Origin of the sequence: Photobacterium sp. BZF1, assembly GCF_014349205.1 — a bacterium.
GTDB lineage: Bacteria > Pseudomonadota > Gammaproteobacteria > Enterobacterales > Vibrionaceae > Photobacterium.
This window is the reverse complement of the sequence record NZ_JACSOF010000035.1, coordinates 1-47,041: the sequence shown is the minus strand read 5'-3', so window position 1 is coordinate 47,041 and position 47,041 is coordinate 1. Positions and strand designations below refer to the sequence as shown.

Here is a 47,041-nt window from a genome sequence, read left to right as displayed (position 1 = left end):
TGGTGGACTGAGTCCCATGATGTACGAACTGAGAAATTAACCCCCGTGTCTACTTTACGGGGGTCATATCAACCCAGCACCCAGCACCCAGCACCCAGCACCCTGTTTATTCCCCCGGCATCCTATGCGGCGGCACATGGATCGTCAGCGGGTGGAAGCCTTTCATGACGATATGCCCCTGGTAGGCATCTTGGCCATCGGCAGAGAATTCAAATAGGTAGATTGTATGCCAGCCCCAGCGGCCGTTGCGATCCCGCAGGCGGTGTTCCCCCCTTGCAGTATTGAGCAGTTGTAGCCCCAGATGCTCGCAGCGCTGGTTGATGAAATAGTTGGCTAGTTCAGTCTGTCGTCGTTGCTGCCAGAACAGGTAGCCAACTATGGCCATAAGTAAAATACCCAGCAGGTTTTCCATATCAAAATATCCTTGTTCTCTCCCCGGCAGGATGAGCCGGGGAAAGGTTCTCTCGAATTACTGAGCGTTTCTGGCGTGTTGCTGGAGCTTGGTGATGGCATCGACTAGTGCCGGGTCGGCCTGGCCGTGAAGAACCTGCAGCATGATCCCGCGTAGCATTGGCAGCATAACCAAATCGGCAAACAACTGGTTGAACAGTGCCTGTTCGCCGGCCTCGGCAAGACGAAGCAGGAAAGTAGTGGCGACTTGGGTATCGGCCAAACCATTCCAGCATCGACCGGCAATAGCGACTAACACCTCTGGATGGCAAAGTTCGGGTTGGGCCAGTAATTTTTCCAACTGTTTACGAAGCAGCTGTGCTTCAGCGCCTGACAGGGCACGGATCAAGGCAGCAACTAAAAACAAATCCGGAGTATCGACAGCGACTTCCTGTTCAAGGCGCTCGGCCAAGCGGGCAGCCAATGGCTCCGGCAGTTGGCAATGCTCAAGGCAGCCTAACAGTGCATAGAAAGGTGTCAATGGCAGGTTGTTGATGGCTTTTCGCAGCAATGTTGCGTTGTTTTCCTGCTTAATACGGGCACAGACATCGGCCAGGCCCTGCAGGCCAACCCCTTGCCATTTGTCCCAGCCTAGATCGCCTGTCAGGTAATGCTGGGCATGTTCGTAGTATTGGCTCGCAGGCAGCGCGAGTTGGCTTCGCAACTGGGCATGGAAAATAGCCATCTTGTCATCGCTTGGCTTGAAGGTATAAGGGTTAGCAGCCAGCTTTTCCTGCTCTTCTTCAGTCGGTGTGCTGTTGAGGGTTGCCCCCATGGCTTCGATAACATATTTAATGAAATCACCGACAGCGGCTTGTTTGAGTAGGCCGCGCTCATCTAGCGGTAGGCGCAGAAACCAAATCCACGGTGGATTGCCAGCCTGCCAGAACGAGATAGACAGATGGGCATGCTGCTGCAGCGGCCATGGATAAGGCTGGCGGTTTTCTTCCACTGCCTTGAATTGCTCGACGTCGATCTCATTGACCCGGCGGCCAAGATCGAAAATCTTGTACTGGCAGCCAGCGTTGTCTAGGAGTTGGGTAAGGGTATGAAAATTATCCATTGGCAGTCTCAGTGCTCCTCAATCAAGGACAACGAGTATATACCAAACCCCATTGTGGTGCAGTTGCGATGACACTTTCTCGCTTGGGTGCTGCTATGGTTGCCTTGGGCTAGCGCTTGGGAGGTGGTATCCTTCGCCACCTTAATCCAGACAATCCTTAATTTCGAAGATAATCATTGTAGAGGTCCTGTGATGGATAAAGCCCGTCATTGCCAACAGTTATTGGAAAAGCTCGCCACGGTATTGCAAGAGAATGATTATTGGGAGGCCGAGCAACCTTCTATTGAGGTGCTCAGCAGTAGTCAGCCGTTTTCTATTGATACCCTGCGCTGCGAACAATGGCTTCAATGGATTTTTATTCCCAAGCTAAGCCATATGATCGCTATGAATATGGCATTGCCTGCCGCCTTTGAATTTTCCCCCTATGTCGAGGAAGCGATGAAAGACGCCAAGGGCCAACCGGCTATCTTGGCGGTGACCCGTGAACTTGACCAATTATTTAAGAGTAAGTAGTGATGGAACTCGAGATCCTTTATCGCGATGAATACCTGGTTGCTGTCAACAAGCCTGCAGGTATGTTGGTGCATCGTTCTTGGCTTGACCGCCATGAAACCGTGTTTGTGATGCAGACCCTTCGTGATCAAATCGGTCAGCACGTGTTCCCACTGCACCGATTAGATAGGCCAACATCCGGGGTATTGCTGTTTGCCTTATCGAGTGAAACCGCGTCGTTGATGATGCCGATGTTTGCTGGGCGTGATGTGAAAAAGACCTACCATGCTGTGGTTCGTGGCTGGGTCAAGGAAGCGGCGGTACTCGATTACCCGCTCAAAGAAGAGTTGGATAAAATTGCCGATAAAGATGCCAACCAAGATAAAGAAGCCCAGTCAGCAGTCACTGCCTATGCGCCGCTAGCCAAAGTGGAAACAGATATCCCGGTTGGCCGCTATACAACTAGCCGTTACACCTTGGTAGAGATGAAGCCAGAGACTGGACGCAAGCACCAACTCCGCCGCCATATGCACCACCTTAGCCACCATATTATCGGTGATGTGAACCACGGTGATGGCCGCCACAATAGGATGTTCCGTGACAATTACGACTGCCGCCGCTTGATGCTGCATGCTTCGCGCCTGCAACTCCAACATCCGCTGACAGGAGAAATGCTGGATATTCGTGCCGGTGTTGACGAGGCATGGATGCGGGTGATGGACGCCTTTGGTTGGGCTCCGGCTTTGATGATGCCTGATGCTTCGTAACTTCAGCGCTTTGTAATGCCAGGTAGCCAATAAACTTGCATCTAACCTCTTCAAAGACCACAGTTAATATTATCGAGTAGTTTGGGCACAAAGGATGGTGTTGGATGATGGCGAAAATAGGTGTGTTTGTCGGCTCGGTGTTCGGCGGGGCTGAAGAGGTTGCCCAGGAGGTGGAGCGCTATTTGGTTGAGGCAGGCCATCAGGTTGAGCTCTTTCTCGAGCCAACGTTGGATGAGTTTCTTGGCTACCAGCAGGATCTGGCGCTGGTGGTCTCGTCCACAACCGGTCAGGGAGAGATCCCCGATAACTTACTGCCTCTCTATCAGGCGCTTAATGATACTTTCCCTTTGATGCCCCAACTGCGCTATGGGGTCATTTCCCTAGGTGATTCCAGTTATGGTGAAGATCGCTTCTGTGGCGGTGGGCGGCAGTTTGATGAATTGCTGCTTCAACTTCAGGCGAAGCCACTGGCTGAGCGATTGGACGTCGATGCCTGTGTCAATTTTGATGCATTGGAAGTGGCGATGCCTTGGCTAGAGGGATGGGCCAAACAGGCTGATGCAGTCTAAGGTTCCAACGCCAACCCGCGAGAAATAGCGGGTTGGAACGGACACTTTCTAGCTTAATCTTCTGTGAAAATTCGCAGAAGGTTGGGGCGATCATTTTAGCTTTTCTAGATCTGCCTCGATCTCGGCGATCTTATGGCTCACCACTTGCTCTAGGTGGCGTAGATCACTGAGGATCTTTTTCTTGATATCAACTTCACTGTGCTTTTTGTTAGTGATGCCATCGAGCTCATCGATGATAAAGGTCAGGGTGCGGTTGATTTCGGTAACTTCCTTGTACTCCCGGCTACCACTGTTCACCATCACTGATTTGCGTTGGCGGGGAAATTTAAACTTCACACTCTTGGCGAACAACTCTCCCTTCTGCTTGGCAAAGTAGATTTTTAAAATGTCATGGGCGGCTTCCTGCCGCAGGCTGTAGCGTTCAATGGTGTCTGGCTTTTCGACGCCGATGGCGGTGAGGTTTGGGTACATACTGGCCTCGTGATTTTATTGTTTGGTTTGTGATTATTTCTTTTCCAGCCGCTCTATCAGTGCATCCCTCAGCTGCACTTGTTGCTCTTCGCTGAGTTGCTCACCGTCCTGGTTAGTCACGATAAAGAAGTCTTCGGCTCGCTCGCCGATAGTGGTGATTTTGGCAGCCTGCAGGCTGATACCCTGGCGGGCAAACACCGAGCCCACACGGGCTAGCAGGCCTGGCATGTCCAACGCCACCAATTCCATCATGGTCTTCTTACCCGATTTCGTTGGTAGGAAGTCAACCTTGGTTTTGACGTTGAAGTGCTGAAGTTTGTACGGCGGCCGCTTTTTCTTGCGATCGGACTTCATGTGAGTCAGGGCGTTGACTAGGGCTCGACGAACGGTCTGGTGGCGGTTTTCTCCCAGCGCCTTGCCGGTCGGGTCGAGTACCATGAAGGTATCAAGGGCAAAGCCGTCTTTGCTGGTCATGACCTGAGCATCGTGGACACTGAGGTTTTTCTTGTCTAGCTCTGATACCACAATGGCAAACAGCTTGGGTTTGTCCTGGCAGTAAACGAAGACCTCGGTACCGCCACGGGTCGGCTTTTGGCTGATCAAGATCAGCGGCTTGCTGTGATCCTCATGTTTGAGGATGGCTTCTGCATGCCAGGCGATTTGTTTGTGGGTGTGGCGCAGGAAGTAGTCGGCCTTGAAACGCTGCCAAAGCACTTCAATATCACGCGGAGCGAAGCCTTCGCTGCGCAGCAGGGCTGATGCCATCTGTTGGTTGTGGCGGATCCGCTCGCGGATATCCGGTGGGTTTTCCAACCCGCGGCGAAGCGCTTTCTGGGTCGAGTAGTACAACTCAGCCAGCAGGGTCCGCTTCCAGCTATTCCACAGCTCTTGGTTGGTAGCGCAGATATCTGCCACGGTTAGGCAGATCAGGTGATCGAGCCGCTCCTCGTCGCGTACTTCCTTGGCAAACTCGGTGATGACCTCAGGATCGTAGATATCGCGGCGCTGGGCTGTCACTGACATTAGCAGGTGCTGGTTGACCAACCATTTGACTAGGTTGGCCTCGGGTTTGGACAGGCCGTGCTGGATACAGAACTCGTAGGCATCGACACCACCGAGCTCGGAATGATCGCCGCCCCGGCCCTTGGCAATATCATGGAAAATGGCAGCCAGTAACAGGAGTTCTTTCTTGGTCACCCGCGGGTAGACTTCACAGCAGATCGGGTGCCTGTCGCGGTTGGCCGGATCATTGAATTTGTTGATGTTCTTGAGTAGCCGGACAGTGTGCTCGTCAACGGTATAGACATGGAACAGATCGAATTGCATCTGGCCGACGATCTGGCTCCATTGCGGCAAGTAGGCGGAAAGGACGCCATGGCGGTGCATCAGTTTAAATGCTCGTAGCAAGCAGTTGGGCTGGCGGACCAGTTCCATGAATTTGTCTCTTGCCGCCGGGATCTCTATCAGGAAGCGGTTGAGCCGGCGTCGTGCCGTACGTAACTGGCGCAGGGTAGGGGCTGCAATCCCCTCTATCTGCGAGTTGCGGGCAATATGCAGGAACATATCGAGGATAGTCTCAGGCCGGGCCTGGAAGAGTGCCGGCTTGGTCGCCTCTATCAAGTGGCCTCGTAGCTGGAAGTCTTCATCGAGTACGACAGGCTCCTGGGCGCTTCCCTTGTTGAGGATCGCTTGGTCAAACAGCTGTAACAGCATCTTGTTGAGCTCGGCGACGCGACGAAGGGTGCGGTAGAAGTCCTTCATCATCATTTCTACCCCACGGTTACCTTCGCCTTGGTAGCCAAGCAGTTCGGCGACGGAGGCTTGGTGGCCGAAGGTCAGGCGGTTGTCGTAGCGGCGCAGTTCGCAATGAAGGGCAAAACGGATCCGCCAAAGCGAGTCCTGGCATTCGACCAGTTCGCGGTATTCGGCATCGGTCAAAAAGCCAAACCGGCTCATTTCCAACAGGCTGGTGGCACCGAAATGGCGTCGGGCTACCCAGCTTAGGGTATGGATATCACGCAGGCCGCCGGGGCTGGATTTGATATCCGGCTCAAGGTTGTAAGTGGTATCGTGATAACGGGCATGGCGGGTTTTCTGCTCATCCAGCTTGGCTTGGTAGAACTGCTCGCTGGGCCAGAAACTGCCGTCGTTCAAGCGCTCTTCTAGCTGCTGGTAGGTCTCTTGATTACCGCACAACCAGCGCGATTCTTGCAAGTTGGTGGCAACGGTCAGGTCGTCCTGGCCGATGTTGATGCACTCATCGATGGTACGCACACTGTGGCCGACATCAAGCTTGAGATCCCACAGCAGGGTGAGGAAGGCACTGACGGTATTACCGGTGTTATCGTCAATAGGATCCTGACTCAAGATCAGGATGTCGACATCTGAGAGCGGGTGCAATTCACCGCGGCCATAGCCGCCGACAGCAACCAGTGACAAGGTTGGGTGCTCGGTGAGACCGAAATGCTGCCATAAACGTTCCAGCAGATGGTCGATATAGCGTGAGCGGGCCTCGACCAAATTGGTTACCGGGGTATGGGCCAGAAACTGGGCTTTCTGGTTATCGGTAAACTGGTCGAGTTCCAAGCGTAGCTGTTCGGGAGCCATCGGATCGACCTGTTCGGTCTCTGGGTGAGAAATAGGATCTGTCATTGCCGTCCATGCATAGTCAATACTCTTGATATAACCCTATCATGGTCGGGACTGATAGCAATAAAAAAGCCGACCTAAAGGCCGGCTCAGCAGTCGATTAAGTCATGCTAGGCACGGCTTAGTTGTTCATTAGACGTGGGATCGTGTCATCACCGCGTAGGGTCAGCACTTCACAACCTGTCTCTGTTACCACGATGGTGTGTTCGTACTGGGCTGACTTCTTGCCGTCACCGGTGTATACCGTCCAGTCATCCTGGGCATCTACGGTACAGCCGAACTTACCCGCATTGATCATCGGCTCGATGGTGAAACACATACCCGCTTTCAGTACGGTACGGTCGCCGTTGCGGTAGTGGACTACCTGCGGTTCTTCATGGAACTCGCTGCCAATGCCGTGGCCACAGAAATCCTTAACAATAGAATACTTGTTCAGTGGGTTCTTCTTGTTATTGTCCTTGATGAATTTCTCAATTGCGGTGCCGATATCACCGACGCGGGCACCCGGCTTCACTTTACGCATACCGACGTACAGCGCTTCCTGAGTCACGCGGCAAAGGCGCTTGTCTGCAGGGGATACGTCACCTACCAGGAACATTTTTGATGTGTCACCGTGATAGCCTTCAGGGCGCACGCTCAAGTCGGCATTTTCGTCGTTCGGGACGATAACCGTGATATCAACGTTGATGATGTCGCCGTTCTTCAGAACAGCAGGCTTCATCTGGCCGTTGCTACCCATCTCATCCTGGCTGGCAGGGATGCCATGGCACACGATGTGGTTGATAGACGTACAGATAGATTTCGGAAAACCGTGGTAATCAAGCGGAGCCGAGTAGGCGCCTTTTTCCAACGCATAATCATGACAGATTTGGTTTAGTTCATCCGTCGTCACACCTTCTTTGATGTGAGGTTCGATCATTTCCAGCACGTCAGCGGCCAAACGGCCGGCAGCGCGCATTTTTTCGATCTCTTCAGCCGTTTTGATCTTGATGCTCATTCAATCTTCTCTGTTTGATTGTTACTTCTTCTTTACATGGTAACAGTGAGGGGGCTGGATGGAAACCAAGATTCGGTACAATCGCTGAATTGAAGATATTGGTGCTGGATTTTGGTTGCGAAAATATGGTATAAAGCGCGCCGTGATCGGGTAATTGGATTTCGATTCATTTACGCCGATTGCACTAAACTTTTATTAATCACTCACACATATCGGCACATCTTCCGGGGTGCCCAGCAGTTTTTCGCGAAGCTGTAACGCCTAAGGCGTTGTCTGGGTCGGTAAGATGGGATATGTGGACGCCTAACCCCATAGAGGAATATTCAATGGCAACTGTATCAATGCGCGACATGCTTAAGGCTGGTGTTCACTTCGGTCACCAAACTCGTTACTGGAACCCTAAGATGAAGCCATTCATCTTCGGTGCTCGTAACAAGGTGCACATCATCAACCTTGAGAAAACTGTACCAATGTTCAACGACGCTCTAGCAGAAATCAACAAGATTGCTGCTCGCAAGGGTAAGATTCTTTTCGTTGGTACTAAGCGTGCAGCCAGCGAATCTATCAAAGAAGCTGCAGTTAACTGTGACCAGTACTACGTAAACAACCGTTGGTTGGGTGGTATGCTGACTAACTGGAAAACTGTTCGTCAGTCAATCAAGCGTCTAAAAGATCTTGAAACTCAGTCTACAGACGGTACTTTCGACAAGCTAACCAAGAAAGAAGCGCTAATGCGTACTCGTGAAATGGAGAAGCTTGAGAAGTCTCTAGGCGGTATCAAGAACATGGGCGGCCTACCAGACGCTATGTTCGTAATCGATGCTGATCACGAGCACATTGCAATCAAAGAAGCGAACAACCTGGGTATCCCAGTATTTGCAGTAGTAGATACTAACTCTAACCCAGACGGCGTTGACTTCGTTGTTCCAGGTAACGATGACGCAATCCGTTCTATCCAGCTTTACACTGGTGCTGTTGCTCAGACTGTCACTGAAGGCCGCAACCAAGACATCGTTGCTCAAGCTGAGCAAGACGGTTTCGTAGAAGCTGAATAATAGCCGCGCTCCTTTGAGCATCTTAAGTTACCTTGTGTAAACTAAGAATGGTTACCAGGGGCCGATCATGGCCCCTGATTTTTACACCAAGTATTCAAAACTGAGGATATAACAATGGCAACAGTTACAGCTGCCCTAGTTAAAGAACTGCGTGAACGTACTGGCGCAGGCATGATGGAATGTAAAAAAGCGCTTGTTGAAGCTAACGCTGACATTGAGCTAGCGATCGAAAACATGCGTAAGAGCGGCGCTGCAAAAGCTGCTAAGAAAGCAGGTAACGTTGCTGCTGAAGGTACAATCCTAATCAAAGACGCGAACGGTGTTGCAGCTCTTCTTGAAGTTAACTGCCAGACTGACTTCGTTGCTAAAGATGCAAGCTTCCTAGCTTTCGCTAACGAAGTACTAGACGTTGCTCTAGCTGAGCGCCTAGACGTTGCAGCTCTTCAGGCTAAGTTCGAAGAAACTCGCGTAGCGCTAGTTGCTAAGATCGGTGAGAACATCTCTATCCGTCGCGTTGAGTTCATCGAAGGCGAGAACATCGCTTCTTACCGTCACGGCGACCGCATCGGTGTTGTTGTAGCTGGTAACGGCGACGCAGAAACTCTGAAGCACATCGCTATGCACGTAGCTGCTTCTAAGCCTGAGTTCGTGAACCCAGAAGACGTACCTGCAGACGTAGTTGAAAAAGAGCGTCAGGTTCAGGTTGAGATCGCGATGAACGAAGGCAAGCCAGCTGAAATCGCAGAGAAGATGGTTGTTGGCCGCATGAAGAAATTCACAGGCGAAATCTCTCTAACTGGTCAGCCATTCATCATGGAACCTAAGAAGTCTGTTGGCGAAATCCTAAAAGAGAAAGGCGCTACAGTTTCTAACTTCATCCGCCTAGAAGTTGGTGAAGGTATCGAGAAAGCTCAAGAAATGAGCTTCGCTGAAGAAGTAGCAGCAGTACAGAAGGGTTAATCCTTCTTGCTAAGAACTCCAAAGACCGTAGCCTAGGCTGCGGTCTTTTTACAACTCCGTATCTATATTTGTAAGCCTGGAAGGTAAACCAATGACCACGAATCCTAAACCGACTTATCAACGTATTCTGCTCAAACTCAGTGGGGAAGCACTGCAGGGCGAGGAAGGTTTTGGTATTGATGCACAAGTTCTTGACCGCATGGCTCAGGAAATCAAAGAACTGATTGAACTAGGTGTACAAGTTGGCCTTGTTATCGGTGGTGGTAACCTGTTCCGTGGTGCAGGCCTAGCAGAAGCAGGTATGAACCGAGTTGTGGGCGATCACATGGGTATGCTTGCAACCGTGATGAACGGCTTGGCAATGCGTGATGCGCTACACCGTGCCTATGTGAACGCTCGAGTAATGTCAGCAATTCCTCTGAACGGCGTTTGTGACAACTACAACTGGGCTGATGCGATTAGCCAGCTTCGCCAAGGCCGCGTAGTCATCTTCTCTGCCGGTACTGGTAACCCGTTCTTTACTACTGACTCAGCAGCATGCCTACGTGGTATCGAAATCGAAGCTGATGTGGTACTGAAAGCAACAAAAGTTGACGGTGTGTTCACAGATGACCCAGTTAAGAACCCAGATGCGGTTCTTTGTGATAAGCTAAGCTATCAAGATGTTCTTGAGAAAGAACTGAAAGTGATGGATTTGGCCGCATTTACGCTTGCTCGCGACCACAGCATGCCAATTCGCGTGTTCAACATGAACAAACCTGGTTCCCTGCGCCGTGTGGTAATGGGTGAGCAGGAAGGTACGTTGATCTCTAACGACTAAGTCTTGCGAGTAAGTGACGCCACTTATTCTTTTCGGGAGCGAATAGGCTCCCGTCTTTACCGAATCATTAAGGGTATTAATCGTGATTGATGCAATCAAACAAGATGCGCAAGAGCGCATGGGCAAAAGCGTTGAAGCGCTGAAAAACCAGCTGGCTAAAGTTCGTACTGGCCGTGCACACCCAAGCCTGCTAGATACTATCTACGTTGAGTATTACGGTGCAAACACGCCGCTTAAGCAGCTAGCAAACGTTGTTGCTGAAGACTCTCGTACACTGGCAATCACAGTGTTCGATAAAGAGCTGACTCAGAAAGTTGAAAAAGCGATCATGATGTCTGACCTTGGCCTAAACCCAATGTCTGCAGGTACTGTGATCCGCGTTCCATTGCCACCGCTAACAGAAGAGCGTCGTCGTGATCTGGTTAAGATCGTTCGCGCTGAAGCTGAGCAGGGCCGTGTTGCTGTTCGTAACATCCGCCGTGACGCAAACGCAGACGTTAAAGCACTGCTGAAAGACAAAGAAATCTCTGAAGATGACGACCGTCGCGCTCAGGACGATATCCAGAAGCTGACTGATGCAGCGGTTAAGGACATCGAAGTGATCCTAGAAGCGAAAGAAAAAGAGCTAATGGAAGTTTAAGGCTTAGCCTTAAGTTCGATTGCTTGATATGGTTTAGGGCGCTGTGCGTGCAGCACAGCGCTTTTTTTTGAGGGAGATGTATGGCAGAGCATACAATCGATACTGCACTTGGTACTGACAGCTTGCCAAAGCACGTTGCCGTGATAATGGACGGCAATGGACGCTGGGCAAAAGCCAAGGGCAAGCCTCGAGTGTTTGGCCACAAGGCCGGCGTAGAAGCCGTACGTAAGACTGTCTCGACCGCACGTCGCTTGGGGATCCAGTGTGTCACTCTGTTTGCATTTAGCAGCGAGAACTGGCGCCGGCCCGAAGACGAAGTCTCTTTGCTGATGGAATTGTTCATGACTGTACTCAGTCGTGAAGTGAAGCGCCTACACAAGAACAATATTCGCTTGCGAATCATCGGTGATACCCGCCGGTTCAGCGAGCGCTTGCAGAAAAAAATCTCAGATGCAGAAGCACTGACCGCCGACAATACCGGCTTGGTGCTGAACGTGGCAGCTAATTACGGCGGCCAATGGGATATTTTACAGGCTGCAAAGCAACTTGTTCAGCAGGCTGCCGAGCAAGGACTCACAGAATCAGATATCACTGAAGAAATGTTGGCTTCAGGATTATCCACAGCAGGCCTACCCGATGTCGATCTCCTGATCCGTACCAGCGGTGAGTGCCGAATCAGTAATTTCATGCTGTGGCAGACGGCTTACGCCGAGCTTTACTTTACCGAGCAGCACTGGCCAGATTTCGATGAAAAAAGCTTTGCTGAGGCTGTTGCGTGGTTTGTTAACCGGGAGCGCCGCTTCGGTTGTACCGGCGAGCAAATCCAAGCATTGATGGGTAACTAACTTTTCGCTCGTCGGCGCTGACAGGATTATGTATTTTATAGGGCATCTGGCTATGGTCTCGATGCCTTTTTTACTGGTAATTGGATTACCCGAACACCGTTGCCGATGGGCACGGCCACAATAGAAAAATGAGAGGACGCAGTTTGCTTAAGCAACGTATTATTACCGCAGTCATTCTCGCTCCCTTAGTTATCGCAGGAATTTTCCTTTTGCCTTTTCCTGCTTTCATTGCAGCCCTTGCGGCTATTACCCTGTTGGGTTTCTGGGAGTGGACACAATTTGTTGAAACAAAATCGCGTCTAGCGGCGATGGCTCTTCCGGTTGCGGCCATGGTGGCTTCACTGATGATTATGCCTACCGATGTCGAGACGCTGGCCGCACTGGCTGCATCTCACCAGGCGATGCTGCTGATTGGTGGCCTATGGTGGATTGTCGCTTCGGCATTGGCCATTAGCTACCCGGGTAGTACCAAGTTCTGGTCTTCGGCCCCTCCTCTAAAGCACCTTTTTGGCTTGCTGACCTTGCTACCTTTCTTCTGGAGCGTGCTGATGCTCCGCGCGGTAAATTACCTTGATAACCCATACCATGGCGCCAAACTGGTGATGTTGGTGTGTTTCTTGGTATGGGCTGCCGATACCGGTGCATATTTCTCTGGCAAGCGCTTTGGTAAACACAAGATGGCCCCAGCCGTCAGCCCGAACAAGACTATCGAAGGCTTGATTGGCGGTGCGGTACTGGCTGTCGCTGTGACTTGGAGCGGTGCAGCGTTGATGGGGATCCCATTTACAAGCGTGTCTAGCCTGTTACTGATTGCAGTGATCACTGTGGTGGCTTCTGTACTGGGTGATCTGGTCGAGAGTATGTTCAAGCGCGTCTCTGGTATCAAAGACAGCGGTAATATCCTGCCTGGGCATGGTGGTATTCTTGACCGTATCGATAGCCTGACAGCTGCCCTTCCTGTTTTTGCCCTACTGTATTTATGGTTGGTATAAGCCAACTTTCTATTTCATGCCGGTAGTGTGAGTCATTACTTACTTGTTTGCTACCGGCTTGAGTGCCATGCTCAATTGGCCAGTCAATGATTGTTTGTTGTTAAGTGATAGTATGCGTAAATTAACGATTCTTGGTGCGACGGGATCTATTGGGAGCAGCACTTTGGCTGTTGCTGCACAGAATCCCGAGTTGTTTGACGTTGTAGCCCTCGCTGCGGGTAGCAATAGCCAGAAAATGTTTGAGCTATGCTGCCAGTGGCAGCCAAAGTACGCGGCAATGGCCTCGGTAAGTGCAGCAGAGCAATTGCGCATACAGCTCAAACAACATGGCGTGGCAACCGAAGTATTGGCTGGCGAAGCCGGAATGTGCCAAGTCGCGTCACTTGATGAAATTGATACCGTGATGGCGGCGATTGTTGGTGCCGCTGGTTTGATGCCGACGATGGCTGGGGTCAAGGCCGGCAAGCGTATTTTGCTGGCAAACAAAGAAGCCCTGGTGATGTCAGGTCAGATGTTTATCGATGCCTGCCGTGAATACGGCGCCGAACTGTTGCCGGTAGACAGCGAGCACAATGCCATTTTCCAGAGCTTGCCGGAGCAAGTTCAGCGCGCGATGGGGTATTGTGACCTTGAGGCTGCAGGAGTGAGCAAAATCTTACTGACTGGCTCCGGTGGCCCGTTCCGTTATACCGATGTGAGTGAGTTGGCTGCGGTGACGCCAGCGATGGCGATTGCCCACCCGAATTGGTCGATGGGGCCGAAAATTTCTGTCGACTCAGCCACTATGATGAACAAGGGCTTGGAGTTTATCGAGGCGCGCTGGTTGTTCAATGCCTCGCGTGAGCAAATGGATGTGATTATTCACCCGCAATCTGTTATCCATTCCATGGTGCAGTACAAAGATGGTTCGGTATTGGCCCAGATGGGGTTACCTGATATGAGAACCCCGATTGCTTGTGCAATGTCCTATCCTGAAAGAGTGGATGCGGGTGTTGCACCATTGGATTTCAGCCAGGTTGGTGAGTTTACCTTCCTCAAGCCGGACTTTGCCCGCTACCCATGTCTGAAGCTGGCGATGGACGCTTGCTTTAGCGGCCAAGCGGCTACGACAGCGCTTAATGCGGCCAATGAAGAGGCCGTCGCGGCATTTTTAGATAATCGCTTGGGCTTTACCGATATTGCCAAGGTGAACAGCCAGGTGTTGGGGGCTGCTTCACTGGTTGAACCAACCGACTTGGAAAGCGTTATTGAGCTAGATAGAATGACCCGGGTCTTGGCACAGGAAGTAATACGTAAGGTATCGTTATGACAGGAATATTGTGGAACCTAGGCGCATTTCTACTCGCCCTCGGCATATTAATTGCCGTACATGAATACGGGCACTTCTGGGTTGCACGCCGTTGCGGGGTCTATGTCGAGAAGTTCTCCATTGGCTTTGGTAAGGCCCTTTGGCGCAAAGTAGGCAAAGATGGCACTGAATATACCTTGGCGATGATCCCTTTAGGGGGCTATGTCAAAATGCTCGACGAGCGGGTTGAGCCGGTTGATTCTGATCGCCGCCATATGGCGTTCAACAACAAAAAACTATGGCAGCGCAGTGCTATTGTGGCTGCTGGCCCCCTAGCTAACTTCTTGTTTGCTATCGTTGCCTACTGGGTTGTTTACCTGATTGGTGTGCCGGCGGTGAAGCCAGTGATTGGTGAAATCGCGCCACAATCGATTGCTGCTGAGGCAGGAATTGAAAGTGGAATGGAACTAAAGACTATTTCAGGAATCAAAACCGCAGATTGGGAATCCGTTAATATGGCGATGATTTCCCACATTGGCGATAAAGAAATGGTGTTGACCGTTACTGAACCTGGTAACAGTTACGAAATCGAGAAGCAACTCGACTTGTCGAGTTGGTCGTTTGACCCAGAAAGTGAGCGCGTGCTTACAACATTGGGGATCACGCCATACTCGCCTAAAATTACTCTGGTCATTTCACAACTTGTGGAAGACGGAGCAGCAATCGCCGCCGGTTTGCGTTTAAATGACGAAATTATTGCAATCGACAGGGAAAGCGTGACCGACTGGCAGCAGGTCGTTGATGCGGTTCGCTCTCATCCTCAGCAGACGCTGGCGATGGAAGTGTTGCGCGACGGTGAGCCTGTCGCATTGACGTTAACGCCAGGGGCACAGGAATCCGGCGATGAGCTTGTCGGCTACGCAGGGTTTGCACCGAAAGTAGAACCATGGCCTGAATCGTACCGCATTAATTTGCAATATGGACCGATTGAGGCGGTGGGTAAGGCTGCTGAAAAAACTTGGCAGCTCGTCACATTGACCTTTGATATGGTGACCAAGTTGGTGACCGGTGATGTGGCAATGAAAAATTTGAGTGGCCCGATCTCGATTGCCAAAGGGGCTGGAATGACCGCCGATTATGGTGTGGTGTATTTCCTGGGTTTCTTGGCCTTGATCAGTGTCAATCTGGGGATTGTCAACTTGTTGCCGCTTCCGGTATTGGATGGTGGACATTTGATGTTTTTTGCCATCGAAGCGGTAACACGTCGTCCTGTTTCTGAACGTGTTCAGGATATAGGCTATAGAGTGGGCTCAGCCATTTTGGTTGCATTAATGGCTGTTGCGCTATTCAATGATTTTACCCGCCTTTAATAAGAGCGTTTTAGCAAGGAATAATCAGAACAGTAATGGCGATGAAAAAACTGTTGGTCGCATCACTACTGCTTGGCAGTAGTGTTGCGCAGAGTGCGGAACAATTTGTAGTAGACGATATCCGCTTTGAGGGCCTCCAGCGTGTGACGCTCGGTGCCGCATTGCTCCAAATGCCGGTAAGGGTTGGTGACAATGTCGATGAGGGTGATATTTCCGAGATGATCCAGTCGCTGTTTGCGTCGGGTAACTTCGAAGATATTCAAGTTTTCCGTGATGGGAACGCCTTGTTGGTTCAGGTGCAGGAGCGCCCGACGATTGCCAGTATTACCTTCTCTGGCAACAAGGCTATCAAGGAAGAGCAGCTGACGGAGAACCTTGATGCTTCCCGCATCCGTGTCGGTGAATCGCTTGACCGTACCACTCTGAGCAAAATTGAAAAAGGGTTGGAAGACTTCTACTACAGCGTTGGTAAGTATAACGCGACAGTGCAGGCGGTTGTAACGCCGCTGCCGCGTAACCGTGCTGACTTGAAGTTTGTGTTCACCGAAGGGGTATCGGCTGAGATCCAGCAGATCAACTTCATCGGTAACGATGTATTTAGCGATGAAGAGCTACGCGATAAGTTCAAGCTTCAGTCTGAAGTATCGTGGTGGAACTTCTTTGCTGACAAGAAATACCAGAAGCAGGTACTGGCTGGGGACTTGGAGACTTTGCGCTCAATGTACCTCAACAATGGTTACCTCAAATACCGCCTAGATTCGACTCAAGTTGCGATATCCCCTGACAAGAAAGGGGTATACATCACCCTGAAGGTTGACGAGGGTGAGCAGTATAAAATCAAAAACGTACAATTGCGTGGTGATTTGCTGGGCAAGAGTGCCGAGTTGGAATCTCTGGTTGCTATTGAAGGTGGCGACGTCTACAACGGCGCCGAAGTGACAGCCCTGGAAGAGTCGCTGAAGCGCAAGCTCGGTGAGCTCGGTTATGCCTACCCGCAGGTCAACACCATCCCTGACTTTGACGACGACAACCAAGAAGTCGCACTGATTGTCAATGTTGAACCGGGCAAGCGTATTTATGTGCGTAATATTGGTTTCTCGGGCAATACCTCGACCAAAGATGAAGTTCTTCGCCGTGAAATGCGCCAGATGGAAGGCAGCTGGCTCAACTCCCGCTCGGTAGAGCGCGGTAAAGAGCGTTTGAGCCGTACCGGCTTTTTCGAAACGGTTGATGTCCAAACTGTCCGTGTTCCGGGCACTGACGATCAGGTCGATCTAGAATACTCGGTTAAAGAGGCCAATGCCGGTAACATCAACTTTGGTGTCGGCTATGGTACTGAATCAGGGATCAGTTTCCAGGCAGGTATCCAGCAGGATAACTTCCTAGGTACCGGTAATCGTTTTGGTATCAATGCGATGATGAACGATTACCAGAAAAACGTCAGCTTGGAGTACCGTGACCCGTACTTTACCCTCGATGGTATTAGTTTGGGCGGCAAGGTGTACTACAACGAGTTCGAGGCATCCGATGCCAACATCTCTGACTATACCAACCAGAGCTACGGTGCCAGCCTGACCTGGGGTTTCCCATTTGATGAGCTGAACTTCTTCGAATTTGGTTTGGGCTACGATCACAACAAAATTTCCAATACTCAGGAATACGTCCAGATTGAGAAGTTCAAGTTAATCCATGGCTTCAACACTGGCGATAATGTTATCGAGCTGGACGACTTCAACTGGTCGGTATCTTGGACCCGAAATAACCTTAACCGAGGTTACTTCCCAACTGCCGGTAACCACCAGCGTGCGACATTCCGCATGACGATTCCTGGCTCGGATGCCCAGTACTTCAAAGCTCAGTATGATGTCCGCCAGTACTTCCCGCTGACTGAAGACCACGACTATAGCCTATTGCTCCGTGGCCGGGTTGGTTACGGTAATGGTTATGGTACAACGGATAATGGCAGTGACCAGTTGTTGCCGTTCTATGAAAACTACTATGCCGGTGGTTTCTCGACCCTACGTGGTTTCCGTTCGAACACGGTAGGTCCAAAGGCCATCTACATTAATGGTAATGGCCCGAACAACCCTGAATATATCGGTTCAGATGACGCAGCGGGTGGTAACGCCGTTGCCCTGGCCAGTATGGAGCTGATCGTCCCGACGCCGTTCGCGTCCGATGAGGTCCGCAACCAAATTCGTACCAGTGTGTTTGTTGACGCCGGTACGGTGTGGGATACGGAATATGATGTGCCGAGCAGCGCGGAAGGCAAGTATATTAATGATTATTCCGATCCGTCGTTGATTCGTGCGTCTTATGGTGCCGCCCTGCAGTGGATGTCGCCAATGGGACCGCTCGTATTCTCGGTTGCTAAACCAATCAAGAAATACGAGGGTGATGATGAAGAATTCTTCACCTTCACGATTGGTCGAACATTCTAAATATTTGAGGAGATACCCTTTGAAACAGTGGATGAAAGCGGCTGGCCTTAGCCTTGTGATTCTATCGTCGTCATTTTATGCCCAAGCCGCAGAAGCCGCACAAAAGGTGGGTTATGTGGCAACGGGTCAAGCAATGGCCCAGTTGGCTCAGCGATACAATGTGTCTGAAAAGCTACGTAACGAGTTCAAAGATCGCATCGATGAACTACGTGGCATCGAAGGTCGCATGAAGACCAAAGTTGACAAAATGAAGCGCGATGGCGAGCTGATGAGCTCAAGCGAGAAAACTAAGCTACAGCGTGAAATGCAGGCATTGGAGTCTAACTACAAGCTGAAGGCGCAGGCACTGCAGGAAGATCAGCGTCGTCGCGGCGCAGAGGAAGAGCAGAAGTTGGTTCAGAAGCTGCGCACTGCAATTCAGGATGTGGCTAAGCGTGAAGGTTACGATCTAGTTGTTGATGCTAATGCGGTACTGTACGCAAGCCCGAGCGACGATCTGTCTTCGAAAGTGATTTCTGCCGTTAAGTAAGCTTACTTTAACATCTCAGAAACTCTTTATATAAGTCGAAAGCATGGGGGATACTTTGGTAAACTTCATCTTTCGACTTGTTTTATTTTGGGCGGATAGCCCCTTGCATACTGGTCTTACCAAGTGGAATGATATTCTGGGTCAACATAGACGTCTCAATAATAGGGTCTGTCTGTTGAACAAGATAGAATTACCGGTTGGTATTAGGTATGCCAACATAGAATTAGAAAATATATAAGGTATCGAATGGCTGGAATGACTCTTGCTGATATAGCAGCTAAGCTGGGTGCTGAACTTCGTGGTGACGGCACAGTAGTTATCGAATCTATTGCGGGGATGGCAACGGCCAAAGAAGGCCAGATCACCTTCCTGTCGAGCAGTAAATACCGTAAGCAGCTGGCAGAGTGCCAAGCGGCAGCTGTGATGCTCAAAGAGGCTGATGCTGAAGGCTTTGAAGGTAACGCCTTGCTGATGGCAGACCCATACTTGGGGTATGCAAAAGTGGCTCAACTATTGGATACCACTCCCGCAGCAGCTTCTGATATCGCGGCATCGGCCTATGTTGATCCAACGGCTCAGCTTGGTGAGAACGTCTCTATCGGTCACAATGCTGTTATCGAGGCCGGCGCGCAGATTGGTGATAACGCCCAAATCGGTGCGGGATGCTTTATTGGCAAGAACGCTCAAATTGGTGCTGGCACCAAACTATGGGCAAATGTAACCATCTACCACAATGTCGTTCTGGGTGACCAGTGCTTGGTCCAGTCTAGTACTGTGGTTGGTGCAGACGGCTTCGGCTATGCCAACGATAAAGGCGAGTGGGTGAAGATCCCTCAGCTGGGCAGTGTTCGAATCGGCAACCGTGTCGAAATTGGTGCCTGTACGACTATTGACCGCGGTGCGCTGGATGACACCATCATCGAAGATAACGTGATCATCGATAACCAGATGCAAATCGCCCACAATGTGCAGATCGGATATGGTACGGCTATGGCTGGTGGTACCATTGTTGCTGGCAGTACCAAAATTGGTAAATACTGTATTATCGGCGGCGCATCAGTGCTTAACGGCCATATTGAAATCGCCGACGGCGTGACGATTACCGGTATGGGTATGGTGATGCGCAGCATTGAAGAGAAGGGCATGTACTCTTCTGGAATCCCGCTTCAACCTAATAAGGAATGGCGTAAGACCGCTGCCCGTACGATGAAGATCGACGACATGAACAAGCGTCTTAAGGCCGTTGAAAAGCAGCTGGAAAAGGGCGAATAAGCGCCGTCCAGTAACCGCTCAGGCGGCCAGGCATAGTGGCCGCTTTGCTTTTCGAATTAACCGCATTTTTAATATTTTCAAACAGGAATTCAGTTTTGACTAGCGAAAATAAAACGCTGAATATCACAGAGATTCAAGAGCTTCTTCCACACCGTTACCCATTTTTGATGATTGACCGCGTAACGCATTACGAAGAAGGTAAAACCCTAACGGGCATCAAGAATGTATCGGTTAACGAACCTCAGTTTACTGGCCACTTTCCAAAAATGCCGGTTTTCCCGGGCGTGATGATCCTTGAAGCCATGGCGCAGGCAACTGGCTTGTTGGCATTCAAAACCTTCGGCGCGCCAGCGGAAAACGAGCTTTACTACTTTGCTAGCATCGACAATGCGAAATTCCGCAAGCCAGTGGGCCCTGGTGATCAGTTGGTTATCGAGGTTGAATTCCTGAAGGAGCGCCGTGGTATTGCTATGTTTAATGGTGTAGCAAAAGTTGACGGTGCCGTTGTTTGTTCAGCTGAGCTGAAATGTGCAAGACGAGAGTTTTAATGATCCACGAAACTGCGCAGATTCACCCATCGGCGGTGATTGAAGAAGGCGTTAAGATTGGCGCCAATGTTACGGTTGGCCCGTTTACCTATATCGGCAAAGATGTCGAGATTGGTGACGGCAACGAGATCATGTCGCATGTTGTGATCAAGGGGCCAACCAAGATCGGTAACGATAACCGTATCTTCCCGTATGCCATTGTCGGTGAAGAGTGTCAGGACAAGAAGTACAACGGTGAACCGACTCGCTTGGAAATCGGTGATCGCAATGTGATCCGCGAAAGCGTGCAGATCCATCGTGGCACCATTCAGGACAAAGGCGTGACTATCGTAGGAAATGATAACCTGCTGTGCGTTAATGCCCATATTGCCCATGATGTTGTGGTAGGTAACCACACTCACATTGGCAATAACTCTATCTTGGGTGGCCACGTGACCGTTGCTGACCATGCTGGTGTCATGGCACTATCTGCGATCCACCCATTCTGTACGGTTGGTGCCTTCAGCTATGTTGGCGGTTGCTCTGCAGTGGTTCAAGATGTGCCGCCATATGTATTGGCACAGGGTAACCACGCGACACCTTACGGTTTGAACTTGGTTGGCTTGCAACGTAATGGCTTTGAGAAGAAAGAGCTCCATGCCCTGCGTCGCGCCTACAAGGAAATTTACCGTTCAGGTAAAACCATGGAAGAAGTGAAGCCGGTACTGGCTGAGATGGCCGAAGAATGGCCGTCTGTTGGCTTGTTCCTGGATGCGCTGAACAACACCGAACGCGGAATTATTCGTTAACATGACGAAGCCACTTCGAATAGGAATTGTCGCCGGGGAAATCTCCGGCGATATTTTAGGTGCCGGCTTTATGCAGGCGGTGCGAGAACAGTATCCGGATGCCGAGTTCGTCGGTATAGCCGGGCCTCGGATGCAGGCCGAAGGCTGCGAGACACTGTTTGATATGGAAGAGCTGGCGGTGATGGGCATTGTCGAAGTGCTTGGTCGCCTGCCGAGGCTGTTCAAGGTCAAGGCTGAACTGGTCAAGTATTTCACAGACAACCCGCCGGATGTCTTTGTCGGCATCGATGCGCCGGACTTCAACTTGCGGCTGGAACGTAACCTCAAAGATGCCGGGATCAAAACCGTGCATTACGTCAGCCCGTCCGTATGGGCCTGGCGCCAGAAGCGGATCTTCAAAATCGAAGCGGCGACCAACCTGGTGCTTGCCTTCCTGCCGTTCGAGAAAGCCTTCTACGACAAGTTCAACGTTCCGTGCGAGTTTATCGGCCATACTATGGCGGATGCGATCCCGATGGAGACCGATCAGGCTGCTGCGCGCGAGTTACTAGGGCTTGAGCAGGACAAACGCTGGCTGGCCGTATTACCGGGTAGCCGTGGCGGCGAAATGGAGTTGCTGGCTCCGCCGTTTATCGAAACCTGCAAGCTACTCAAGGCACAGCACCCGGATCTCGGGTTTGTGGTTGCGCTGGTTAACCAGAAGCGCCGTGCCCAGTTTGAACAAGCATGGCGTGAAACGGCACCTGAACTCGATTTCGTGCTGGTCGACGATACGGCGCGCGATGTCATGATTGCCTCTGATGCAGTATTGCTGGCATCTGGCACCGTGGCACTGGAGTGTATGCTGGTCAAACGGCCGATGGTTGTGGGTTATAAGGTTAAGCCGCTAACCGCATGGCTGGCCAAGAAAATGCTTAAAACCAAGTACGTGTCGTTGGCCAATATTTTGGCCGATCGCGAATTGGTGCCCGAGTTGCTTCAGGATGACTGCACCCCAGAAAACCTGGCTGCAGAGGTAAACCGATTCCTCGACGCTGACAATACCGAATTAATGGCTGAATTTAACCGGCTGCACCAGCTGATCAAGTGTAACGCTGATCAGAAAGCGGCTGCCGCAGTCCTGCAACTAATTGATAAGTAACATGAGCAAAGAACTAGAACCGTTTGAATATCCGGTAGCAACTTGTATTGCCGGCGTTGATGAAGTGGGCCGTGGCCCGCTGGTAGGCGCGGTGGTGACTGCAGCGGTAATTTTGGATCCGGCCAACCCAATCGAGGGATTGACGGATTCAAAGAAATTGACTGAGAAGAAGCGCAACCTGCTGTTTGACGAAATCAAGGAAAAGGCGCTTGCTTGGTCATTGGGCCGCTGTGAGCCGGAAGAGATTGACCAGCTCAATATCCTGCAGGCAACCATGGTAGCCATGCAGCGTGCGGTTGCCGGTCTTTCTGTCCAGCCTGACTTTGTGTTGGTCGACGGTAACCGTATTCCGGATCTGCCGATGGCTGCACAGGCTGTGGTGAAGGGCGACTTGCGGGTGGCAGAGATCAGTGCCGCTTCTATTTTGGCGAAGGTAACCCGCGACCGCGAGATGGAAGTGCTGGATGCTGAATATCCGCAATATGGCTTTGCTAAGCACAAAGGCTATCCGACCAAGGCACATTTCGAGGCTTTGGCTGAGCATGGCGCTATCGAGCAGCACCGCAAAAGCTTCAAGCCGGTCAAACGGATCCTTGGTCTGGACTGAAGGCGGCTATAATCCTGCCAACCCGCGGACTTTTGCATCCCTTTAAATCCTGCTGTGTCAAAAGATGGTGATTAGAGTCAACAGCCATGGTGCTTTGGGCTATAATCACCATCTTGTTTTTTGAACAACTCTATTCTGGTTATTCATGGCTGAACCTCGTTTTATTCATCTCCGTGTCCACAGTGACTTCTCTATGGTTGACGGCTTGTCCAAAGTACCGCCGCTGGTGAAAACCGTGGCTGGCATGGGCATGCCCGCAATGGCGCTGACGGACTACACCAACCTGTGTGGCTTGGTGAAATTCTACTTTGCTGCCCATGGTGCGGGCATGAAGCCGATCATCGGGGCGGACTTTAAGGTAATGTCCGAAGAGATGGGGGAGGAGCTGTGTGATCTGACCGTGTTGGCCAGCGACAACGACGGCTACCAGAACCTGACCATGTTGATCTCCAAAGCTTATCAGCGTGGCCATGTCCAACACCTTCCGGTCATCGATAAGGAATGGCTGGTGGAGCACAAGAAAGGATTGATCCTGCTCTCCGGTGGTAAAAGCGGTGATGTCGGCAAGGCGTTGCTCAAGGGTAACCAGCAATTGGTCAGTAAGTGTGTTGAGTTTTACCAGGCGCATTTCCCTGATGCTTACTACCTCGAGTTGGTTCGAACGGGCCGTGCCGATGAAGAGGCTTACCTGCACTTTGCCATTGAATTGGCCGAGCAGGCTGAGCTGCCAGTGGTAGCAACCAATGACGTACGTTTCCTGACGGCGGATCAGTTCGATGCCCACGAAATCCGCGTGGCTATCCATGATGGTTACACCTTGGCCGATCCTAACCGGCCGAAGCTATACAGTGAACAACAATACCTGCGCAGCGAAGAAGAGATGTGCGAGCTGTTTGCTGATATCCCGGAAGCACTGGAAAACAGTGTCGAGATCGCCAAACGCTGTAACGTGACCGTCCGCCTCGGTGAATACTTCCTGCCTAACTTCCCGACAGGGGAGATGACCATTGAAGACTTCCTGATCAAGGAGTCGCAAGAGGGCCTGGAACGCCGACTCAAATTCTTGTTCCCGGATGAGAAAGAGCGTGCCGAGCGTCGTCCTGAATATGACGAGCGCCTCGATATCGAGCTCAAAGTAATCAACCAGATGGGTTTCCCGGGTTACTTCCTGATCGTAATGGAGTTCATCCAGTGGTCGAAGGACAACGGGGTACCGGTTGGTCCGGGCCGTGGTTCGGGTGCGGGCTCGCTAGTGGCCTATGCACTGGATATCACCGATCTTGATCCGCTGGAATTCGACTTGCTATTCGAACGTTTCCTTAACCCGGAACGTGTCTCGATGCCCGATTTCGATATCGATTTCTGTATGGATAAGCGTGATCAGGTTATTGATCACGTTGCCGAGATGTATGGCCGGGATGCGGTATCTCAGATCATCACTTTCGGTACTATGGCGGCGAAGGCGGTTATCCGTGACGTAGGCCGTGTACTCGGTCACCCATATGGTTTCGTTGACCGAATCTCCAAGTTGGTACCGGCAGAGCCGGGTATGACGCTGGCCAAGGCTTTCGAGGCCGAACCGCAACTGCCGCAGGTGTATGAAGCCGACGAGGAAGTCAAAGATCTGATCGATATGTGTCGCATCCTCGAAGGTGTGACGCGAAATGCCGGTAAGCACGCCGGTGGTGTTGTTATCTCGCCAACCACAATCACTGACTTCGCACCGCTGTATTGTGATGCGGAAGGGGCCAACCCGGTTACCCAGTTCGATAAGAATGACGTGGAAACCGCGGGCCTGGTTAAGTTCGACTTCTTGGGTCTGCGTACCCTGACCATCATTGACTGGGCGCTGGGGATGATCAACCCGCGCCTTGAAGCGCAGGGCAAGGAGCCGGTTAACATCGCGGCGATCCCGATGGACGATGCCAAGTCGTTTGCCATGCTGCAGCGCTCGGAATCCACCGCGGTATTCCAGCTTGAATCGCGCGGGATGAAAGATCTGATCAAGCGCCTCCAGCCGGACTGTTTCGAAGATATGATCGCACTGGTAGCCCTGTTCCGTCCGGGTCCATTGCAATCGGGCATGGTAGATAACTTCATCGACCGTAAGCACGGGCGCGAGGAAGTATCCTACCCGGATGCGACTTGGCAGCACGAGTCACTGAAAGACATTCTCGAACCAACCTACGGCATCATCCTCTATCAGGAGCAGGTGATGCAGATCGCCCAGGTCCTGTCTGGCTACACCCTGGGTGGCGCGGACATGCTCCGCCGTGCAATGGGTAAGAAAAAGCCGGAAGAGATGGCCAAGCAGCGTGCCACCTTCGAAGAAGGAGCAGTGAAGAACGGCATTGACGGCGAGTTGGCGATGAAGATCTTCGACTTGGTAGAGAAGTTCGCCGGCTATGGTTTTAACAAATCCCACTCCGCTGCTTATGCATTGGTTTCCTACCAGACATTGTGGCTGAAAGCCCACTATCCGGCTGAATTTATGGCGGCGGTAATGACCGCCGATATGGATAACACCGATAAGATCGTCGGCCTGGTAGATGAGTGCCACCGGATGAAGCTTGAGCTTCTGCCGCCGGATGTGAACAAGGGCCTATACCGTTTCAACGTTGATGACAACGGTGCCATTGTCTACGGTATCGGTGCGGTGAAAGGGGTGGGTGAAGGCCCAATCGAAAATATTATTGCCGCACGCGAGAAGGGCGGCCACTTTAAGGACCTGTTTGACTTCTGTGCCCGTATCGACACCAAGAAGGTAAACAAGCGGGTACTGGAGAAACTGATTAAGTCCGGTGCGATGGACCGCTTGGGGCCGAACCGTGCCGCCATGATGGCAACACTTGATGATGCTATCCGTGCCGCGAGCCAGCATCACCAGGCCGAGGCGTTTGGCCAGACCGATATGTTCGGGGTGCTGACAGCGGCACCGGAAGAGGTTGAGCACGCTTATGCCAACATTCCTGAGTGGCCAGATAAAGTCTGGCTGGAAGGGGAGCGTGAGACGCTTGGGCTCTATCTAACCGGTCACCCTATCAATGCGTATGTGCCGGAACTCAAGCACTACACGACTTGGCGCCTGAAAGATGCCCAACCAACAGGACGGGACAAGGTTGTGACGGTCGCAGGATTGGTTATCGGAGCCCGGGTGATGACAACCAAGCGTGGTTCACGGATTGGTATTCTTTCCCTCGATGACCGAAGTGGCCGGATGGAAGTGATGTTGTTCTCAGATGCGCTAGAACGTCACTTGGATTTGATTGAAAAAGATAGAATTCTGGTCGTTTCCGGACAGGTCAGCTTTGATGATTTCAATGGCGGCCTTAAAATGTCGGCCCGGGAAGTGCTAGATATCTCAGATGCGAGAGAAAAGCACCTACGCGGCCTTGCCATCTCGCTTACAGAGAGGCAAATTGATGAACAGTTTTTTGAACGTTTCAGCAAAGTGCTGGAACCGCACCGTGCAGGTACCGTACCTGTTAACGTGTACTATCAGCGCTCGAATGCCCGCGCTAAATTGACTCTGGGAACAGAGTGGCGTGTAACCCCGGCAGATCAACTAATCTCTGATCTCAAAATTTTGCTGGGTGATAAGCAGGTTGAGCTTGAGTTTAATTAAAATAGCCCATAGTTATCTGTTACAGATACCCAGAATTATGAGCAAAAGGACTGAAATGGTATGAGCCTGAACTTCCTTGAGTTTGAACAACCGATTGCTGAACTAGAAGCAAAAATCGAAGCACTGCGTGATGTTTCTCGCCGTGATGAATCTAAATCGGTTGATTTGGATAAAGAAATTGAGCAACTGGAAAAGAAGAGCCTAGAGCTGACCAAGAAAATCTTTGGTGATCTTGGTGCTTGGCAGGTGGCTCAGTTGGCACGTCACCCACAGCGCCCATACACGTTCGACTATGTCGAGAACATGTTTACCGAGTTCGATGAACTGGCTGGTGACCGCGCGTTTGCCGATGACAAAGCCTTGGTTGGTGGTATTGCCCGCCTTGACGGTCGCCCGGTGATGGTGATTGGTCACCAGAAAGGCCGTGAGACCAAAGAGAAAGTGCTGCGCAATTTCGGTATGCCAAAGCCGGAAGGTTACCGCAAAGCCCTTCGCCTGATGAAAATGGCAGAGCGCTTCAAAATGCCTATCGTAACTTTCATTGATACTGCGGGTGCTTACCCTGGTGTCGGTGCGGAAGAGCGCGGTCAGTCAGAAGCGATTGCGACCAACCTTAAAGAGATGGCTGGCCTTACTGTTCCTGTTATCTGTAACGTTGTGGGTGAAGGTGGTTCTGGTGGTGCATTAGCGATCGGTGTAGGTGACTGTGTGAACATGCTGCAGTACTCAACCTACTCGGTGATCTCGCCTGAAGGTTGTGCCTCTATCTTATGGCGCGATTCTGACAAGGCCCCGCAGGCGGCAGAAGCAATGGGCATGACAGCTGATCGCCTAAAAGAGCTTGAGCTTATCGATAACATCATCGAAGAGCCGCTAGGTGGCGCACACCGTAATGTGGTTGAGATGTCAGGGTCGTTGAAAAAGCAAATCCTAGCGACCTTGGAAGAGCTGGACCAGCTTGATACCGAGGCTCTGCTTGAGCGCCGTTACCAGCGCCTGATGAGCTACGGTTACTGCTAATCGAAGAAGCCCTTTCTGCAGGGGCTTGCTAGGCAAAGAATAGAGCGGGTCAGCCTTTGGGCTGGCCCGTTTTTTATTCAGGGTTTACCTTTACAAGGTCTGGGAGGGTATACTTTTGCAGTGTGTAATTTCGGATGTCGCTCAATGCTTTATGCCAACCTAGAAGCCAACCTTGAATCCCTTTCTGATCATTCAACCCATTTTGTTCTTGCCCTAAGTGGCGGAATGGACTCACGGGTGCTGCTGCATTTGATGGGGCGTTACCTAGCTCGGCACCCTGAAGCTTCTTGCAAAGCGGTACATGTCCATCATGGCCTCAGCGCGAATGCTGATCATTGGGCTCTACAATGCGCCGAGTGGGCTACACAGGAAGGGATCGGTTTTGCGCTTGAGAAAGTGACATTGGCATTGGGTAACCGGAAAAGCGTTGAACAACAGGCGCGGGATGCCCGCTACGCCGCATTACAGGGGCATATCCAGCCAGGTGATATCCTGCTGACAGCCCAGCATGCCGATGATCAGCTAGAAACCGTGCTACTAGCCCTGAAACGGGGAAGTGGGCCGGCAGGGCTATCGGCAATGCCCAAGTGCACGGCTTTTTCATCGGGGTGGCATGTGCGCCCATTACTTGACCAGCCGCGGACAGCCATTGAGCAATACGCGAATGAACATCAGCTTGGCTGGGTCGACGACGAGAGCAACAGCGATGAGCGCTACGACCGTAATTTCCTGCGACACCAAGTCACACCACTGTTAACGGCGCGTTGGCCGGGGATCCGCAAGGCGGTTACCCGCAGTGCCGCACTGTGCGCAGAGCAGGAGGCCTTGCTACAAGAGCTACTTGCTGAGCAACTTGCTCAGGCCATGTCGGCCGACCAGAGCTTGGATATCGCATGTTTGCACCCGGATAAGCCTGGTAGTGAGCGGCGGGGTAAAGCGCTGCTGCGCCATTGGCTTGCAGTAGTTGGCGTGAAAATGCCGTCACAGGCGCAATTGGAGCAGGTTTGGCATTCTGTGGTCTTGGCCCAGCCAGATGCCAACCCTAAGGTATGCTGGGGAAAAGCCGAAGTCCGTCGCTTCAGGCAGCGTTTGCATGTTGTCCAGCCCTATGAAGATATATCGGGTACCGTGATAGCGCTGAAGCCCAATCAAGCTTGTGCTCTTCCCTCATCATTGGGAACGCTACTGCTCGCGACGTCTATGTCAGGGCAGCTTCGCCAGCCAAGGCCTGATGAGCCTGTGTCGGTGCGTTTCGAGCCTGCAGGGTTGGAAGTCCAGCCGGTTGGCCGGGTGGGTAAACGTAAACTCAAGAAGCTATTTCAGGAGTACGGTGTGCCGAGCTGGCAACGACGGCGGATGCCATTAGTTTTCTATGGGGAAGAGCTTGCGGCGGTAGCCGGACTGTTTGTCGTCGAGGCATTTGCAGGCGAGGATTGTGACCTAACTTGGCACTACGAGCAGGAAAAAGTGGATTAATCGTTGAAAAAAGGCACAATTTAAAGAGCTGAGTATCTGTCGTGCCAGCAAAATATACCCGAGAGACAAGGTATACCCAGTAGTGGGATAAATGGATAACAGAAAATAATAATGAGGACCTGATGAAGAAAGTTCTAGCTTGTGTAATGTTTGCTGCCATGATGGCAAGTCCTGCGATGGCATCGGGTGATCCCGTTGCAGGAAAAGCGAAAGCCGCAGTATGTTCTGCTTGCCACGGTGCTGATGGTGTCGCTGTGATACCGGGTTACCCTAACCTCAAAGGGCAGAATGAGCAGTATTTGGTTAGCTCGCTGAAGGCATACAAAAATAAAGAACGTACGGGGGGTATGGCAATGGTCATGCAGCCGCAGGCTTCTATGCTCAGCGATACGGATATTGCCAATGTTGCTGCGTACTTCGCCCAGATGAAATAAAACCCTGTTGGCAGGTTTGCCCCCGTAGGCAGTGAACCTGCCATGGCCAGATGATCCGTCGCCCAGCCTTTATCTTTATAAGGCTGGGCGATTTTTTTATGAATGCATAACGTAAACTAATATTTCCATCTGGGTGATTATCTTTTATCCAAATGATTCCTCTGTTGTTGCGAAAAATCACAGAACACATTATTGTACTAGCACGCTGATACATCAATGTTGTTTAGGAGTCATTATGAGTAAACCATCCACACTTGGGGGCGCGTGCATTATCGCCAGTGTTTGTGTTGGGGCAGGCATGCTTGGGTTGCCAAGTGCAGGTGCGGGTGCGTGGACGTTATGGAGTGTTATCGCCATTTCATTCACCATGATCATGATGACGCTTTCTGGCTGGTTATTGTTGGAAGCACTGAAACATTATGAGCTTAAAGCTTCATTTAATACTGTTGCCAAAGATGTGTTGAGCAAAAAGGTTAACCTAGTCAATAACCTGTCTCTATACTTTGTCGGTGGCATTCTACTGTACGCGTACATTTCATCGTCAGGTATGATTTTCAGTGAAATGCTGGGTGTCTCGCGTGAACTGGCGTCGGTAATGTTTGTTGCACTCTGCTCGGCCTTCGTTCTGCACTCTACCCGTGCAGTGGACCGAATCTCCATTGTGTTGATCCTGTTTATGATCATCAGCTTTGTGCTAGGTGTTTCCGGACTGGCGTCCAACATCAGCGTGCCGACTCTGTTTGCCCAAGGGGAGGCCGAAAGCTCTTATTCTGCTTATGCATTGGCCCTGCTGCCTGTTGCGCTAACCTCGTTTGGCTACCACCACTCGGTCAGTACGATGCGTGATTATTACCAGGATGAGCACCGTGCTAAAAAAGCGATCCTTGGCGGTACAGTGATTGCCCTGACATTCTACCTTGGCTGGGTGATTTGTATCTTCGGTAACTTACCGCGTCAGGACTTCGGCCCGGTTGTGACGGCTGGCGGTGGTGTGGATGCCCTAATGGCAGCACTGACATCAGCGATTGATTCAAACAGCATTAAACAAGCGCTTCATATATTCTCCATTGCTGCGATTGTTTCATCCTTTATTGGTGTTGGGCTGGGTGTGTTCGATTACCTGGCTGACCTGTTTGGCTTCGAAGATAACAAGCAAGGTCGTCTGAAAACCTGGGGCGTGACATTCCTGCCACCATTGGTGTTCTCGCTAGTCGCACCGTTTGGCTTTGTTGCGGCGATTGGCCTGGCTGGTGCAGCAGCAACGATTTGGACCTGTATTATCCCGGCGACATTGGCTAAAACATTGCGCCAGCGCGCACCGGAGCAAGATGGTTTCGTGGTTCCGGGCGGCAACGCAACGATTTATGTCGTGATTGCCTTCGGGGTACTGACAGCCGCATTCCATATGATGGCCATGGCGAACCTGCTGCCGGTATTTAACGGCTAATAAGCTAAGCCAGCTGGAATATTAGTTTCACTGATATAAAAAAACGGAAGCCTCGGCTTCCGTTTTTTGGTTTGCGACCCCGACTTTGCAATCGCCAATCGCCAATCGCCAATCGCCAATCGCCAATCGCCAATTGCCAGAAATTACCTGAATTGTTTGGCTTCCGGCAGGTAGTCAAAGCCAGCACTGGCTAGCTTAGCAACGAGTTTTTCCTTGTCGATATCGTAGAATTTGATCAAGGCATCCAGATCGCCGAACTCATCGCGGATCTTCATGTTAACGATGCTCATCAGCATCACAGGATCCATCGTCTCGTATTTGTTCAGATCCATTATGCGTCCTCGTGATCGCTCATTAGCAAATTAGCTGCGGCAAAAGCGGCACGTTCACGAACCTCTTCTGGCAGCGTGTCGTTGGCTGCGATGTCATTCAGTGCTTTAACCGCACAGTGAATCGCATTGGGAATATAGCCCAGCTCACCACCACCGATTTGCGCATAGATCATACGAACTTGCTCGCAGCACTCATAAATTTTCATAGTTTGTCCTTCATAAACAGTGATTTCGGCAGCCAGCTGGGAAGGTGCAGCGGGCTGGCGAAAACATGCTTTTCAAGCTTCACTATACCAAAGACTGAGTGGGGACGGCAGGGAGATTTAGCGGGTACGCTTTTGTTTGTACAGATGACGGTCAGCGCGGTCGACCAGGGTGATATTGGTATCGCCTTTCTGGTAAACACTAAAGCCGCTGGAACAGCCGATTTTCAGTGTTCGCAACGTTGAATCATCTGCCATCAGGGCATCGAGCCTGCGGATCACATGCAGGGCTGACGTATCGGTTGCCGGTTGCAGCAGGACCGCAAATTCATCACCACCGACACGGTAACAGCGGTCGGTCGCTCGGACTGATTTTTTCAACAACAGGGAGAAGTGGCGGATCACTTTGTCACCGTCGGGGTGGCCGAAGCGGTCATTGACCTGCTTGAAATTATCAAGGTCAAACATGGCCAATACCAGACCGATGTTGCGCCTTTCGCTCATGGCAATAGCGTGGTTGAGATCCTGCTCGAAGCTGTTGCGGTTGCCAAGGCCTGAGAGGTAGTCACGCAGTGCCATATTTTTGACTCGGCGATATTCCAATGCGCAGGCGAGGGGCCCGGCAAACAGCCGGTGATAGGTATGAAGCAGGCTAACTTCATCTTTATCTAGGGGGTACGGGGTGTGATATTGCAACTTTCCTAGCTCCTGCTTATTGAAGCGTAGGATGAAGGTTTGCCGGTTTTGAGTACTTTGCCCTTGGCGGGCAAGGGTTGTGGTATTGTCAGCGTTCCATATTAACCTGCTGATATCTATTTGTTTTTCAACTTCACGGCTGAATATCTCGAACAGTAAGCTAATATCCAGCTTCCCCTGGAATTTTTGTAAAAGCAACAGGCGTTGATCAGCCCCAAGGGGTTTTGTCCTTGGTTTAGCATATTGGCTATCGGCCAGCTTGTCGTTCCAGTGGAGTGGATCCATATATGTGTCAAAAAATAAATAGGGAAGTAACTATAGGCAATTATTAAGCCATTTCAATACCTAAACAGAATTTATATTATTAATCATCTGATTTAATTAAGAAACTGCGAAGGGAGGCTTCTTTTTCCTGAGTGTCTTCATACCCCATTTTGATTAAGGCATGAATATAGGCTGGCTCGAAGAGAATATAACTAGTGATTGCAGCGTCGTCTTTAGGGCTGATACCAATAAGTTGCATCAACCCCCGGGTCATGGGTGGCAGGTGACAATAGTACTTGCGCGCCAGTTGTTCAAACGACTGGCTGGGGGAAAGGTGGATGTGTTCAATCTTCCGCAGCTTTTGCTTCGTTTTAGCCTCGGGCAGAATGTCAATTAACGCGTTGATCCTTGAGAGGTTTTCTAGGTCAGCAGTCAGGGTGTCACTGAAAATGGTATCCATCAGGTGGCCGCCTAATGCTGCTAGGCCGGGGGCTCGGGTATGATCTGGGCTATCGAGTTTCTGGTTGATGAGGTTGATGATCAGTATTTTATCCGCCCCCATCTTCAGGGATGGGCGCAGTGGTGCCAGCTGGTGGATCGAACCATCCCCATAATAGGCCTGCCCGATACGGGTTGCTGGAAAGACCAATGGAATCGCTGAGGAGGCCAGCAGATGATCGGTGGTGATCAGTGAGCGGCGGCCTTTTGATTTGGCCCTGTCCCATTCAGGGATCTCTGGCTGGCCCTGAAAGAAACTGACGGAGTGGCCGCTTTTGTAGCTCGAAGCGGTAATAGAGATACCGTGAAGGTTCCCTGCCGCAATTTGCTTTTCTAGTCGGGAGTAGTTGTTGACCTGGTTTAGCAGTTGTCGCAACGGGCGGCTGTTGAGCAAGCCAAAAGGTGGCCGTTCGTGATGGTGGGCTTGGAGGCGGGCAAACCACTGGCTGGCAAGGTAGCCGCTCATTCCTCTTGGTGTCGTGGCAAAGATACGCCGGCTGTGTAGCCTGGACCAAATCCACTCGAGTTTTTTGACGCCTAACCTGAAGCAAGAGGCATAGCAAGCAATCGAAGTGGCATTGATAGCCCCTGCCGAAGTGCCGCAGTAAATACTGAACGGGCTATGGTGCACCCGTGGGTACCATTCAGAAATAGCTTTGAGTACCCCGACCTGATAGGCAGCCCGTGCTCCTCCTCCGGTGAGGAGCAGGCTGATCTTTGGCGTTTCCCTGCCCATAGCGCTCCTTTCTTTTAGTTATATCTATAACTATATCCCTAATTTTCCTTATGGTGGGACATAGACTTAACACAAGGCTACTTGGAAGCCAGTATTTTTGCTTTCATTGCGCAGGCATGCTCGAAGTCATCAAGGGTACGGCGGGCGCTGGAGCAGGCCTCATTAAGCAACTCGGCGGTGCGAACAGCATTGAACAACATGTTGGCGGCATTTGGGTGTGCCTGCTCTATGGCAGAGTGAATGCCCCAACAGCGATCGTAAAGGTTACCTTGCTTGATGTCGGTTACCTTGTCAAAAGCGGGTTGGTCGATTTGCTTGAGCGTTGTGATAATAAAGTCAGTGACAGATTGAAGTGCTTTATCCGATTCGAGTTTGGCTTGTTGGCTGGTGTTATGGGCCAAATGTAATTGCTGGGCGTTTTCTGTATTCATTGGTTGCCTTCGAATGTGTGTACTTGCTAGGTAGTACAATATCCTTTGGCAGATCATTTGCCAATACAGAAAATTGAAACAAAAAGGCCTCCACGAGGGAGGCCTTTGAGAATTAAATCGTATTGCGATTAAGCCATTTTCTGCTTAATGAACTCAACGATATCTGCCACAGCAACACCTTCTTTGGTGCCGGCACGACGGTCTTTGTATTCCATCTCACCGTTTTCTAGGCTGCGGTTACCGATCACGATAGTGTGCGGGATACCGATCAGCTCGTGGTCAGCAAACATAACGCCAGGGCGCTCTTTACGGTCGTCGAATAGTACTTCGATACCAGCAGCAGTCAGGTCAGCGTATAGCTTCTCAGCCGCTTCTTTCACTTCAGCTGATTTTGCCATGTTCATCGGTACGATAGATACCTGGAACGGAGCAATCGCGTCAGGCCAGATGATGCCGTTTTCGTCGCTGTTCTGCTCAATCGCAGAAGCAACCACACGGGATACACCGATGCCGTAACAACCCATTTCTAGGATTACGTTCTTGCCGTCAGGACCAAGTACGCCACAGTTCATCTTCTCTGAGTAGTTTGTACCCAGCTGGAAGATGTGGCCCACTTCGATACCGCGCTTAAGCTGGATAGTACCTTTACCACATGGGCTTGGGTCACCTTCAACCACGTTACGCAGATCTTCTACCTGACCCAACTCAACATCACGCCCCCAGTTGATACCGAAGTAGTGCTTGTCGTCAACGTTAGCACCAGCGCCGAAGTCGCTCATTACCGCCACAGAGCGGTCAACGATGAACGGCAGTTTTAGGCCTACAGGACCCAGGGAGCCAGGGCCAGCACCGATTAGGGCGCGGATTTCTTCTTCGGTTGCCATCTCTAGTGGAGAAGCAACGTCTTTAAGGTTTTCTGCTTTAACTTCGTTTAGCTCGTGATCACCACGGATGATAAGGGCAACCAGTTCTGCGTCGACTTCGTCAGAAGCTTTAACGAATAGCGTCTTAACGGTTTTTTCGATTGGCAGGTCAAACTGCTCAACAAGCTCTGCGATAGTTTTCGCGTTTGGCGTGTCAACCAGTGTCATCTCCTGAGTTGGCGCAGCCAGCTCAGTCGCAGGCGCTAGTGCTTCTGCTTTTTCGATGTTTGCTGCGTACTCTGACTCGGTAGAGAAGGCAATCAAGTCTTCGCCGCTTTCAGCCAATACGTGGAACTCGTGAGAGCCGCTACCACCGATAGCACCGGTATCTGCCAGTACTGGACGGTAGTCAAGACCCATACGGTCGAATGCCTTACAGTATGCTTCGTGCATCGCATCGTAAGATTTCTGTAGGCCTTCTTTGTCAATGTCAAAGCTGTATGCATCCATCATGCTGAATTCACGTGCACGCATTACACCGAAGCGTGGACGGCGTTCATCACGGAATTTAGTCTGGATTTGGTACAGGTTCAGCGGCAGCTGTTTGTAAGAGCTCACTTCGTTACGCACAAGGCTAGTGATCACTTCTTCAGCTGTCGGGCTAAGTACAAACGGACGCTCATGACGGTCAGTAAAGCGAAGTAGCTCAGCACCCATCTTTTCAGATCGGCCTGTCTCTTCCCATAGTTCGAACGGCTGAACCACGGGCATCAAAGTCTCAACAGCACCTGCATTGTTGATTTCTTCGCGAACAATGTTCTCGACCTTACGTAAAACACGCAGACCTGTAGGCAGCCAGGTGTAAAGACCTGAAGCCAGCTTACGGATCATACCTGCACGAAGCATTAGCTGGTGGCTAACAACTTCTGCGTCATTTGGAGTCTCCTTCAGAGTTGAAAGAAGATAGTTACTGGTACGCATTGATGGTATCCGTTTGTTTAGATGAAAATTAGAAATGTGGGGGACAGGCCCCAGCCACCTATATAGGCGGTAACCGCATATACTACCAGCCAATTGGCCGTTAGCCAAAGGGATTGGATAGCCACAGCGGGGAAAATGCCCCTAAATCGATAGCCTTGGGTTATTTGCCTCGTCTTTGTCGATTATTTGGTTATCGGTTTATCCAGTGCCGTCACGGTCACCACATCGTTGGCAACCGTGAACTTAACATTGTAGTCGAACAGGTGGACGGCATATTCCTTATTGTCTTCTTTGCCTTTCTTGTAGGCCGGGCGAGGGTCCTGCGCGAGAACTTCTGTAATGACCATACGCTGGCGGGCCAGTTGTTTTCCTTTGAACTGGCTTTCTGCTTTTTCGCTAAAGACCACCGGCAAGGTTATCGGCTCGCCATCGGCAAACCCGCCATGGGCATGGGGCAGGCTATCGGAGTAGGGGATGTAGGGCTTGATATCCACGATTGGGGTGCCGTCGACCAAATCAACGCCGCCCAGTTCAATGATGACATTGCTGCTTTGCTGTCGAACTCCAATTAATTCAACCGCAGACATCCCGATACCGTTGGGGCGGAAGGTTGCCCGGCTGGCAAACACCCCAATGCGTTCATTACCACCAAGGCGTGGTGGGCGAACGGTTGGCCGCCAGCCTGCTTCCAAATTTTGATCAAACAAAAACAGAAGCCACAAATGGCTGAACTGTTCTAACCCGCGAACAGCCTCAAGGGCATTGGCCTCACCTTGAAGGACGATTTCAGAGCGTGCACTGGGAACCAACCCCGGCTGGCGTGGGACGGCAAATTTTTCTTTGTAGGGGGAGCGGACAATGCCGATAGGTTCAATTTGGTAGTGCATTTTGCTTCGCTGACTGGTGGCCTAGTTCATTTGACGCAGAAAATACCATAAAAAAGCAATTAGCGCTTGTTGAGAATGGTTATCAAGTGGTATGTTATAACATATCTTGTGTGTTGTTGTGATTTGAGGAAAACAAAATGAAAGCTGGTATTCATCCTGAGTATCGCCCTGTGGTGTTCCACGACACCAGTGTTGATAAGTATTTTGTAGTTGGCTCTACGCTGAAAACCGATAAAACCATCACTTGGGAAGATGGCAAGGAGTACCCTTACTTCACGTTGGATGTTTCTTCGGAGTCCCATCCGTTTTATACCGGTAAGCAACGAGTGATCAGTTCGGAAGGCCGTATGGCTAACTTTAACCGCCGCTTTGGCCAGTTTGGCGGTAAGAAAGGAAAATAAGATGCAGGTATTGAGTTCGTTGAAAAGTGCCAAAAACCGCCAGCGTGATTGCCAAGTTGTGAGACGCCGTGGCCGAATTTATGTTATCTGTAAGTCGAACCCACGCCTAAAAGCCGTGCAGGGTAGGGTTAAAAAGAAAAAATAAATGATAAGAATGGCTAGGTATAAAGTACGAAAGCCCCTCAATTGAGGGGCTTTCGTGTTTCTAGATGGGATAAACAGTTATAGGGGAGGTAACTTACCAACCCTTAACTACGCCACCTTGGAAGATTTCTTTTGCTGCTTCGTAAACCACGTCAGACTGGTATGCCTTGATGAAAGTCTGGACGTTTTCTGCATCAACATTGTCTTCACGGGCAACAATCAGGTTCACATATGGAGACTCTTTGTCTTCAACAAATACACCGTCACGCTCAGGTGTTAGGTTGATGCTGCTGGCGTAGGTGGTGTTGATGATAGCAAGCTGAACATCGTCTAGCGAGCGAGGAAGTTGGGCAGCTTCGAGCTCGACAATTCTTAGGTTTTGAGGATTTTCAACAATATCCAGTACTGTTGCTGTCAGGCCAGCACCTTCTTTCAGCTTAAGCAGGCCTTGTTGCTCAAGTAGAAGTAGTGAACGACCAAGGTTGGTTGGATCGTTTGGTACTGCAATCTGGTCACCGTCTTTTAGCTCATCGATAGATTCGATTTTGCTTGAGTAGGCCGCAATCGGGTAAACAAAGGTGTTACCGGCAACAGCAAACTTGTAGCCACGGTCGGTAATCTGCTGGTCAAGGTATGGCTTGTGCTGGAAGGCATTGGCATCGATAGAGCCTTCTTCCAGAGCTGCATTTGGTGACACGTAATCGGTAAAGGCAATCAGCTCGACATCCAGACCGTATTTTTCCTTGGCTTCTTTTGCTGCAATCTCTGCGACTTGCTCTTCAGCGCCAGCCATAACCCCAATTTTAACCTTGCTGTTATCAACCACTGCTTCTTTCTCACCACAACCGGTCAGTACCAATGCTGATGCCAGGCCGGCGACGGCGAATAGGTTCTTCAAATTAAAAGCCATGTTACTTCTCCTTAAAACTGGGGTTTTCCGTAATACTAGATGGAATATGTTTATTCTGTTGTTTGTTATCGATGTTGTGTGTTTTCGTGCCGCTTGTTACCTGTGGTCGAAGCGTTTGACCAAGTGGTCGCCGGCTGACTGGATAAGCTGAACCAGGATAACCAGCATCACGACGGTAATGAGCATCACGGTACCGTCAAAACGCTGGTAGCCGTAGCGGATACCGACATCACCGAGGCCACCGCCACCGACAGTACCGGCCATTGCCGAGTAGCTTACCAAGGTCACAAGCGTAATCGTTACTGCATTGATGATGCCCGGTAGCGCTTCAGGCAGCAGTACCTTGCTAATGATCTGGCGTGGGGTCGCACCCATTGCCTGTGCCGCTTCTACCAAGCCGGTAGGGACTTCCAATAGTGCACCTTCAACCAGACGGGCGATAAAAGGAATAGCCCCGACGGTCAATGGCACGATAGCTGCTGCCGTACCGATTGAACTGCCCACTACGAAACGGGTGAACGGGATAATTGCGACCAGCAGGATAATAAATGGGATCGAGCGGCCAATATTGGTCACGATACCCAGCGCTTTGTTGAGTGCTGGATTGGCCAGCAGACCATTTGCCTTGGTCAGGTGCAGGGCAACACCGACCGGGATACCGATCAAAAAGCCGATAAGGCCAGAAGCAAAGACCATGATCAGGGTTTGGCCTAGGGCGTCAATCAATAGATCAACCAAACGTTCGTTCTGGGTCCACCAGGTGGTGATTGAATCAAGCAACATAGCCCAATACCTCTACATTTACTTTGTGATCGCGAAGGAAGTTAATGGCTTGTTCTGCCGCTTGTTCGGTTCCGAAGAACTCGGCCAGCATCAGACCGAACTTGACGCCACCGGCGTAATCCATGTCTGAGCTCAGGATACTGATATCAATATTGAACTCGCGAGCCACCTGGGAAATCAGTGGGGCATCGACTGACGCACCGGTAAACTCAAGGCGGATCAGCGGGTAGCTGTTGTCGACGCGGGTTTCAACCATCCGGGCACGGTAGTCTTCCGGAATGGAGAGATCCAGGGTCGAGCGGATAAACTCGCGTGCCAACTCCGTTTTCGGGTGGGCGAAGATGTCGCCGACCGGACCTTTCTCGACCAGCTCGCCACCACCGATGATCGCGACTTCGGAGCAGATGCTTTTTACCACGTCCATTTCGTGGGTGATCAGCAAAATGGTCAGGTTAAGCTTGCGGTTGATTTCTTTAAGCAGTGTCAGGATCGACTGGGTTGTCGCAGGGTCTAGGGCGCTGGTAGCTTCGTCACACAGCAGCACTTTAGGATCAGAAGCAAGCGCACGGGCAATCGCCACACGTTGCTTTTGTCCGCCACTCAAGTTCGACGGATAAGACTCGCTCTTGTCAGCCAAGCCAACCAACTCTAGCAGTTCATCGACCTTGGCTTTGATAGCGGCTTTGCTGCTTCCGGCCAGCTCGAGTGGCAGGGCAACGTTGTCGAAAACAGTACGGGATGACAGCAGATTGAAGTGCTGGAAGATCATGCCGATTTTACGGCGGGCCTGGGTCAGCTGCTGGTTTGATAGCTGGGTCAGGTCGGTACCATCGACAATGACATGGCCGCTGGTTGGGCGTTCAAGCAGGTTGACGCAACGGATCAGGGTACTCTTACCGGCACCGGAAGAACCAATTACCCCGAAAATAGTGCCTTGCTCAATGGTCAGGTTGATGTCACGCAGTGCGTGGATCTCCTTGGCCCCCTGATAGAAGACTTTATTGACTCTGTTTATTTCTATCATCGCTTTTCCCAAATCCTATACCGTGTTGATGACGGGCACGCCCATCAATGGCTGCGACCGGTATATTGTTATGTTGTGTATTGCATTTGCATTATTTTATTGATGCTTGAAGCCTGTCTGCCAATTGCATCTATGGCTTTGATGCTATGGGCTAACATAAATGAAGTCAATAGATATTTTTACGTCTGGACGTCTAAATGGCTTTATAGCCATAATGCCAGTGTGAGTATTATAGGTTGTTCTTCTTTATAGGGTTGAGAGAAACAGGTGAATCCCGTTGCCAGCCGTGCCATAATTTGGGGCATAACGAATACAGCGAGACAGAGGGCTGACGCTTGGCCAAACCAGCAGTTTTTATTGACCGTGATGGCGTGATTAATATCGATCACGGTTATGTCCACACTACCGATGATTTCGAATATGTCGAGGGTGTGTTTGAAGCCTGTAAGAAACTTAAGGCGATGGGGTACATGTTGGTGTTGGTTACTAACCAGTCCGGCATTGCCCGTGGCATGTACACCGAGGATGAGTTCCTGACCCTGACCGAATGGATGGACTGGAATTTTGTCGACAACGGTGTCGAGTTCGACGGTATCTACTACTGCCCACACCACCCAACGGAAGGTAAGGGTGATTACCTGCAGGATTGCAAGTGCCGCAAGCCAAAACCTGGCATGTTTATCTCTGCCCGTGATTTCCTCAAGATCGATATGGCTGGCTCGGTAATGATCGGCGACAAAGCCGATGATATTAAAGCTGCTGCGGCGGCTGAGGTAGGAACCAAAATTCTGGTCCGAACCGGCAAGCCTGTAACTGATGAGGGCGAACAATTGGCAGACGTTGTGCTTGATAGTGTGGTTGATGTACCAGCTTGGTTGGCTGCACGGTAATCCAGCGCCCAACATTGCTTTGTTATCCAGGCCGCATTCGCGGCCTTTGTTTTATCTTTTTCCTGCTAAATCTCTTCCTCTACGCCATTGTTATTATAAAGTTAAATTAACCAGTCGTTTTTCGACGCTGTTTTATCGCCATTGGTAAATGGTGGTATCGAGGTTATATACTTTGCCTGTTTAACATGGAGTAGTTAACACGTGCTGTCGTATTTCTTGCGTCGTTTGGCTTTGGTTATCCCGACGTTTCTGGGGATCACCATCCTTATCTTTGCCATTACCCGCCTAGTCCCGGGAGGGCCGGTTGAACGGATGCTGGCCAATATGCAGGCCCAGGGAGACGGGGCTGCGGCCATGACATCAGCAGGGGGTAACTCGGCGTTATCCGAAGATCAAATCGCCGAGTTGAATGCGTTTTATGGTTTGGACAAACCCGTCATAGAAGCCTACACCGACTGGATCGGGAAATTAATGGTGTTGGATTTCGGTGAGTCTACCCGTTATTACGAACCTGTGTCCGATATGATTGCCGAGCGGTTGCCGGTCTCGCTGTTCTACGGCGGCATGACATTTTTTATCAGCTATTTTATTTCTATTCCCCTTGGCTACTACAAGGCCCTCAAACATGGCTCGGTGTTTGATTCCGGTTCATCGATATTAATTTTTATTGGTTATGCCTTGCCCGGTTATGTTGTCGGGGTCCTACTTATTACGTTGTTCAGTTATCACCTTGAGTGGTTCCCGATGGGGGGATTTGTCGGTGATGACTTCGATGATTACGAGACTTTTTTGGAGCGGGCCAAGGATGTGATGTGGCATGCCGTGCTACCGCTGATCTGTTACCTCATTGGTGACTTTGCCACCCTGACAATGACGATGAAAAATAACCTGATGGAAAACCTTTCATCGGATTACATCCGTACCGCAATCGCGAAGGGGTTACCGTTCAAGAAGGCCGTTCGTAAGCATGCCCTGCGCAATAGCCTGATCCCGATTGCCAGTCACTTTGGCAACTCCCTGCTTTTTTTCATGACAGGTTCATTCTTGATTGAGGTGATTTTCAATATTGATGGTATTGGTTTGCTTGGCTATGAATCGATTATTGAGCGTGATTACCCGGTGGTGATGGGGATTGTCGCCATCAATGCAGCCATGTTGCTGGTGGGCAATATTATCTCGGATATTTGTGTTGCCTTGGTCGATCCTCGAGTGAAGTTTGGAGCCTGATCATGTTGAAGTTAAACCCGCTAACACTAAAAAAGATCAAGCGCTTCAAAGAAATCAAACGTGGATATTGGTCTTTCCTATTGCTGTCGTGCCTGTTGGTCATGTCACTGTTTGCTGAGTTACTGATCAACAGCAAAGCCTTGGTGGTGAAATATAACGGTGAATACAACTTTCCTGTTTTATCGGATGTTCGTTTGGCGACGGATTTTGGCCAGGCCGCTGCCGGTGAAGCGGATTACCGGCAATTGCAAAAAGCGTTCACTGAACAAGGCGGTGACAATTTCGTCATTATGCCGTTGGTACCGTGGAATCCTTATGAGCAGGACTTCTCGGGTGATTTTCCACCGACAGCCCCAAGTGTTACCGACAAGCACTATTTAGGCACGGATGTAATAGGCCGCGATATCCTTGCTCGTCTTGCTTATGGCTTTCGCACAGCGATGGGGTTTGCGTTGATCACTATGGTTATCTCCTATGCGATAGGAACGGCTGTCGGCTGTGCCATGGGCTTTTTCGGTGGCAAGTTTGATTTGTTTGTCCAACGCTTAATAGAGATATGGTCAATGGTGCCTTTCCTCTATGTGATCATGATTCTGGTGTCGATCACCCAGCCGACCTTCGCCTTGTTTGTTGCGATTAATGTGTTGTTTGGCTGGATGGGGATGACTTGGTACATGAGGACCATGACCTACAAAGAGTCGGCCCGGGAATATGTGATGGCGGCGAAAGCGCTAGGCGCTTCGACCATGCGGATCGTTTTTAATCACATTCTGCCAAATACCATGGTAATGATTGTGACGCTGGCACCATTTACCATCGCGGCAAACATTACCGCCCTTACCGCATTGGACTACCTTGGCCTAGGCCTTATGCCACCCACACCGAGTTGGGGGGAGTTACTCCAGCAAGGCAAATCGAACCTGGACTCGCCTTGGATAGTCACGTCGGTTGTCAGTGCGATTGTCTTGGTGTTGGTCATGGTGACCTTTATCGGTGAGGCGATACGGGCCGCCTTCGATCCGAAGAAATTTACCCGTTATGTTTAATCTTGGCTTGCAGTTGTCGGAATAAGGATATTGATATGAAAAACATGCTCAACATTTCAGCTGTTGCGTTACTTACTGCACTCGGTAGTTACGTGCAGGCTGCTGAGTTACCTGCTGGTTTGGCGTGGGAGTCAAACATGGAAGAGCCTTTGTTTGCTTCTTCAAAAGCCAAGTTTGGTGGCACTTTACGTACCCATATGGCGAGCTTCCCACAGACGCTACGCAGTGTCGGTCCGGATTCAAACTCTGGGCTGCGCCATTACTTTATGGATGGGGTACCGAAATTGGCTGCTCGCCACCCGAACACCGGGAAGTGGATCCCACAGCTTGCCAGCGAGTGGGCATTTGGTGATGACAACCAAACCGTTTACTTCAAGCTGGATCCCAAAGCCCGCTGGTCTGACGGCGAAAAGGTGACCGCCGATGATTACTTGTTCATGTTGAAGTACTACCGCTCTAAAGATATCGTTTCGCCGTGGTATAACGACTTTTTCACCAACAAAATCCAGGATGTCATTAAGTTTGATGATTTCACTATTGCCGTTAAGTCCGCAGTGAAACTGACGGATGATGAGTTGATGCTGCAGATAAACCTGCCAAGCAACGGCCTTCAACCTCGCCCTGAGCACTTCTTTAAGCCCAAAAAAGACGAGAACAATGACGGTATCGATGATGACTTCGTCCGCCGCTACAACTTCAAAAGTGAGCCGACGACCGGGCCTTATTACATGGATAAGGTCAAAAAAGGCAAGAGCGTGACCTTCAAGCATGTCGGAGAAGACTGGTGGGGATACAGCAACCGTTACTACCAAAACCGCTACAATGTGGAAAAAGTCCGCTTCACCGTGATCCGTGATAGCGACATTGCTCGCAAGCACTTTGAAAAAGGCAATCTCGATACGTTCGGCCTGGTACTGCCAAGCCTGTGGCATGAAAAAGCCAATACCAAACCGTACCAGGATGGTTATATCCATAAGTTTTGGGGGTTCAACCAGGTTGTACAGGGAGCGGGTGGATTGTGGATGAATACAGCCCAACCACTGCTGGATGACCGTAATGTGCGTGCGGGTGTGACATACGCGACGGATTTTGATGGCATGATTGCCAATGTGCTGCGAGGTGATTATTCGCGTAAGCCGCACGGTATGGGCTTCGGCCATGGCGGTTATGACCGTAGTGACAATAAACCACCTGCGTTCGATCCTAAACTGGCGGCAGAGTATTTTGACAAGGCTGGTTTTGACAAAATTGGGCCGGACGGCATCCGGGTCAACGCGAGTGGTAAGCGTTTGAGTTTTGCGATTACCTATAGCTTCCAGCCCCATACCCCTCGAATTGCTTATCTCAAAGAGCAGGCAAAGCAAGCAGGCTTGGAATTCACCTTGAACCTGATCGATGGCTCTTCTGCTTTTAAATATGTGCTAGAGAAGAAACACGACTTGGCTTTCCTCAATATGAGTGGTGGGGAGATCCCAGCTTACTGGGAATACCTACATTCTGTGAATGCCAAGCCGCAAACCAACAACCATACCAACTACCGCTCTCCAGAGATGGATGAGTTGATTGATAGCTATAGCAAAGAATTCGATCTGGAAAAGAAGCAGGCCATTTCCCATCAAATCCAGAAAATCGTTACGGATGAATACCTGATTGTCCCTGGATATATGGTGCCATACACCCGTGAAGGGTACTGGCGTTGGATGAAGTATCCTACCCCTGCCATGACAAAAAACACCGAAGTCATGTTCTCTGTGGTTGACCTGGCCACCTTCTGGATTGATGAAGATGAAAAAAAAGCCACGCAATCAGCCATGAAAAAAGGCAAAACGTTCGAGCCGATCACAGTGATCGATGATGCCTATAAGCTGTAAGGTCAGTAGCGTATGCAAGATGATGTGATTTTAAGTGTGCGTGATTTGGAAACGGAGTTCACCACGGATGATGGGGTCGTCAAAATTCTCCATGGCGTCAATTTTGATGTCCGTATGGGCAGGACGTTGGGGATTGTTGGCGAGTCAGGCTGTGGCAAAAGTGTCACCGCAATGTCGATCATGGGCCTGCTGCCGAAACCCTACGGAAAAGTCGTGAGCGGTAAAATTCTATATCGCGGCACAGACTTGGTAACCTTGCCCCCCCAAGAAATGTATGCCATGCGGGGTAACCGTATCGCGATGATTTTCCAAGATCCGATGACCGCGCTCAATCCCGTGCATTCGATAGGTAGCCAGTTAAACGAAGTGCTCGAACTACACCGGCCAGAATTAAGTCGTGGGGAGAGAAGCCAGTACTCTCTTGAAATGCTCAAGAAGGTCAAAATTCCGATGCCGGAAAAAAGGCTAAAGGAGTATCCACATAATTTATCAGGCGGTATGCGCCAGCGTGTCATGATCGCCATGGCGCTGGCATGTAAACCTGACATACTTATTTGTGATGAGCCAACAACGGCGCTGGATGTAACGGTGCAGGCTTCGATACTGGAGTTGATCTATGAGCTTCAACTGGATACCGGGATGTCTGTGATCTTCATTACTCATGATCTCGGGGTTGTGGCAGAGATCTGTGATGATGTTGCCGTAATGTATGGGGGTAAAGTGGTGGAGTTTGCCGATATCTTTGAGTTGTTCGATAACCCACAGCACCCTTATACCGAGCGACTGATGGGGTTAATGCCGAGTTTGGATAGCGAACCCAAACAGCCCATAGAGATTAAACCCATAGATATTACCTTGTTCCCTGAATTTAAGGGCTAGGCTGAGCGACAAAGAGAGGATGTAATGACCGAGCTACTAAGGATAGAAAACCTCAAGCAGCACTTTGTCTCGGGCAAGGGGATATTCAAAAGAGGCTACACCGTTAAAGCCGTCGACGGGGTATCTTTCTCTATTTCTCAGGGGGAAACTCTCGGGCTGGTGGGAGAGTCAGGTTGTGGTAAGAGCACACTTGGACGGACGATCCTCAAACTCTATGAGCCAACCGAAGGTAAGATTTACTTTGAAGGCAAAGATATTACCCAGCTCTCTACCAGAGAAATGCGTCCGCTACGTAAGGAGCTACAAATTATCTTTCAAGATCCGATGGAGTCGCTTAACCAGCGCCACACTATAGGTATGATTTTGGAAGAGCCTTTTATCATCCACAATATCGGCACGCCCGTTGAACGGAAGCAATGGGTGAATGAGCTATTGGTGAAAGTCGGTTTGCCTGAAGAAGCCGCTAATCGGTATCCCCATGAGTTCTCGGGAGGGCAACGACAACGAATAGGGATAGCCCGGGCTATTGCACTTAAACCCAGACTACTTATTTGCGATGAATCAGTATCGGCTCTCGATGTCTCGGTTCAGGCCCAGATCCTCAATTTACTGCTGCAGCTCCAGCAGGAGATGAACCTAGCGATTATCTTCATTTCCCATGATCTCTCGGTGGTTAAGCATATTTCCGATCGGGTTGCGGTAATGTATTTCGGCAAAATCGTTGAAATGGGCGATGCTAGGGAGATTTATGCCAACCCGCAAGCGGAGTACACCAAGAAATTACTTTCGGCAATCCCTATCACTCACCCAAAAGACAGGAAACGTAAGAGGCGAACGGGGAATAGCTCCAATGTAGCGTAATTGGGTAGATGAAAAACGGAGCGTTGATTACGCTCCGTTTTTCATTTTATTTATTTCTCTCAGCGCCATTCGAGCTGGTTTTTACTCAAAATAAACAGCTTTGGGTTAAAAAGTAGTCGAACGGTTTGTTTGGGGCAATTTTTGTTGATTTAGGCCTTGTCAGAATGAATCAAGTCTCTATAATGCCGCCTCACTGACACGGAGAACGGCAACTTAAGCCGCTAACCAATCAGTATTGTTCTTTAACAATTTGACCACACAATCTGTGTGGGCACTCGTGAAATGATAGTCAACAAAAGAATTATCAATGAAACTGAGTGACCAAATCGATTCGCTTCTTTTTAAGAAGAGTATCGGC

46 protein-coding genes are annotated in these 47,041 nt (G+C 50.6%); 31 read left to right on the top strand and 15 right to left on the bottom strand.

The genetic code is table 11. From position 1 onward, the window contains the following. Positions 1-106: 106 nt before the first annotated feature. Entirely contained in the window at positions 107-412 is a 306-nt protein-coding gene (locus BIZ37_RS10055) for a DUF3301 domain-containing protein (protein WP_187461390.1), read from the bottom strand. A 57-nt stretch (positions 413-469) separates the two neighbouring features. Then, positions 470-1,513, bottom strand: a complete 1,044-nt coding sequence (locus BIZ37_RS10050) for a DUF3549 family protein (protein WP_187461389.1) — start codon at positions 1,511-1,513, stop codon at positions 470-472. A gap of 192 nt (positions 1,514-1,705) precedes the next feature. Here BIZ37_RS10050 and BIZ37_RS10045 point away from each other — a divergent pair, with 192 nt between their 5' ends. The 3 genes from BIZ37_RS10045 (at position 1,706) to BIZ37_RS10035 (ending at position 3,341) form a co-directional block, all read left to right on the top strand. Further along, complete coding sequence (locus BIZ37_RS10045) at positions 1,706-2,026, top strand: YqcC family protein (protein ID WP_187461388.1); 321 nt, start codon at positions 1,706-1,708, stop codon at positions 2,024-2,026. 2 nt (positions 2,027-2,028) lie between these two features. After that, positions 2,029-2,772, top strand: a complete 744-nt coding sequence (gene truC, locus BIZ37_RS10040) for a tRNA pseudouridine(65) synthase TruC (RefSeq protein ID WP_187461391.1) — start codon at positions 2,029-2,031, stop codon at positions 2,770-2,772. A gap of 104 nt (positions 2,773-2,876) precedes the next feature. Beyond that, the gene (locus tag BIZ37_RS10035; protein WP_237157067.1) at positions 2,877-3,341 is read left to right on the top strand and encodes a flavodoxin; all 465 of its coding nucleotides are present in this window, start codon (positions 2,877-2,879) and stop codon (positions 3,339-3,341) included. Between the two features lie 90 nt (positions 3,342-3,431). On the opposite strand, the gene BIZ37_RS10030 is transcribed toward BIZ37_RS10035, so the two are convergent. The 3 genes from BIZ37_RS10030 to map form a co-directional block, all read right to left on the bottom strand. Continuing rightward, the gene (locus tag BIZ37_RS10030) at positions 3,432-3,812 is read right to left on the bottom strand and encodes a DUF3461 family protein (RefSeq protein WP_107301027.1); all 381 of its coding nucleotides are present in this window, start codon (positions 3,810-3,812) and stop codon (positions 3,432-3,434) included. Positions 3,813-3,845: 33 nt separating this feature from the next. Next, on the bottom strand, positions 3,846-6,419 hold the full coding sequence (glnD, locus tag BIZ37_RS10025) for a bifunctional uridylyltransferase/uridylyl-removing protein GlnD (protein ID WP_370577329.1): 2,574 nt from the start codon (positions 6,417-6,419) through the stop codon (positions 3,846-3,848). Positions 6,420-6,582: 163 nt separating this feature from the next. Next, positions 6,583-7,458: a type I methionyl aminopeptidase gene (gene map, locus BIZ37_RS10020; RefSeq protein WP_187461386.1), complete on the bottom strand. Its 876-nt coding sequence runs from the start codon at positions 7,456-7,458 to the stop codon at positions 6,583-6,585. A 326-nt stretch (positions 7,459-7,784) separates the two neighbouring features. Between map and rpsB the strand changes: the two genes are divergently transcribed. The 20 genes from rpsB to BIZ37_RS09920 all read left to right on the top strand — a co-directional run bounded on the left by rpsB (position 7,785) and on the right by BIZ37_RS09920 (position 30,756). Further along, positions 7,785-8,513, top strand: a complete 729-nt coding sequence (rpsB, locus tag BIZ37_RS10015) for a 30S ribosomal protein S2 (RefSeq protein WP_146157117.1) — start codon at positions 7,785-7,787, stop codon at positions 8,511-8,513. A gap of 114 nt (positions 8,514-8,627) precedes the next feature. Beyond that, a complete protein-coding gene (gene tsf, locus BIZ37_RS10010) occupies positions 8,628-9,473 on the top strand; it encodes a translation elongation factor Ts (protein ID WP_107301031.1) in 846 nt (281 codons plus the stop codon). A gap of 91 nt (positions 9,474-9,564) precedes the next feature. Continuing rightward, positions 9,565-10,293, top strand: coding sequence for a UMP kinase (gene pyrH, locus BIZ37_RS10005; protein WP_107301032.1), 729 nt, complete (start codon positions 9,565-9,567; stop codon positions 10,291-10,293). Positions 10,294-10,375: 82 nt separating this feature from the next. Beyond that, entirely contained in the window at positions 10,376-10,933 is a 558-nt protein-coding gene (gene frr, locus BIZ37_RS10000; protein WP_107301033.1) for a ribosome recycling factor, read from the top strand. Positions 10,934-11,013: 80 nt separating this feature from the next. Next, a complete protein-coding gene (locus tag BIZ37_RS09995) occupies positions 11,014-11,778 on the top strand; it encodes an isoprenyl transferase (RefSeq protein WP_187461385.1) in 765 nt (254 codons plus the stop codon). A 143-nt stretch (positions 11,779-11,921) separates the two neighbouring features. Then, entirely contained in the window at positions 11,922-12,770 is an 849-nt protein-coding gene (locus BIZ37_RS09990) for a phosphatidate cytidylyltransferase (RefSeq protein WP_255526726.1), read from the top strand. Positions 12,771-12,882: 112 nt separating this feature from the next. Beyond that, positions 12,883-14,079: a 1-deoxy-D-xylulose-5-phosphate reductoisomerase gene (gene ispC / locus BIZ37_RS09985; protein WP_187461383.1), complete on the top strand. Its 1,197-nt coding sequence runs from the start codon at positions 12,883-12,885 to the stop codon at positions 14,077-14,079. Then, positions 14,076-15,428 (top strand): sigma E protease regulator RseP, encoded by a 1,353-nt coding sequence (gene rseP / locus BIZ37_RS09980; protein ID WP_187461382.1) that lies wholly within the window; start codon positions 14,076-14,078, stop codon positions 15,426-15,428. The genes ispC and rseP overlap by 4 nt, the downstream gene beginning before the upstream one ends. Before the next feature lie 35 nt (positions 15,429-15,463). Then, positions 15,464-17,869, top strand: a complete 2,406-nt coding sequence (bamA, locus tag BIZ37_RS09975) for an outer membrane protein assembly factor BamA (RefSeq protein ID WP_187461381.1) — start codon at positions 15,464-15,466, stop codon at positions 17,867-17,869. 19 nt (positions 17,870-17,888) lie between these two features. Next, a complete protein-coding gene (locus tag BIZ37_RS09970; RefSeq protein WP_107301038.1) occupies positions 17,889-18,398 on the top strand; it encodes an OmpH family outer membrane protein in 510 nt (169 codons plus the stop codon). 246 nt (positions 18,399-18,644) lie between these two features. Continuing rightward, on the top strand, positions 18,645-19,670 hold the full coding sequence (gene lpxD, locus BIZ37_RS09965; protein ID WP_187461380.1) for a UDP-3-O-(3-hydroxymyristoyl)glucosamine N-acyltransferase: 1,026 nt from the start codon (positions 18,645-18,647) through the stop codon (positions 19,668-19,670). Positions 19,671-19,765: 95 nt separating this feature from the next. Continuing rightward, positions 19,766-20,218: a 3-hydroxyacyl-ACP dehydratase FabZ gene (fabZ, locus tag BIZ37_RS09960; protein ID WP_187461379.1), complete on the top strand. Its 453-nt coding sequence runs from the start codon at positions 19,766-19,768 to the stop codon at positions 20,216-20,218. Beyond that, on the top strand, positions 20,218-21,006 hold the full coding sequence (gene lpxA, locus BIZ37_RS09955) for an acyl-ACP--UDP-N-acetylglucosamine O-acyltransferase (RefSeq protein ID WP_187461378.1): 789 nt from the start codon (positions 20,218-20,220) through the stop codon (positions 21,004-21,006). The genes fabZ and lpxA overlap by 1 nt, the downstream gene beginning before the upstream one ends. Position 21,007: 1 nt before the next feature. Continuing rightward, entirely contained in the window at positions 21,008-22,147 is a 1,140-nt protein-coding gene (lpxB, locus tag BIZ37_RS09950) for a lipid-A-disaccharide synthase (RefSeq protein ID WP_187461377.1), read from the top strand. A gap of 1 nt (position 22,148) precedes the next feature. Continuing rightward, a complete protein-coding gene (gene rnhB, locus BIZ37_RS09945) occupies positions 22,149-22,754 on the top strand; it encodes a ribonuclease HII (RefSeq protein ID WP_187461376.1) in 606 nt (201 codons plus the stop codon). A 145-nt stretch (positions 22,755-22,899) separates the two neighbouring features. Then, positions 22,900-26,379 (top strand): DNA polymerase III subunit alpha, encoded by a 3,480-nt coding sequence (gene dnaE, locus BIZ37_RS09940; RefSeq protein WP_187461375.1) that lies wholly within the window; start codon positions 22,900-22,902, stop codon positions 26,377-26,379. Positions 26,380-26,439: 60 nt separating this feature from the next. Next, positions 26,440-27,399 (top strand): acetyl-CoA carboxylase carboxyl transferase subunit alpha, encoded by a 960-nt coding sequence (gene accA, locus BIZ37_RS09935; protein ID WP_187461374.1) that lies wholly within the window; start codon positions 26,440-26,442, stop codon positions 27,397-27,399. Positions 27,400-27,543: 144 nt separating this feature from the next. Continuing rightward, positions 27,544-28,875, top strand: a complete 1,332-nt coding sequence (gene tilS / locus BIZ37_RS09930) for a tRNA lysidine(34) synthetase TilS (RefSeq protein ID WP_187461373.1) — start codon at positions 27,544-27,546, stop codon at positions 28,873-28,875. Positions 28,876-28,997: 122 nt separating this feature from the next. Further along, positions 28,998-29,309 (top strand): cytochrome c, encoded by a 312-nt coding sequence (locus BIZ37_RS09925; RefSeq protein ID WP_107301046.1) that lies wholly within the window; start codon positions 28,998-29,000, stop codon positions 29,307-29,309. Between the two features lie 235 nt (positions 29,310-29,544). Further along, complete coding sequence (locus tag BIZ37_RS09920) at positions 29,545-30,756, top strand: aromatic amino acid transporter (RefSeq protein WP_187461372.1); 1,212 nt, start codon at positions 29,545-29,547, stop codon at positions 30,754-30,756. 143 nt (positions 30,757-30,899) lie between these two features. On the opposite strand, the gene BIZ37_RS09915 is transcribed toward BIZ37_RS09920, so the two are convergent. The 7 genes from BIZ37_RS09915 to tsaA form a co-directional block, all read right to left on the bottom strand. Then, the gene (locus tag BIZ37_RS09915) at positions 30,900-31,088 is read right to left on the bottom strand and encodes a DUF4250 domain-containing protein (RefSeq protein ID WP_187461371.1); all 189 of its coding nucleotides are present in this window, start codon (positions 31,086-31,088) and stop codon (positions 30,900-30,902) included. Then, positions 31,088-31,294, bottom strand: coding sequence for a YaeP family protein (locus tag BIZ37_RS09910; protein WP_039458213.1), 207 nt, complete (start codon positions 31,292-31,294; stop codon positions 31,088-31,090). Before BIZ37_RS09910 ends, BIZ37_RS09915 begins: the two co-directional genes overlap by 1 nt. A gap of 117 nt (positions 31,295-31,411) precedes the next feature. Continuing rightward, positions 31,412-32,272, bottom strand: coding sequence for a GGDEF domain-containing protein (locus tag BIZ37_RS09905; protein WP_187461370.1), 861 nt, complete (start codon positions 32,270-32,272; stop codon positions 31,412-31,414). Between the two features lie 79 nt (positions 32,273-32,351). Then, the gene (locus BIZ37_RS09900; RefSeq protein ID WP_187461369.1) at positions 32,352-33,485 is read right to left on the bottom strand and encodes a patatin-like phospholipase family protein; all 1,134 of its coding nucleotides are present in this window, start codon (positions 33,483-33,485) and stop codon (positions 32,352-32,354) included. A gap of 77 nt (positions 33,486-33,562) precedes the next feature. Continuing rightward, complete coding sequence (locus BIZ37_RS09895) at positions 33,563-33,916, bottom strand: hypothetical protein (RefSeq protein WP_187461368.1); 354 nt, start codon at positions 33,914-33,916, stop codon at positions 33,563-33,565. Positions 33,917-34,044: 128 nt separating this feature from the next. After that, positions 34,045-35,760, bottom strand: coding sequence for a proline--tRNA ligase (locus tag BIZ37_RS09890; RefSeq protein ID WP_187461367.1), 1,716 nt, complete (start codon positions 35,758-35,760; stop codon positions 34,045-34,047). A 182-nt stretch (positions 35,761-35,942) separates the two neighbouring features. Continuing rightward, positions 35,943-36,647 (bottom strand): tRNA (N6-threonylcarbamoyladenosine(37)-N6)-methyltransferase TrmO, encoded by a 705-nt coding sequence (tsaA, locus tag BIZ37_RS09885; protein WP_187461366.1) that lies wholly within the window; start codon positions 36,645-36,647, stop codon positions 35,943-35,945. A 137-nt stretch (positions 36,648-36,784) separates the two neighbouring features. Between tsaA and BIZ37_RS09880 the strand changes: the two genes are divergently transcribed. Together BIZ37_RS09880 and ykgO are read left to right on the top strand one after the other, a co-directional pair. Further along, the gene (locus tag BIZ37_RS09880; RefSeq protein ID WP_107301054.1) at positions 36,785-37,048 is read left to right on the top strand and encodes a type B 50S ribosomal protein L31; all 264 of its coding nucleotides are present in this window, start codon (positions 36,785-36,787) and stop codon (positions 37,046-37,048) included. Between the two features lies 1 nt (position 37,049). Beyond that, entirely contained in the window at positions 37,050-37,193 is a 144-nt protein-coding gene (gene ykgO, locus BIZ37_RS09875) for a type B 50S ribosomal protein L36 (protein WP_187461365.1), read from the top strand. Between the two features lie 93 nt (positions 37,194-37,286). Here ykgO and BIZ37_RS09870 read toward each other — a convergent pair whose 3' ends face one another. From BIZ37_RS09870 to metN, 3 genes are all read right to left on the bottom strand, one after another. Next, positions 37,287-38,102, bottom strand: a complete 816-nt coding sequence (locus BIZ37_RS09870; RefSeq protein WP_187461364.1) for a MetQ/NlpA family lipoprotein — start codon at positions 38,100-38,102, stop codon at positions 37,287-37,289. Between the two features lie 96 nt (positions 38,103-38,198). Then, entirely contained in the window at positions 38,199-38,885 is a 687-nt protein-coding gene (locus BIZ37_RS09865) for a methionine ABC transporter permease (protein WP_107301057.1), read from the bottom strand. Beyond that, entirely contained in the window at positions 38,875-39,909 is a 1,035-nt protein-coding gene (gene metN / locus BIZ37_RS09860; protein WP_107301058.1) for a methionine ABC transporter ATP-binding protein MetN, read from the bottom strand. Before metN ends, BIZ37_RS09865 begins: the two co-directional genes overlap by 11 nt. A gap of 335 nt (positions 39,910-40,244) precedes the next feature. Here metN and gmhB point away from each other — a divergent pair, with 335 nt between their 5' ends. The 6 genes from gmhB to BIZ37_RS09830 all read left to right on the top strand — a co-directional run bounded on the left by gmhB (position 40,245) and on the right by BIZ37_RS09830 (position 46,683). Further along, positions 40,245-40,799, top strand: coding sequence for a D-glycero-beta-D-manno-heptose 1,7-bisphosphate 7-phosphatase (gene gmhB, locus BIZ37_RS09855; protein ID WP_187461363.1), 555 nt, complete (start codon positions 40,245-40,247; stop codon positions 40,797-40,799). A 201-nt stretch (positions 40,800-41,000) separates the two neighbouring features. Beyond that, a complete protein-coding gene (locus BIZ37_RS09850; protein ID WP_187461362.1) occupies positions 41,001-42,026 on the top strand; it encodes an ABC transporter permease subunit in 1,026 nt (341 codons plus the stop codon). A 2-nt stretch (positions 42,027-42,028) separates the two neighbouring features. Continuing rightward, positions 42,029-43,072: an ABC transporter permease gene (locus BIZ37_RS09845; protein ID WP_187461361.1), complete on the top strand. Its 1,044-nt coding sequence runs from the start codon at positions 42,029-42,031 to the stop codon at positions 43,070-43,072. Between the two features lie 35 nt (positions 43,073-43,107). Further along, positions 43,108-44,943 (top strand): extracellular solute-binding protein, encoded by a 1,836-nt coding sequence (locus tag BIZ37_RS09840; protein WP_187461360.1) that lies wholly within the window; start codon positions 43,108-43,110, stop codon positions 44,941-44,943. A gap of 12 nt (positions 44,944-44,955) precedes the next feature. Further along, positions 44,956-45,822 carry an ABC transporter ATP-binding protein gene (locus BIZ37_RS09835; RefSeq protein WP_187461359.1) on the top strand — a complete coding sequence of 289 codons (867 nt, stop codon included), beginning with the start codon at positions 44,956-44,958 and terminating at the stop codon, positions 45,820-45,822. A 24-nt stretch (positions 45,823-45,846) separates the two neighbouring features. After that, the gene (locus BIZ37_RS09830; protein ID WP_187461358.1) at positions 45,847-46,683 is read left to right on the top strand and encodes an ABC transporter ATP-binding protein; all 837 of its coding nucleotides are present in this window, start codon (positions 45,847-45,849) and stop codon (positions 46,681-46,683) included. Positions 46,684-47,041: the final 358 nt, after the last annotated feature.

Excerpts from the sequence above, each read along its gene's own strand:
- BIZ37_RS10055 (WP_187461390.1), bottom strand. The coding sequence starts at position 412 with ATGGAAAACCTGCTGGGTATTTTACTTATGGCCATAGTTGGCTACCTG.
- BIZ37_RS10050 (WP_187461389.1), bottom strand. The coding sequence starts at position 1,513 with ATGGATAATTTTCATACCCTTACCCAACTCCTAGACAACGCTGGCTGC.
- BIZ37_RS10045 (WP_187461388.1), top strand. The coding sequence starts at position 1,706 with ATGGATAAAGCCCGTCATTGCCAACAGTTATTGGAAAAGCTCGCCACG.
- truC (WP_187461391.1), top strand. The coding sequence starts at position 2,029 with ATGGAACTCGAGATCCTTTATCGCGATGAATACCTGGTTGCTGTCAAC.
- BIZ37_RS10035 (WP_237157067.1), top strand. The coding sequence starts at position 2,877 with ATGATGGCGAAAATAGGTGTGTTTGTCGGCTCGGTGTTCGGCGGGGCT.
- BIZ37_RS10030 (WP_107301027.1), bottom strand. The coding sequence starts at position 3,812 with ATGTACCCAAACCTCACCGCCATCGGCGTCGAAAAGCCAGACACCATT.
- glnD (WP_370577329.1), bottom strand. The coding sequence starts at position 6,419 with ATGGCTCCCGAACAGCTACGCTTGGAACTCGACCAGTTTACCGATAAC.
- map (WP_187461386.1), bottom strand. The coding sequence starts at position 7,458 with ATGAGCATCAAGATCAAAACGGCTGAAGAGATCGAAAAAATGCGCGCT.
- rpsB (WP_146157117.1), top strand. The coding sequence starts at position 7,785 with ATGGCAACTGTATCAATGCGCGACATGCTTAAGGCTGGTGTTCACTTC.
- tsf (WP_107301031.1), top strand. The coding sequence starts at position 8,628 with ATGGCAACAGTTACAGCTGCCCTAGTTAAAGAACTGCGTGAACGTACT.
- pyrH (WP_107301032.1), top strand. The coding sequence starts at position 9,565 with ATGACCACGAATCCTAAACCGACTTATCAACGTATTCTGCTCAAACTC.
- BIZ37_RS09995 (WP_187461385.1), top strand. The coding sequence starts at position 11,014 with ATGGCAGAGCATACAATCGATACTGCACTTGGTACTGACAGCTTGCCA.
- ispC (WP_187461383.1), top strand. The coding sequence starts at position 12,883 with ATGCGTAAATTAACGATTCTTGGTGCGACGGGATCTATTGGGAGCAGC.
- rseP (WP_187461382.1), top strand. The coding sequence starts at position 14,076 with ATGACAGGAATATTGTGGAACCTAGGCGCATTTCTACTCGCCCTCGGC.
- bamA (WP_187461381.1), top strand. The coding sequence starts at position 15,464 with ATGGCGATGAAAAAACTGTTGGTCGCATCACTACTGCTTGGCAGTAGT.
- lpxD (WP_187461380.1), top strand. The coding sequence starts at position 18,645 with ATGGCTGGAATGACTCTTGCTGATATAGCAGCTAAGCTGGGTGCTGAA.
- lpxA (WP_187461378.1), top strand. The coding sequence starts at position 20,218 with ATGATCCACGAAACTGCGCAGATTCACCCATCGGCGGTGATTGAAGAA.
- lpxB (WP_187461377.1), top strand. The coding sequence starts at position 21,008 with ATGACGAAGCCACTTCGAATAGGAATTGTCGCCGGGGAAATCTCCGGC.
- rnhB (WP_187461376.1), top strand. The coding sequence starts at position 22,149 with ATGAGCAAAGAACTAGAACCGTTTGAATATCCGGTAGCAACTTGTATT.
- dnaE (WP_187461375.1), top strand. The coding sequence starts at position 22,900 with ATGGCTGAACCTCGTTTTATTCATCTCCGTGTCCACAGTGACTTCTCT.
- accA (WP_187461374.1), top strand. The coding sequence starts at position 26,440 with ATGAGCCTGAACTTCCTTGAGTTTGAACAACCGATTGCTGAACTAGAA.
- tilS (WP_187461373.1), top strand. The coding sequence starts at position 27,544 with ATGCTTTATGCCAACCTAGAAGCCAACCTTGAATCCCTTTCTGATCAT.
- BIZ37_RS09925 (WP_107301046.1), top strand. The coding sequence starts at position 28,998 with ATGAAGAAAGTTCTAGCTTGTGTAATGTTTGCTGCCATGATGGCAAGT.
- BIZ37_RS09920 (WP_187461372.1), top strand. The coding sequence starts at position 29,545 with ATGAGTAAACCATCCACACTTGGGGGCGCGTGCATTATCGCCAGTGTT.
- BIZ37_RS09915 (WP_187461371.1), bottom strand. The coding sequence starts at position 31,088 with ATGGATCTGAACAAATACGAGACGATGGATCCTGTGATGCTGATGAGC.
- BIZ37_RS09910 (WP_039458213.1), bottom strand. The coding sequence starts at position 31,294 with ATGAAAATTTATGAGTGCTGCGAGCAAGTTCGTATGATCTATGCGCAA.
- BIZ37_RS09905 (WP_187461370.1), bottom strand. The coding sequence starts at position 32,272 with ATGGATCCACTCCACTGGAACGACAAGCTGGCCGATAGCCAATATGCT.
- BIZ37_RS09900 (WP_187461369.1), bottom strand. The coding sequence starts at position 33,485 with ATGGGCAGGGAAACGCCAAAGATCAGCCTGCTCCTCACCGGAGGAGGA.
- BIZ37_RS09895 (WP_187461368.1), bottom strand. The coding sequence starts at position 33,916 with ATGAATACAGAAAACGCCCAGCAATTACATTTGGCCCATAACACCAGC.
- BIZ37_RS09890 (WP_187461367.1), bottom strand. The coding sequence starts at position 35,760 with ATGCGTACCAGTAACTATCTTCTTTCAACTCTGAAGGAGACTCCAAAT.
- tsaA (WP_187461366.1), bottom strand. The coding sequence starts at position 36,647 with ATGCACTACCAAATTGAACCTATCGGCATTGTCCGCTCCCCCTACAAA.
- BIZ37_RS09880 (WP_107301054.1), top strand. The coding sequence starts at position 36,785 with ATGAAAGCTGGTATTCATCCTGAGTATCGCCCTGTGGTGTTCCACGAC.
- ykgO (WP_187461365.1), top strand. The coding sequence starts at position 37,050 with ATGCAGGTATTGAGTTCGTTGAAAAGTGCCAAAAACCGCCAGCGTGAT.
- BIZ37_RS09870 (WP_187461364.1), bottom strand. The coding sequence starts at position 38,102 with ATGGCTTTTAATTTGAAGAACCTATTCGCCGTCGCCGGCCTGGCATCA.
- BIZ37_RS09865 (WP_107301057.1), bottom strand. The coding sequence starts at position 38,885 with ATGTTGCTTGATTCAATCACCACCTGGTGGACCCAGAACGAACGTTTG.
- metN (WP_107301058.1), bottom strand. The coding sequence starts at position 39,909 with ATGATAGAAATAAACAGAGTCAATAAAGTCTTCTATCAGGGGGCCAAG.
- BIZ37_RS09845 (WP_187461361.1), top strand. The coding sequence starts at position 42,029 with ATGTTGAAGTTAAACCCGCTAACACTAAAAAAGATCAAGCGCTTCAAA.
- BIZ37_RS09840 (WP_187461360.1), top strand. The coding sequence starts at position 43,108 with ATGAAAAACATGCTCAACATTTCAGCTGTTGCGTTACTTACTGCACTC.
- BIZ37_RS09835 (WP_187461359.1), top strand. The coding sequence starts at position 44,956 with ATGCAAGATGATGTGATTTTAAGTGTGCGTGATTTGGAAACGGAGTTC.
- BIZ37_RS09830 (WP_187461358.1), top strand. The coding sequence starts at position 45,847 with ATGACCGAGCTACTAAGGATAGAAAACCTCAAGCAGCACTTTGTCTCG.